The organism is Mycolicibacter terrae, assembly GCF_010727125.1.
GTDB classification, from domain to species: Bacteria; Actinomycetota; Actinomycetes; order Mycobacteriales; family Mycobacteriaceae; genus Mycobacterium; species Mycobacterium terrae.
Genome location: NZ_AP022564.1, coordinates 2,224,147 through 2,281,817, shown reverse-complemented (window position 1 = coordinate 2,281,817; position 57,671 = coordinate 2,224,147). Strand labels below are relative to the sequence as shown.

48 protein-coding genes and 2 riboswitches (2 of these 50 only partly in view) are annotated in these 57,671 nt (G+C 68.2%); of the genes, 37 read left to right on the top strand and 11 right to left on the bottom strand.

Annotated elements, in window-relative coordinates:
• Positions 1–460: the 3' portion of a class I SAM-dependent methyltransferase gene (locus G6N23_RS11000; RefSeq protein ID WP_085262688.1), read on the top strand. 113 nt of this gene lie to the left of the window's left edge; 460 of the gene's 573 nt are visible here — the last part of the coding sequence; the start codon falls outside the window, past its left edge; the stop codon is at positions 458–460.
• Here the strand turns inward: G6N23_RS11000 and G6N23_RS10995 are convergent.
• Positions 457–1,089 carry a C40 family peptidase gene (locus G6N23_RS10995; protein ID WP_162291750.1) on the bottom strand — a complete coding sequence of 211 codons (633 nt, stop codon included), beginning with the start codon at positions 1,087–1,089 and terminating at the stop codon, positions 457–459. The genes G6N23_RS11000 and G6N23_RS10995 overlap by 4 nt on opposite strands.
• A 651-nt stretch (positions 1,090–1,740) precedes the next feature.
• On the opposite strand from G6N23_RS10995, the gene G6N23_RS10990 reads away from it, so the two are divergent.
• Positions 1,741–2,304 (top strand): hypothetical protein, encoded by a 564-nt coding sequence (locus G6N23_RS10990; protein WP_085261923.1) that lies wholly within the window; start codon positions 1,741–1,743, stop codon positions 2,302–2,304.
• An 11-nt stretch (positions 2,305–2,315) separates the two neighbouring features.
• Here the strand turns inward: G6N23_RS10990 and G6N23_RS10985 are convergent, their stop codons facing one another.
• The 3 genes from G6N23_RS10985 to G6N23_RS10975 form a co-directional block, all read right to left on the bottom strand.
• On the bottom strand, positions 2,316–2,723 hold the full coding sequence (locus G6N23_RS10985) for a hypothetical protein (protein ID WP_085261924.1): 408 nt from the start codon (positions 2,721–2,723) through the stop codon (positions 2,316–2,318).
• A 62-nt stretch (positions 2,724–2,785) separates the two neighbouring features.
• Positions 2,786–4,546 (bottom strand): molybdopterin-dependent oxidoreductase, encoded by a 1,761-nt coding sequence (locus G6N23_RS10980; protein ID WP_085261925.1) that lies wholly within the window; start codon positions 4,544–4,546, stop codon positions 2,786–2,788.
• Between the two features lie 179 nt (positions 4,547–4,725).
• Entirely contained in the window at positions 4,726–6,492 is a 1,767-nt protein-coding gene (locus G6N23_RS10975; RefSeq protein ID WP_085261929.1) for a molybdopterin-dependent oxidoreductase, read from the bottom strand.
• Positions 6,493–7,137: 645 nt separating this feature from the next.
• Between G6N23_RS10975 and eccB the strand changes: the two genes are divergently transcribed.
• The 23 genes from eccB (at position 7,138) to G6N23_RS10860 (ending at position 34,182) form a co-directional block, all read left to right on the top strand.
• Complete coding sequence (gene eccB / locus G6N23_RS10970; protein WP_407938367.1) at positions 7,138–8,592, top strand: type VII secretion protein EccB; 1,455 nt, start codon at positions 7,138–7,140, stop codon at positions 8,590–8,592.
• Entirely contained in the window at positions 8,589–12,788 is a 4,200-nt protein-coding gene (eccCa, locus tag G6N23_RS10965; RefSeq protein ID WP_085261927.1) for a type VII secretion protein EccCa, read from the top strand. Before eccB ends, eccCa begins: the two co-directional genes overlap by 4 nt.
• A gap of 361 nt (positions 12,789–13,149) precedes the next feature.
• The gene (locus G6N23_RS10960) at positions 13,150–13,449 is read left to right on the top strand and encodes a PE family protein (protein WP_085261928.1); all 300 of its coding nucleotides are present in this window, start codon (positions 13,150–13,152) and stop codon (positions 13,447–13,449) included.
• 159 nt (positions 13,450–13,608) lie between these two features.
• Positions 13,609–13,905, top strand: coding sequence for a WXG100 family type VII secretion target (locus tag G6N23_RS10955; RefSeq protein WP_083081615.1), 297 nt, complete (start codon positions 13,609–13,611; stop codon positions 13,903–13,905).
• A gap of 21 nt (positions 13,906–13,926) precedes the next feature.
• Complete coding sequence (locus G6N23_RS10950) at positions 13,927–14,211, top strand: WXG100 family type VII secretion target (RefSeq protein ID WP_095173857.1); 285 nt, start codon at positions 13,927–13,929, stop codon at positions 14,209–14,211.
• A 147-nt stretch (positions 14,212–14,358) separates the two neighbouring features.
• Positions 14,359–15,258, top strand: coding sequence for an ESX secretion-associated protein EspG (locus G6N23_RS10945; RefSeq protein ID WP_085261930.1), 900 nt, complete (start codon positions 14,359–14,361; stop codon positions 15,256–15,258).
• Between the two features lie 191 nt (positions 15,259–15,449).
• Positions 15,450–16,964 carry a type VII secretion integral membrane protein EccD gene (eccD, locus tag G6N23_RS10940; RefSeq protein WP_085261931.1) on the top strand — a complete coding sequence of 505 codons (1,515 nt, stop codon included), beginning with the start codon at positions 15,450–15,452 and terminating at the stop codon, positions 16,962–16,964.
• A complete protein-coding gene (gene mycP, locus G6N23_RS10935) occupies positions 16,942–18,774 on the top strand; it encodes a type VII secretion-associated serine protease mycosin (RefSeq protein ID WP_085261932.1) in 1,833 nt (610 codons plus the stop codon). The genes eccD and mycP overlap by 23 nt, the downstream gene beginning before the upstream one ends.
• Positions 18,771–19,940, top strand: a complete 1,170-nt coding sequence (eccE, locus tag G6N23_RS10930; RefSeq protein ID WP_085261933.1) for a type VII secretion protein EccE — start codon at positions 18,771–18,773, stop codon at positions 19,938–19,940. The genes mycP and eccE overlap by 4 nt, the downstream gene beginning before the upstream one ends.
• On the top strand, positions 19,937–21,769 hold the full coding sequence (gene eccA, locus G6N23_RS10925) for a type VII secretion AAA-ATPase EccA (protein WP_085261934.1): 1,833 nt from the start codon (positions 19,937–19,939) through the stop codon (positions 21,767–21,769). Before eccE ends, eccA begins: the two co-directional genes overlap by 4 nt.
• Before the next feature lie 354 nt (positions 21,770–22,123).
• Complete coding sequence (locus G6N23_RS10920) at positions 22,124–22,423, top strand: PE family protein (RefSeq protein ID WP_085261935.1); 300 nt, start codon at positions 22,124–22,126, stop codon at positions 22,421–22,423.
• Positions 22,424–22,483: 60 nt separating this feature from the next.
• Positions 22,484–22,780, top strand: a complete 297-nt coding sequence (locus G6N23_RS10915) for a WXG100 family type VII secretion target (RefSeq protein WP_083081615.1) — start codon at positions 22,484–22,486, stop codon at positions 22,778–22,780.
• A gap of 21 nt (positions 22,781–22,801) precedes the next feature.
• Entirely contained in the window at positions 22,802–23,086 is a 285-nt protein-coding gene (locus tag G6N23_RS10910; protein ID WP_047317298.1) for a WXG100 family type VII secretion target, read from the top strand.
• A gap of 83 nt (positions 23,087–23,169) precedes the next feature.
• Complete coding sequence (locus G6N23_RS10905; protein ID WP_085259469.1) at positions 23,170–24,390, top strand: PPE family protein; 1,221 nt, start codon at positions 23,170–23,172, stop codon at positions 24,388–24,390.
• A 12-nt stretch (positions 24,391–24,402) separates the two neighbouring features.
• Positions 24,403–25,710, top strand: coding sequence for a PPE family protein (locus G6N23_RS10900; RefSeq protein ID WP_085259504.1), 1,308 nt, complete (start codon positions 24,403–24,405; stop codon positions 25,708–25,710).
• Between the two features lie 5 nt (positions 25,711–25,715).
• Entirely contained in the window at positions 25,716–27,053 is a 1,338-nt protein-coding gene (locus G6N23_RS22585) for a PPE family protein (protein ID WP_085259503.1), read from the top strand.
• Between the two features lie 126 nt (positions 27,054–27,179).
• Positions 27,180–27,366, top strand: a riboswitch (M-box (ykoK) riboswitch).
• A gap of 441 nt (positions 27,367–27,807) precedes the next feature.
• Positions 27,808–29,022 (top strand): PPE family protein, encoded by a 1,215-nt coding sequence (locus tag G6N23_RS10890; RefSeq protein WP_085259468.1) that lies wholly within the window; start codon positions 27,808–27,810, stop codon positions 29,020–29,022.
• A 21-nt stretch (positions 29,023–29,043) separates the two neighbouring features.
• The gene (locus G6N23_RS10885) at positions 29,044–29,757 is read left to right on the top strand and encodes an MgtC/SapB family protein (RefSeq protein WP_085259467.1); all 714 of its coding nucleotides are present in this window, start codon (positions 29,044–29,046) and stop codon (positions 29,755–29,757) included.
• A 45-nt stretch (positions 29,758–29,802) separates the two neighbouring features.
• The gene (locus G6N23_RS10880; RefSeq protein ID WP_085259466.1) at positions 29,803–30,711 is read left to right on the top strand and encodes a sterol desaturase family protein; all 909 of its coding nucleotides are present in this window, start codon (positions 29,803–29,805) and stop codon (positions 30,709–30,711) included.
• Positions 30,712–30,823: 112 nt separating this feature from the next.
• The gene (locus tag G6N23_RS10875; protein ID WP_095174179.1) at positions 30,824–31,387 is read left to right on the top strand and encodes a LysM peptidoglycan-binding domain-containing protein; all 564 of its coding nucleotides are present in this window, start codon (positions 30,824–30,826) and stop codon (positions 31,385–31,387) included.
• 125 nt (positions 31,388–31,512) lie between these two features.
• Positions 31,513–32,187 carry an Rv1815 family serine proteinase gene (locus G6N23_RS10870; protein ID WP_443677234.1) on the top strand — a complete coding sequence of 225 codons (675 nt, stop codon included), beginning with the start codon at positions 31,513–31,515 and terminating at the stop codon, positions 32,185–32,187.
• Positions 32,184–32,684: a VOC family protein gene (locus G6N23_RS10865; RefSeq protein WP_085259463.1), complete on the top strand. Its 501-nt coding sequence runs from the start codon at positions 32,184–32,186 to the stop codon at positions 32,682–32,684. Before G6N23_RS10870 ends, G6N23_RS10865 begins: the two co-directional genes overlap by 4 nt.
• Before the next feature lie 31 nt (positions 32,685–32,715).
• The gene (locus tag G6N23_RS10860; RefSeq protein ID WP_085259502.1) at positions 32,716–34,182 is read left to right on the top strand and encodes an FAD-binding protein; all 1,467 of its coding nucleotides are present in this window, start codon (positions 32,716–32,718) and stop codon (positions 34,180–34,182) included.
• Positions 34,183–34,282: 100 nt separating this feature from the next.
• On the opposite strand, the gene G6N23_RS10850 is transcribed toward G6N23_RS10860, so the two are convergent.
• Entirely contained in the window at positions 34,283–36,217 is a 1,935-nt protein-coding gene (locus tag G6N23_RS10850; protein WP_085259462.1) for an ABC transporter ATP-binding protein/permease, read from the bottom strand.
• A 162-nt stretch (positions 36,218–36,379) separates the two neighbouring features.
• Here G6N23_RS10850 and secA2 point away from each other — a divergent pair, with 162 nt between their 5' ends.
• The 11 genes from secA2 to gcvP all read left to right on the top strand — a co-directional run bounded on the left by secA2 (position 36,380) and on the right by gcvP (position 48,010).
• Positions 36,380–38,734: an accessory Sec system translocase SecA2 gene (secA2, locus tag G6N23_RS10845; RefSeq protein WP_085259461.1), complete on the top strand. Its 2,355-nt coding sequence runs from the start codon at positions 36,380–36,382 to the stop codon at positions 38,732–38,734.
• A gap of 13 nt (positions 38,735–38,747) precedes the next feature.
• On the top strand, positions 38,748–39,338 hold the full coding sequence (locus G6N23_RS10840) for a CDP-alcohol phosphatidyltransferase family protein (RefSeq protein WP_085259460.1): 591 nt from the start codon (positions 38,748–38,750) through the stop codon (positions 39,336–39,338).
• A 3-nt stretch (positions 39,339–39,341) separates the two neighbouring features.
• Positions 39,342–40,274: a DUF881 domain-containing protein gene (locus tag G6N23_RS10835; RefSeq protein ID WP_085259459.1), complete on the top strand. Its 933-nt coding sequence runs from the start codon at positions 39,342–39,344 to the stop codon at positions 40,272–40,274.
• 72 nt (positions 40,275–40,346) lie between these two features.
• On the top strand, positions 40,347–40,679 hold the full coding sequence (locus G6N23_RS10830; RefSeq protein WP_013828851.1) for a small basic family protein: 333 nt from the start codon (positions 40,347–40,349) through the stop codon (positions 40,677–40,679).
• Entirely contained in the window at positions 40,672–41,469 is a 798-nt protein-coding gene (locus tag G6N23_RS10825; RefSeq protein WP_372508896.1) for a DUF881 domain-containing protein, read from the top strand. Before G6N23_RS10830 ends, G6N23_RS10825 begins: the two co-directional genes overlap by 8 nt.
• Positions 41,470–41,497: 28 nt before the next feature.
• On the top strand, positions 41,498–41,911 hold the full coding sequence (gene gcvH, locus G6N23_RS10820) for a glycine cleavage system protein GcvH (RefSeq protein WP_085259458.1): 414 nt from the start codon (positions 41,498–41,500) through the stop codon (positions 41,909–41,911).
• Between the two features lie 175 nt (positions 41,912–42,086).
• Positions 42,087–42,560, top strand: a complete 474-nt coding sequence (gene garA / locus G6N23_RS10815) for a glycogen accumulation regulator GarA (RefSeq protein ID WP_173675018.1) — start codon at positions 42,087–42,089, stop codon at positions 42,558–42,560.
• Position 42,561: 1 nt separating this feature from the next.
• On the top strand, positions 42,562–43,299 hold the full coding sequence (ftsR, locus tag G6N23_RS10810; protein WP_085259456.1) for a transcriptional regulator FtsR: 738 nt from the start codon (positions 42,562–42,564) through the stop codon (positions 43,297–43,299).
• Between the two features lie 123 nt (positions 43,300–43,422).
• The gene (locus G6N23_RS10805) at positions 43,423–43,917 is read left to right on the top strand and encodes a bifunctional nuclease family protein (protein WP_065025425.1); all 495 of its coding nucleotides are present in this window, start codon (positions 43,423–43,425) and stop codon (positions 43,915–43,917) included.
• A 232-nt stretch (positions 43,918–44,149) separates the two neighbouring features.
• Positions 44,150–44,788, top strand: a complete 639-nt coding sequence (locus tag G6N23_RS10800; RefSeq protein WP_085259455.1) for a MerR family transcriptional regulator — start codon at positions 44,150–44,152, stop codon at positions 44,786–44,788.
• A gap of 96 nt (positions 44,789–44,884) precedes the next feature.
• A riboswitch (glycine riboswitch) is annotated at positions 44,885–44,982 on the top strand.
• A gap of 187 nt (positions 44,983–45,169) precedes the next feature.
• Entirely contained in the window at positions 45,170–48,010 is a 2,841-nt protein-coding gene (gcvP, locus tag G6N23_RS10795) for an aminomethyl-transferring glycine dehydrogenase (protein WP_085259454.1), read from the top strand.
• 37 nt (positions 48,011–48,047) lie between these two features.
• Here the strand turns inward: gcvP and G6N23_RS10790 are convergent, their stop codons facing one another.
• Positions 48,048–48,641 (bottom strand): hypothetical protein, encoded by a 594-nt coding sequence (locus G6N23_RS10790; RefSeq protein ID WP_157997532.1) that lies wholly within the window; start codon positions 48,639–48,641, stop codon positions 48,048–48,050.
• A gap of 352 nt (positions 48,642–48,993) precedes the next feature.
• Between G6N23_RS10790 and G6N23_RS10785 the strand changes: the two genes are divergently transcribed.
• Complete coding sequence (locus G6N23_RS10785) at positions 48,994–51,207, top strand: hypothetical protein (RefSeq protein ID WP_085259452.1); 2,214 nt, start codon at positions 48,994–48,996, stop codon at positions 51,205–51,207.
• A 9-nt stretch (positions 51,208–51,216) separates the two neighbouring features.
• On the opposite strand, the gene G6N23_RS10780 is transcribed toward G6N23_RS10785, so the two are convergent.
• The 5 genes from G6N23_RS10780 to G6N23_RS10760 form a co-directional block, all read right to left on the bottom strand.
• Positions 51,217–53,292: a substrate-binding domain-containing protein gene (locus tag G6N23_RS10780; RefSeq protein ID WP_085259451.1), complete on the bottom strand. Its 2,076-nt coding sequence runs from the start codon at positions 53,290–53,292 to the stop codon at positions 51,217–51,219.
• Between the two features lie 70 nt (positions 53,293–53,362).
• A complete protein-coding gene (locus G6N23_RS10775; RefSeq protein ID WP_085259450.1) occupies positions 53,363–55,573 on the bottom strand; it encodes a malate synthase G in 2,211 nt (736 codons plus the stop codon).
• Between the two features lie 49 nt (positions 55,574–55,622).
• A complete protein-coding gene (locus G6N23_RS10770; RefSeq protein ID WP_085259449.1) occupies positions 55,623–56,504 on the bottom strand; it encodes a 3-methyladenine DNA glycosylase in 882 nt (293 codons plus the stop codon).
• Positions 56,497–57,573 (bottom strand): hemolysin family protein, encoded by a 1,077-nt coding sequence (locus tag G6N23_RS10765; protein WP_085259448.1) that lies wholly within the window; start codon positions 57,571–57,573, stop codon positions 56,497–56,499. Before G6N23_RS10765 ends, G6N23_RS10770 begins: the two co-directional genes overlap by 8 nt.
• Positions 57,566–57,671, bottom strand: the 3' portion of a protein-coding gene (locus G6N23_RS10760) for a hemolysin family protein (RefSeq protein ID WP_085259447.1). The gene runs 1,241 nt beyond the window's last position; only the last 106 of its 1,347 coding nucleotides appear in the window; its start codon lies beyond the right edge, outside the window; the stop codon is at positions 57,566–57,568. Before G6N23_RS10760 ends, G6N23_RS10765 begins: the two co-directional genes overlap by 8 nt.

Below are 57,671 nucleotides of genomic sequence, written 5' to 3'. Positions count from 1 at the left end.
GACCGCAGGTCATGCGCTCGACGTCGCCTGCGGGCAGGGGACCGCCGCGGTCTGGCTGGCCCGGCGGGGACTCCAGGTCAGGGGATTCGACGTATCCCCGGTGGCGATCGAGCAGGCCAGCGCGCTCGCGGCCCGCAGCGGCGTCGCCGGCCGCTGCCGATTCGATGTCGCCGATCTCGATGACGGCTTGCCCGACGGGCCGCCCGCCGATGTCATCTACTGCGCCCGGTTCCGTGACCGACGGCTGGATGCGCCGATGATCGAGCGCCTGGCGCCGGGCGGACTGCTGGCCGTTACCGCGCTCAGCCAGGTCGGTGGTTCCGCCGGGCGGTTCCGGGCCGCGCCCGGTGAGCTCCGGGCGGCCTTCGCCGGTCTTGAGGCGATCGCGCACGGCGAGGGGCAGGGGCTGGCGTGGCTGCTGGCGCGACGCCGCATCGTGGCGGCGCGGCCGGGGGGTTAAGCCGGCGGGGGCGCGTCGCGGTCGGTGGGTGCCGGGCCCGGCTCGTCGGGCAGCGGGCCGTCCATCGGGGGCGCCTCACCGGGCGGGAAGTCCATCGGGGCCTCGAACGGCGGGGCGGGCGGGGCCTCGGGGGGCGGGGCGTCGAACGGCGGCGGCGCCATCTCGAAGCCCATCGGCTCGGCGGCCGGTTCGGGAGCGGCAGGCTCCACCATGGCGGCGAACTGCACCGGGGCCTCCATCGGCGGGGCCTGGTCGTCGGCGGGCATCGGCAGGTACATGTGGTGGGTGAACTGGGGCTGGTAGGCGCCGCCGCCGCCGATCCGCACCCCGCCGCGCTCGCCACTGGCCACCGGAGTGCCGTCAGGCAGTGTGACGGCGGTGTGGCGGCTGTTCCAGCCCACCACCAGGGCGCCGGGAGCGGTGCCGTACTGGAAGCCGCGGGCCAGCAGAGCCGACTCCTCGTTGGCGGTGTGGAACCGGTCGCCGAAGGCCGGGCGACCGGTGGCGACATTGGACACCCAGGAGGCCAGGCCCGAGCAGTCCGTTCCGGCGGGGCTGTCCCCACCGGTGATGTACGGCGTGCCGGAAACCTGCTGGATGAGCGCCATCAGCGCGTCTAAACCAAACATGACCGAGCACATTAACAATGGCTTTCCGTGCCCTCCAAAATCTGTGGCAGGCATCACGTTTGAAGCTCAAGTTGTTATGTATTACGCCGCAACGGAAAACACCTGGTAGGAGGGTGAAAATGTGCCTCCTAGACCAGATTTCGGCCATGAAATGCACCGTGAAGTGCAGGTAGAGGCGGTACGCGGGTAATTCGAGAGTGCTTGAAACAGTTTCAATTTCGAATTGAAGCGAAATCGCATGGGAAATCGGATAAGTGGATGGACTCTACGGTGTGACCATCGAGAACGGCTGTTGTGCACCGCGTGTCGTTTCGGATGTCGGTAATGCCCACGATTTTTGTTGGGGTTTAACCGTTTTCGGTGAATCGCGCATCGCTGACCTATCGGTTGGCGCCGGCGCTCTGCGAGCCGGAGTAGCCGCGCGATGCGCCCGATCAAGAGTGGATTTCAGCGGGCGCAGGGCCGCTGGATCGACCCATCTGCGGCCGAGACGGATGTGGACCGCCCCGGCGGCGGCCGGCAGTTCCCGGTCGCGGGCGGTGTCGCTGATCGGAACACCCACTCCCGCCGAGGTTACGAGTGAGAAGATAACGGCGACGCGCACGCCGATCAGCGGCCGTTGCAGATGGGGACGTGAGACGGTATCAAGCTATGCAGAACCTCAGCTTCCTGACTTACGAAGAGTTCGGGCGGAAGTTCTTCGAGATCGCGGTCACCGAAGAGCGGGTGGCAGCTGCGTTCGCCGCGATCGCCGGCGATGAATTCGAGATGCCACCGATGCGTCAGGGGCCGGGCGGGATTGCCCGGGTCAGCGCGAAGGTGCGAATCGAGCAGCCTCGGGTGGCACGCGGTCTGGGTGATCTGCTCACGTTCGCGATCCACATTCCGCTGGTGATCGACCTGCTCATCGACCTGCGACTGGACAAGCAGCGGTTCACCGTCGACGGCGACATCGCGCTGCGGGCCACGGCGCGGGCCGCCGAGCCGTTGCTGCTGATCATCGACGTGCCCAAACCGAGGCCGTCCGACATCACCGTGGAGGTGTCGTCGACGTCCATTCGCGGTGAGCTGCTGCGGATCTTCGCCGGTGTCGACGGGGAGATCCGGCGGTTCATCGCGAGTTACGTCGCCGACCAGATCGAGAGCCCGCAGTCTCAGCAGGCCCAGACCATCGATGTGGCCGACCGCCTGGACTCAGCCTGGACGGGGCCCTGACCGGACGGCGCCTACGGGTAGGGGATCGCCGGGATGGCCGGGATCGCGGGAATGGCCGGAATCGCCGGGATCGCCGGAATGGCGGGGATCGCGGGCGCCGACGGAACCCGGGGCGCCGATGGGGCTTGGGGTGCCGCCGGGGCGGGCGCGGTGTTGGCCTCGCCCTGCTGCGCGGGGCGCTCGATGGCGGGTGCGGCGCTGGTAAGCGGGGCCTCCGGAGCGGGCGTCCAGTCCGGGATGGTGCCGGCTTCGCCGGGGGCTATCGGCGCCAGCGTGCCGGCCGGGGCATCGGTGACCTCGCCGACGGCGCCTTCTTCGGAATCGTCCTCGCAGTCACCGCAGGCGGTCGCCATCGCGCCGACGGCGAACCCGGCCACCACCACCGACAGGATTGACTTTCCGATACCGCGATTCCGCATGGATTCCCCCGTTGCTCGGTTGCTTGGACCTAACCCTACGACGGCCCGGCGGGAGGTGTGGGTTACAGCGTCTGGCGATAGCCGAAGAATTCGTGATCCTCGTTGTAGCCGCCGTAGCCGCCACCGACCTCGCGGAAGTGCGTGACGAACTCGATTCCCTTGAGCCACTTGACCATTTTAAATCCGTGCTGCAGTTCGTTGCGCAGCCGCAGCGGCGCTCCGTGTCCGTAGCTGAGCGGTTCGTCGTTCATCCGGTAGGCCAGCATCGTCAGATGGTGGTCCATCTGGCCGATGTCGTGAGCGTCGTAGTAGAGCCCGCCCTCGGAGCCGGGGGCCATCGAATAGAACACCACCCACTTGGCCTCGGGCAGTGGTTTGACGATGTCAAGGATGGTCTTCATCGCGACGCCGCCCCACTTGGCCACCCCGGACCATCCCTGGATGCAGAAGTGCTGGGTGATCTGTTCGTGGTAGGGAAGGGCTTTCAGTTCGTCGAGTGAGAAATCCCTCGGGTGCTCGACCAACCCGTAGACGTGCAGCCGCCAGTCGGTGAAATCTCCGGCGAACAGCTCCTTGTACTCCACCGTTTCGGGGTAGGTGCCGTTGTGCCAGAAGTGCGGTGAGATGTGTTCCTCGGTGAATGCCCCCGGCTTGGGGTTGGCGTACTCGAACACCCGCTGCAGCGGGCCGATCAGCGCGTAGCCGACCCGCTGCACCACCCGCGGATGGCGGTAGGTGAACGGGGTGGCCCACACCCAGGCGGTGATCGTCACTGCCATCGCGGCGGCGAAAACCCAGAAGCCGGCCAGCCCGGAGCCGTCACGAGCGGCGAACATGTGGTTGAAGTTGCGCACCGCGTCGGTGGCGAACACCAGCGTGACGTGCACGCCGATGAACGCCAGGAAGTAGGCCATCACCAGGAAGTGCAGCGAACGGGCCAGCTGGATGCTCAGTCGCTTGCTGATGTGGGTCAGGCGCATGGACACCGCCGGACTCATCCCGAGCCCGGTGATCAACGCGGCCGGGGCGGCGACGAAGACCGTGGTGAAGTACGCCAGCAGCTGCAGGCCGTTGTAGGCCACCCAGCCGTTGTCGTCGGGCCAATTCAGCGACAGGTACTGGATGCCCACCGACACGGCGTTCGGGAAGACCGCCCAACTGGTGGGCACCAGATGGCGCCAGTGTCCGGTGGCGAACAGCAGGACGTAGAACACCGCACCGTTGGCCAGCCACAACACATCTGTGCCCAGATGCCACCAGCGGGCCAGTCCGATGGCGTGGCGGATACCCGGTAGACCGAGCTGGTCGGGAAGCCCCACCGAGTCCTGCTTGGCCGTCCACATCGGATCCTGGGGGACCGGCCCGGCGATGCGGAACCACTCGTCGGTGTCCGGGGTGGCGTTGCGGCTGAAATACAGCCGCGGATGGTCGGCGAGGATCTGGATGCCGGACCGGATGATGAACGTCATCAGGAACAGATTGAAGAAGTGCTGCCAGCCCGCCCACGCGGGGATCCCCGGCGTGCTGCCCGCGGTCTTGACAGTGCCGGGATAGCGGTGGACGAAGTCACTGACCGCCGGCAGGCCCACCAGGTATTTCGCCACCGCGACGGCGACCACCAGCGCCGCGAAACCCATGGGGATCAACCACAGTAAGTTGAACCACTTGTCGCGGCCGACGCGCAGCCGCGGGGCGATGGCCATCTTCTCGCCCAGGCCGCCGGCCCACGTCTCGTGGTTGACGACCTCGTGCGCGGGTGTGAGCTCGTCAGGGCTCACCACCGCTGTTCGGCCGGCGCGGTGGTTCTCGTCAGGGTGTGCCATGGCTCGATTCCTCGCCCACTCGTATCCGTAATAAAAGGATTAACGTGCGGGATATTAATCGGCGTGGCTGCGAGTCCCGTGGGGATTGGATGCCGGATGCCTGGACGTATCGCCGAACGACCGAGACGCAGTGAGGGGCCGGCCCCGCAAGGCCGGCCCCTCACTACGTCGAGCGAGCGTCAGATCGTCTGGTGGCGACCGAAGAACTTGTGGTCCTCGCTGTAGCCGCCGTGACCGCTGCCGATCTCCTCGTAGCTGGCGACGAACTCGATGCCCTTGATCCACTTGACCAGCTTGTAGCCGTGCTGCAGTTCGTTACGCAACCGCAGCGGCCGGCCGTGCATGTAGGGCAGTGGCTGGTCGTTCATGTTGTAGGCGAGCATCGACATGTGATGCCACATCTGGTCGACCGGGTGCGCGTTGTAATAGATGCCGCCGGTGGCGCCCAGGCCCATCGAATAGAAGACGGCCCACTTGGCCTCTGGAAGCGGTTTGACGATATTCATGATCGTCGACATCTGCACGCCGCCCCACTTGGCCACACCCGACCAGGCCTGCACACACATGTGCTGGGTGATCTGGTCGTGGTACGGCAACGCTTTGAGGTCCTCCAGGGAGAACTCCATCGGGTTCTCGACCAGCCCGTAGACCTTCAGCCGCCAGTCCTTGAAGTCGCCTGCCTCCAGCTCCTTGTACTCGACGGTCTCCGGCAGCCGGCCGTTGCGCCAGTGGAACGGCGAGATGTCATCCTCGGTGAAGGTGCCCGGCTTCGGGTCGAGCTTCTCCAGCGCCCGCTGGAAGGGGCCGATCAGGGCGTAGCCGACCTTCTGGACGACCCGCGGGTACCGCAGCGTGAGCGGGGTGGCGGCGATCCAGCCGATGGCGCACACCACCAAAGCCACACAGAAGACATAGAACCCGGTGGCGCTGTGGCATTCAGGCCCAGCGCCTTCCGCGCAACCGCGGGCGGCGAACATGTGATTGAGATTGTCGAAGGCGTCGGTGGCGAACACCATCGTCACGTGGACCAGGATGAACATCAGGAAGTAGCAGAGCACCAGGAAGTGCAGGGACCGGGCGATCTGCAGGTTCAGCCGCATGTGCTTGCTGATCAACCCGAGCCGCTGCGACAGCGCCGGCGACATGCCCAGCGCGGTGATCAACGCGGCCGGGGCGGCGATGAACACCGTGACGAAGTAGGAGAGCAACTGCAGCGCGTTGTAGTTGGTCCAGGTGTGGTCATCCGGCCAGTTCATCGAGGCGTACTGGATCATCACCGAGGCGGCGTGCGGGATGATGTCCCAGCTGGTCGGCACGATGCGCCGCCATTGCCCGGTGGTGAACAACAAGACGTAGAAGATCGCGCCGTTGAGCAGCCAGAGCACACCCATGCCCATGTGCCACCAACGGGCCAGGCCGATCGAGTGCCGAAAGCCCGGCAGGCCGAACTGTGCCGGCAGCGCAACGGTGTCGGCGTTGGCGGTCCAGTACGGGTCGTCCGGAACCGGCGGCCCCACCCGCAGCCATTCGTCCTTGCCGGGGGTGGAGTTGCGGCTGAAGTACAGCCGCGGGTGGTCACAGAGGATCTGGATACCGGCCCGAATGATGAAGATCATCATGAACAGGTTGAAGAAGTGCGTCCAGCCGGCCCAGGCGGGAAGACCGTCGTCGATCTTGGACGACGGGGTGCTGCCCGGGTATTGGGCGATGAAGTCCTCGACGCCGGGGATATTGCGGACACCCTTGCCGATCGCGATCATCGCCACCAGCCCGACGAAGCCGATCGGGATCAGCCACAACAGGTTGAACCACTTGTCCTTGCCAACGCGCAGATGCGGGGCCACCGCGCGGCGGGACAGGTCGAAGCCGCCGCCATAAGTCTCGACGTCGACGGTGTCGTCGTGATTCTTATGAATCTCGGTGCGGTAGCCCTGTTCCAGCTCCAGCTCGACGTCGACGACGTCGGCGGAGTACTTGACGTGGTGTGTTGTCTCTTTCGTTGCTGGTGAGGTGGCAGGACCCCGCGGGTCCAGCTCTCCGTCAGCACCCTGTCCGTCGATCGTTGTCACGACCAGACAGTACAGCCGCCGGACTCGTACTCTGCTGGTCTGACACCAAATGCACAGGTTTCTGGCAGGAAGCTCAGATTACGCAGATGAGGATGATGACGTGGCGGATCGCCGCGATTGCGGTACGGGCCACTCGGCCCGCCCCGGGCCACGGCGGTGGTGGAAATTGCCGCGATTTTTTCGGCCGCACACCGGTGGCTGCGCCGGGCGGCACCGCATCGCGCAGATGCGTATCGCGCACGTAACTGACCGTTTACCTAATGCGTCCATAATTCGAGGCAGAATCGGCGAACCGAATTCGCCATCGCTGCCGGATTGCAATCTGCGCGGCGGGCGGCCACTGCGTAACACGGCTAGCATGCGCAGTGGAGAAACTTGTGATCAGGCAGGGGCAGATGAGGACCGATAGGGCACCGAGGCGGCGCAGCGGCCGGACAGTGCAACGAGTGGGGGCTGGGACGCACCGTGGCTGACGAACACCGGGGTCCCGGCTACGGCCTGGGGTTGTCGACGCGCACCCAGATGACCGGGTACCAATTCCTGGCGCGGCGGACCGCGATGGCGTTGACCCGCTGGCAGGTTCGGATGGAAGTGGAACCGGGCCGGCGGCAGGCGCTGGCGGTGGTCGCCTCGGTGTCGGCGGCGTCGGTCATCTGTCTCGGTGCGCTGCTGTGGTCGTTTCTGAGCCCCTCGGGTCAACTGAACGAATCGCCGATCATCGCCGACCGCGATTCGGGCGCCCTCTACGTGCGAGTCGGCGACACGTTATATCCGGCGCTGAATTTGGCTTCGGCCCGGCTGATCGCCGGTCGCCCCGACAATCCTCACAAAGTGCGCTCCACCCAGATCGCCGAGCAGCCGCACGGCCCGCTGGTCGGCATCCCGGGGGCGCCGTCGGAGATCCTGCCGACCTCACCCACGTCGTCGTCGTGGTTGATCTGCGACACCGTCGCCAACGTCCAGGGCGTCGGGGCGCCGTCGCCGGTGACGGTGACGGTGATCGACGGCAGCCCGGACCTCAACTCTCGCCGTCGGGTACTCGACGGCCCGGACGCCGTGGTGTTGCGCTACGGCGACGAGTCGTGGGTCGTCCGCCAGGGCCGCCGCTCGCGCATCGACGCCGCCGACCGGGCGGTGTTGTTGCCGCTGGGGCTGACACCCGAACAGGTCGAGCACGCCCGGCCGATGAGTCAGGCGCTGTTCGACGCACTGCCGGTCGGGCCGGAGTTGGCCGTGCCGTTCGTGCCGGACGCCGGCCGCCCGCCGGCCTTTCCCAACGCCCCCGGGCCGGTGGGAACTGTCTTCACCACCCCGCAATTGGCTGGGCCGCAACAGTATTCGGTAGTACTGATGAACGGCGTGCAGACCGTGTCGCCGGTGGTGGCGCGCATTCTGCAGAACGCCGGGGCGACCGGGGGCGGGGCGCCGGCGGTGGTGGCGCCGCAGGACCTGGCGAAGATGCCGGTGGTCACCGGGCTGGACCTCTCGGCCTACCCGGAGGGGCCCCTGAAGGTCGTGGACATGAAGGAGAACCCGTCCACCTGCTGGTGGTGGGAGCGCTCCAACGGTGACAGCCGAGCGCGGGTGCAGGTGGTGTCCGGACCCACGATCCCGGTGCCGCAGAAGCAGATCAACCGAGTGGTGTCACTGGTGAAGACCAACAACAACAACATGCCGCAGGCCGACCGGGTCTACTTCGGTCCCGGCTATGGCAACTTCGTCGCGGTGACCGGCAACGACCCGGACGCCTCCACCCGCGAATCGTTGTGGTGGTTGTCCTCTTCGGGCGTGCGATTCGGGGTACCCGGCGATGACGAGCGCAAGGCGCTGGGTCTGGTCGGCGAGCCCGGGCTGGCACCGTCGGTGGCGCTGCGCCTGCTGGCGCATGGCCCGACGCTGTCCCGCCAGGACGCACTGGTGCGTCACGACACCCTGCCCACCGATATGAGCCCTGCAGAATTGGCGGTGCCCAAGTGAAACGTGGATATGCCCGGCCGACGCCGGAACGCGCTCCGGTGGTCAAGCCGGAGAACATCGTATTGCCGACGCCGCTGAGCGTCCCGCCGCCGGAAGGCAAGCCGTGGTGGCTGGTGGTGGTGGGCGTGCTGGTGGTCGGCCTGTTGGTCGGCATGGTCTCGATGACAGTGGCCAACGGCTCCCGGATGTTCCTGGGCGCCGGCGCCATCTTCCCGATCTTCATGATCGGCGGCATCGCGATGATGATGTTCGGCGGCCGCTTCGGCGGCGGCGCCCAGCAATTGAGCCGGCCCAAGCTCGACGCGATGCGCGCCCAGTTCATGCTCATGCTGGACAGGCTGCGGGAGTCGGCCGCGGAGTCCGCGGACAGCATGGACGCCAACTACCGGTGGTACCACCCGGCGCCGTCCACCTTGGCCGCCTCGGTGGGCACGCCCCGGATGTGGGAGCGCCAGCCCAACGGCAAGGACCTCAACTTCGGGCTCGCCCGGGTCGGGGTGGGGATGACGCGACCCGAGGTCACCTGGGGCGAGCCGCAGAACATGCCGACCGACATCGAGCTCGAACCGGTGACCGGCAAGGCGCTGCAGGAGTTCGGGCGCTACCAGAGCGTCGTCTACAACCTGCCGAAGATGGTCTCGTTGCTCGTCGAGCCGTGGTACTCGCTAGTCGGCGACCGCGAGCACATACTCGGCCTGATGCGCGCGATCATCTGCCAGTTGGCCTTCTCGCACGGGCCAGACCACCTTCGCATGGTCGTCGTCACTTCCGATGTGGAGCAATGGGATTGGGTCAAGTGGCTGCCGCACTTCGGCGACCCGCGCCGACAGGACGCCGCCGGTAACGCCCGCATGGTGTACGGCTCGGTGCGGGACTTCGCCACCGAGCACGCCGACCTGTTCTCCGGGCGCGGGTCGTTCATGCCGCGCCACGCCAGCTCCTCGGCGGAGACTCCGACGCCGCACCACCTGATCGTCGTCGACGGCATCGATCCGCAGTGGGAGTACGTCAACACCACCGAGGGCATCGACGGCGTCACATTCTTCGACCTGACCGGCGCCCCGGAGTGGCGCGGGGTCTCCCAACGGGTGCTGCGCTTCGACGACAAGGGCATCATCAACGCCCTGCCGCGCGACCGCGACACCTGGATGGTCATCGACGACAACGAGTGGTTCTTCGCCCTGGCCGACCAGGTCAGCCAGACCGACGCCGAACAGTTCGCGCAACGGATGGCGCACTGGCGGCTGGCCGAGGCCTACGAAGAAATCGGTCAGCGGGTGACGCATCACATCGGGGCCCGCGACATCCTCTCCTACTACGGCATCGAGGATGCCGGCCGCATCGACTTCAACCAGCTGTGGACGAGCCGGCAGCAGGAGGGCAGCCGGTCCCGGCTGCGGGTCCCGTTCGGCAACCGCTCCGACAACGGTGAGCTGCTGTTCCTCGACATGAAGTCCCTGGATGAGGGCGGCGACGGCCCGCACGGCGTCATGTCGGGCACCACCGGCTCGGGTAAGTCGACACTGGTGCGCACGGTGATCGAATCGCTGCTGCTGGGGCACTCGCCCGACGAGCTGCAGTTCGTGCTGGCCGACCTCAAGGGTGGGTCGGCGGTCAAGCCGTTCGCCGGGGTACCGCACGTGTCGCGGATCATCACCGACCTGGAAGACGACCAGGCGCTGATGGAGCGCTTCCTCGAGGCGATGTGGGGCGAGATCGCCCGCCGTAAGTCGATGTGCGACAGCGCCGGCGTCGACGGCGCCAAGGAGTACAACGAGATCCGGTCCCGGATGCAGGCGCGCGGTGATCACAGCCTGCCGCCGCTGCCGATGCTGGTCGTGGTCATCGACGAGTTCTACGAGTGGTTCCGCATCATGCCGACGGCGGTGGAGGTGCTGGACTCGATCGGCCGGCAGGGCCGCGCCTACTGGGTGCACCTGATGATGGCGTCGCAGACCATCGAGAGCCGCGCCGAGAAGCTGATGGAGAACATGGGCTACCGGTTGGTGCTCAAGGCGCAGACGGCCGGTGCGGCGCAGGCCGCCGGCGTGCCGAACGCGGTGAACCTGCCGGGCAAGGCCGGCTTGGGCTACTTCCGCAAGAGCGGTGAAGAGGTCATCCGTTTCCAGGCCGAGTTCCTGTGGCGCGACTACCACCGCGGCGGGATCCTCGACGACGAGGCGTTGCCGCAGGTGCACTCGATCGACTACATCCGGCCGCAGCTGTTCACCACCGCGTTCACCCCGCTGGAGGTGAGCGTCAGCGGCACCGAACTCGAGGCAGCCGAGGAACTGGCGGCCATCACCGCCACACCGGCCGAGGAGCCCATCGCCGAGGAAGAGGAAGCGATCCGGATCCCCAAGGTCGGCACGGTGATCATCGACCAGCTGCGTCGGATCGACTTCGAGCCCTACCGCCTGTGGCAGCCGCCGCTGGACGTCCCGCTGCCCATCGACGAGTTGGTGAACCGCTACCTGGGCCACCCCTGGCAACAGGACTACGGCACCCGGCGCGACCTGGTGTTCCCGATCGGTCTCATCGACCGGCCCTACAAGCACGACCAGCCGCCGTGGACGGTGGACACCTCCGGACCGGGGGCCAACGTGTTGATCCTGGGCGCCGGCGGCGCGGGCAAGACGACGGCGCTGCAGACCCTGATCTGCTCGGCGGCGTTGACCCATACGCCCGAGCAGGTCCAGTTCTACTGCCTGGCCTACAGCGGCACCTCGCTGACCACGGTGGCCGGACTGCCGCACGTGGGCAGCGTCTGCGGGCCGACCGACCCCGACGGCGTGCGCCGCACCGTCGCCGAGCTGCTGGCGCTGGTGCGCAACCGCAAGCGCAGCTTCCTGGAGAACGACGTGGCCTCGATGGACGTCTTCCGTAGGCGCAAGTTCGAGGGCGCCCCGGGGAAGGTGCCCAACGACGGCTTCGGTGACGTCTATCTGGTGATCGACAACTACCGCGCGCTCTCCGAGGACAACGAGGTGCTCGTCGAGCAGGTCAACCTGATCATCAACCAGGGGCCGTCGTTCGGCGTGCACGTGGTGGTGACCGCCGACCGCGAGTCGGAGTTGCGCCCGCCGGTCCGCAGCGGCTTCGGGTCGCGGGTCGAGTTGCGCCTGGCCGCCGTGGAGGACGCCAAATTGGTGCGTTCCCGCTTCGCCAAGGACGTCCCGGTCAAGCCGGGCCGGGGCATGGTCGCGGTCAACTACGTGCGACTGGACAGCGACCCTCAGTCCGGCCTGCACACGCTGATCGCACGACCTGCGTTGAGCGACACCGATAGCCAGGTCTTCGAATCCGACAGCGTCGGCGCCGCGGTCAGTCAAATCGCGGTGGGCCGGGTGCGCCCGGTGCGTCGCCTGCCGGCCCGGTTCGGGCTGGACGAGGTGCGGGCGGTCGCGGCCAACGACAAGCGCGAGGGAGTGGGAGCCGGGGGCATCGCCTGGGCGATCTCCGAACTCGACCTGCAGCCGGTCTATCTGAACTTCGCCGAGAACGGGCACCTGATGGTGACCGGTCGCCGGGAATGCGGTCGCACCACCACTCTGGCCACCATCATGAGTGAGATCGAGCGGCTGTACGCACCCGGGGCAAGCACCGCGCCGCCCACCACGCAGCCGTCTGCGCAGGTGTGGCTGATCGACCCCCGCCGGCAGCTGTTGACCACCCTGGGCTCGGACTACGTGGAGAAGTTCGCCTACAACATGGACGGGGCAGTCGCCTTGATCAACGAGTTGGCCGTCACGCTGGCCAACCGTGAGCCACCGCCGGGCCTGTCGGCCGAGGAGCTGCTGTCGCGCACCTGGTGGAGCGGGCCGGACATCTTCTTGATCATCGACGACATCCAGCAGTTCCCGCCCGGCTTCGACTCTCCGTTCCAGAAGGCCGCCCCCTGGGTGACCCGCTCGGCGGACGTCGGCCTGCATGTGATCGCCACCCGCACCTTCGGCGGCTGGTCGTCGGCGGGCAGCGACCCGCTGCTGCGGGCCCTGCACCAGGCGAACGCACCGCTGCTGGTGATGGACGCCGACCCGGACGAGGGCTTCATCCGCGGCAAGATGAAGGGCGGTCCGCTGCCCCGCGGCCGTGGCCTGCTGATGGCCGAGGACACCGGGGTGTTCGTGCAGGTCGCCGCGACGGAGCTGCGGCGCGCGCCGACGCAGGAACGCACGGCCGCTCCGGTCCGCTGACGCGGTCCCCCGGGGCCGGCGCTGTGACGCCCGCAACGGCGCGCGGCACGTTGCTGGCGGCGTCACACCGGCAGCGGCCGGGGGTATTTCGCCGCGGCGAGATTTTAATCGCGGGAGCGGTTGCGGCAGCGGTGGCCGAGCGCGGCGACCGGTGCCGCGGCGGTAAATTGCAGCACTGTGTTTCGCCAGGTCCGCTTAATTTCGCCCCCGGCGCCCCCGGTACCGGGTTACCCCGCTGTTACCCCAGGTGAACAGTTGCTTTCGCCAGGTGAACACTGGGCATCATGGGCTGTATCGGTCGATTTCAGCCTTTACGCTCAGTGGGAGAAAGATTGCTGAAGGCGATCCGAGGAGGAATCGAATGTCGTTCGTGAACGCGCAGCCGGAGGCGCTGTCCGCCGCCGCCGGGAATCTCAGCGGAATCGGTTCGGCGCTGAACGCCCAGAACGCGGCGGCTGCCGCCCCGACCACCGGTGTGGTTCCGGCCGCCGCCGACGAGGTCTCGGCGTTGACCGCCGCACAGTTCGCCGCCCACGCGACGATGTACCAGCAGGTGAGCGCTCAGGCCGCGGCGATCCACGAGATGTTCGTAGCCACCCTCAACAGCAGTGCCACCTCCTACGCCGCCACCGAGGCGGCCAACGCAGCCGCGGCGGGCTGAGCGGCGTCGGCCGCGGTGATGGGAGGGGGAACTATTCATACGTTCGCAGCCGGTTATCGGTTTCCGCCGTAACCGACGGCTATACCCGGCAACGGCGCCGCCCTCAGAAACAACTACAACCAACGAGAACCAACGAACTTCAGACAAGGAGAGACGACAGTGGCAACACGTTTTATGACTGATCCGGACGCGATGCGTGCGATGGCGGGGCGTTTTGATGTGCACGCCCAGACGGTGGAGGATGAGGCCCGGCGGATGTGGGCGTCCTCGACCAACATCTCGGGTGCGGGCTGGGGTGGTTTGGCCGAGCGGACCTCGATGGACACCATGGGTCAGATGCAGACGGCGTTTCGCAACATTGTGACCATGCTGCACGGGGTGCGTGATGGTTTGATTCGCGACGCCAACCATTACGAGCAGCAGGAAGCTGCTTCGCAGCAGATCCTGTCGAGCTAGAAGGGTTAGAGGAGAGCAGCTATGAGCATCAATTACCAGTTCGGTGATGTCGACGCCCACGGTGCGTTGATTCGGGCCCAGGCGGCGTCGTTGGAGGCTGAGCATCAGGCGATCGTGCATGATGTGTTGGCTGCCGGGGACTTCTGGGGTGGCGCGGGTTCGGTGGCGTGCCAGGAGTTCGTGGCGCAGTTGGGCCGCAACTTCGCGGTGATCTATGAGCAGGCCAACGCCCACGGTCAGAAGGTGCAGTCGGCGGGCAACAACATGGCCAACACCGACGCGTCCGTCGGCTCCAGCTGGGCCTGACCGACTCGCAACCCGCAGCGCGGCAGCACACCGGCCCACCGGTGTGCTGCCGCGTGCTGCAATTAGAGGGGTGGTGGCAGGCGTTGCCCCGCGGCTGCGTGATCCAATAGCCAAGTACATCGGCCGAACCGGTAGAGGAGGGTAGTGATGGACCCGAGCACCCGCACCGACATCACCGTCAACGTCGAGGGTTTCTGGATGCTGCAGGCGCTGCTGGACATTCGCCACGTCGCGCCCGAGTTGCGTTGCCGGCCTTATGTTTCCACCGATTCGAACGACTGGCTGTCGGAGCATCCCGGCATGGCGGTGATGCGCGAGCAGGGCATCGTCGTCGACGACGAGGTCAACGAGGTGGTCGCCGCCCGGATGCGGGTGCTGGCCGCGCCCGACCTCGAGGTGGTCGCCCTGCTATCGCTGGGCAAGTTGCGGTATGGCGTCATCGAGGATGACGACCAGCCGCCCGGCACCCGCGACATCCCCGACAACGAGTTCCGGGTGCTGCTGGCGCGGCGCGGGGAACACTGGGTGTCGGCGGTGCGGGTCGGCACCGACATCACCGTCGACGACGTCTCGGTGACCGATGCCGCCTCGATCGCCGCGCTGGTGATCGACGGTATGGAGTCCATCCACCACGCCGACCCGGCGCAGATCACCGCGGTCAACGTGCCGATGGAGGAGATGCTGGAGGCGACCCAGAGCTGGCAGGACTCCGGCTTCAACATCTTCACCGGGGGAGACCTGCGCCGGATGGGGATCAGCGCCGCGACCGTCGCCGCGCTGGGCCAGGCGCTGTCGGAGCCCGCCGCAGAGGCCGCGGTGTATGCGCGGCAATACCGTGACGACGCCAAAGGCCCCAGTGCTTCGGTGCTGTCGCTCAAAGACGGTTCCGGCGGGCGGATCGCGCTGTATCAGCAGGCGCGCACCGCGGGGTCGGGTGAGGCCTGGCTGGCGATCTGCCCGGCCACCCCGCAGTTGGTCCAGGTGGGCGTCAAGACCGTTCTGGACACCCTGCCCTACGGTGCCTGGAAAACCCATCGGAGGGTCTAGCGGACAGCAGGTGTTGACGCGGACCGAAATGTCGTGTGATGCACCGGAAAATTGCCGGTAAACGCGAATCGTGCGAATAACATGCATTGCCTTTAGAATTGGACAGACTTTGAAATGACAAATTGCGAGGCGGCACGTATGGGTTCTGTGGGCTCCACGGGGTCAGTATTCGTCGAACAGGTGGTGCGATCATGACCACGGCGATCGAGTCGGCGCAGCCGGGCGGTGAAGTCGGGACGTCGGCGCCCCGGGCCGTGGTGATCGGGGTCATGGCCGGAGACGGTGTCCAGATCGGGACGCTGCTGGATGCCGACGCACCCGTGTCGGTGATGCTGGACCCGTTGCTGAAGGTGATCAACGGCCGGCTTGCCGAGCTCGATGAGCCGATTCTGCAGGCTGAGGGGCGTGGTCGCTGGGTGCTGTGCCTGGTCGACGGCACGGCGCTGCGGCCGAACCAGTCGCTGACCGAACAGGACGTGTACGACGGTGACCGGCTGTGGCTGCGGTTCATCGAGGATCAGGAGCGGCGTTCACCGGTCATCGAACACATCTCCACCGCGGTCTCGGTGAACCTGGCCAAGCGGTTCGCCCCGGTCGACGCGGCGACCGCTGTGCGGGTCGGGGTATCGACCCTGGCGACCGGTGTGTTGCTGGCGACCGGGCTGCTCGCGGCCTGGCGCTACCAGCACGACGACTGGCTGGCGGCCGGGTTCAGCGCGGGGCTGGCCCTGCTGGTGCTGATCGCCGCCGCGCTGATCCTGATGCAGGCCCGCAATGCGTCGGACCGGCGTGTCGGTGACATCATGCTGGCCAGCGGACTCGTGCCGCTGGTGGTGGCCGCCGCGGCGGCAGTGCCCGGCTCGGTGGGCGCCGCCCACGCGGCGCTGGGCTTCGGTGTCGCCGGCATCGGTGCGCTGTCGGTCATCCGGCTGACCGGACGGCAGTTGTCCGCCTACACAGCCGTCGCCGTCATCAGCGCGGCGGTGATGTTCGCCGGCGTGCTGCGGATGCTGTTCCTGACCGGCGCGGTGACCTTGATGGCCTGCGTGTACCTGGCCTGTGTGCTGGCCTATCAGTGGTCGCCGTCATTGTCGCGGTGGCTGGCCGGCCTGCGGCTGCCGGTGTTCCCGTCGGCGACCAGTCGCTGGGTGTTCGAGGCCCGTCCCGATCTGCCCACCACGGTGGTGACCACGCCCGGCGCTCCACCGTCTCTGGAGGGGCCGGAGTCGGTGCGCGAGGTGGTGCTGCGCGCCGAGCGGGCCAGATCGTTCCTGACCGGCCTGTTGTCCGGACTGGGTGTGTTGATCGCGGTCTGCGTCACCGGTCTGAGCGACCCGCACTCGGACCGATCGTGGCTGCCGGTGCTGCTGGCCGGTCTGACGGCCGGGTTCCTGGTTCTGCGCGGCCGTTCCTTCCGGGACCGCTGGCAGGCGGTCACGGTGACACTGACCGGTCTGGTGATCGTCGCCGCAGTGGTGGTGCGTTTCGTGGTGGTGCTGTGGACGCCCACGACGGTGGTGGTCGGTGCGGCGTTGCTGGTGCTGATCCCGATGTTCGGGCTGCTGTCGGCGGTGATCGTGCCCAACACCATCTACAGCCCGTTGTTCCGCAAGTTCGTGGAGTGGATCGAATACCTGTGCCTGATGCCGTTGTTCCCGCTGGCACTGTGGTTGATGAATACCTATGAAGCCATCCGCTACCGGTAGGGGCGTGCGTCGGCTGCAGCGCACCGCGGCCGCCGGCGCCGCGATAGTCATGATGGCGAGTGGCTCGCTGGCCGGTATGCCGGTCGCCGGCGCGATCGAGCGGCCGGCCATCGATCCGGGTGCGCTGCCCCCCGACGGCACCCCCGGACCGCCGCAGACCATGCGGCAGACCTCGTACTGCACCGAGGTGGGCGTCCTGCCCGACACCGACTTCCGGGTGCAGCCGGCCTACATGGACATGCTCAACCTGCCCGAGGCGTGGAAATTCGGTCGTGGGGGCGGAGTGACCGTCGCGGTCATCGACACCGGTGTGACCCCGCACCCGCGGATGCCGAACCTGATCGGCGGCGGCGACTACGTGATGGCCGGCGGTGACGGACTGTCCGACTGCGACGCGCACGGCACCCTGGTGGCATCGCTGATCGCTGCGATGCCCGACAACGGGGTGACTCCACTGCCGCCGCCGCGCCAGACCCGCCGGCCTCCGTCGGTTCCCACCAACGAACCCCCGCCGCCGACACAGGCCCCGCAGACCACGATCGTGGTGATGCCACCGCCGGCACCGCCGCCTGCGCCACCGCCGGCCGAAGATGGGGAGCCGGCCAACGGACCGGCCGCCCCGGGGCCCGCCCCAGCTCCTGCGCCCGGTCCGGCTCCAGGCCCGGCGCCCGGTCCGGCGCCCGGTCCGGCGCCCGGTCCGGCCCACGGTGCGGCCAATGGTGCGGGGTCGACCCGTACCACCGACGAGGCCACCGCCGATGGCGTGCGGCCGGCCGGCTTCTCCGGACGGCCACGGGTGGCGCCGGTCGACTTCCGAGCGCCGAGCGCACCGCCGCCGCCGGGGGCGGCACCCGATGCGTTCAGCGGGATCGCTCCCGATGTGCAGCTGATCTCGATCCGGCAGTACAGCGCGGCCTTCGGCCCCAAGGAGCCGTTCGGGGACCAACAGGACCCGCAGTTGCGGGAGAAGACCGACGGACTGCGCACCATGGCGCGGGCGATCGTCCACGCCGCCAACATGGGCGCGCAGGTCATCAACATCTCCCAGGCCATCTGCATGAACGTGCGGACCCTCCTCGATCAAGCCGATCTGGGCGCGGCGGTGCGGTACGCCGCGGTGGAGAAGAACGTGGTGATCGTCGCCGCCGCCGGTGACACGAGCTGGCGGGACTGCAAGCAGAACCCGACTTACAACGCGATGCGTCCCGACGACCCGCGCGACTGGAACGGGGTCAACACCGTGGTGACGCCGGCGTGGTACGACGAGTACGTGTTGACGGTCGGAGCGGTGGACTCGGCGGGTGCGCCGCTGGCCAAGTCGAGCGTGGCCGGGCCGTGGGTGTCGATCGCCGCGCCGGGCACCGACATCGAAGGTCTCTCGCCTCGTGATGACGGGCTGATGAACGCCGTCGACGGACCGGAGAACTCACTGCTGGTTCCGTCGGGCACCAGCTTTTCGACGGCGATCGTGTCCGGGGTGGCGGCCCTGGTGCGGGCCAAATATCCGGATCTGTCGTCGCACCAGGTGATCAACCGGCTGATCCGCACCGCCCGCCCGCCGGCGCGCGGGGTCGACAACGTGGTCGGCTACGGCATCATCGACCCGGTGGCGGCGCTGACGTGGGATGTCCCCGACGGCCCGGCCCAAGCGCCGGAACGGCTGTCGGCGCCGCTGAATGTGCCGCCGATGCCGCCGGAACGCGACATGACCCCGGCCTGGGTCGCCGGCGCCGGGCTGTTGGCGGCGCTCGCGGCAGCCGGTGTGGCACTGGGAGTGGCAGCATTGCGACGATCACGTAGGAACCGATGAAGGCACAGCACGCATTAGGTCTGAACCTGTCGTGGACACGGGTGACCACGGTCTTTCTGATCGACATCGGGATCCTGGTCCTCGCCGGTCGGTGGCCCGGCGACCCCAAGGCCGCCGATATCGCATGGTGGTCGGGTGTCGGCGTTGCGGTGCTGGTCGCGCTCGTCGCACTGGTCACCTACCGGCAGGTGCCGATCAGCACGATGTGGGCGGCCTGGGTGGGCGACCAGTTCGCCGACCCGGAAACGGAGCTGAGCCGCGGCCGGACTGCCGCGGTCGATCATCACCGCCGCTTCGGTCGTGAGCCGATCGGCATGCGCGAACACCAGGGCCGGCTGGTGACGGTGATCGCCGTCGGCGGGCGCGCGGTGCAGGCGACCGGCCGGCACGGACGCGGACCGGAACCGGTGACCATGCCGATGGAGCGGCTCGCCGCCGGACTGCGCCAGTTCGACGTGCGATTGGACAGCATCGACGTCGTCACGGTCGGAACCCGCAGCGCACCCCGCGAAGCCGACGAGGTCGACTTCGCAGAGCCGCCGTCGATGCCTGATCACCGGCAGACCTGGCTGGTGCTGCGGATGGACCCCCAGCACAACGTCAACGCGGTGGCGGCGCGCGACTCGCTGGCCGCCACGCTGGCCGCGGCCACCGAGCGGCTGGCCGAGGAGATCGACGGGCGCCGGATCAGCGCGCGCCCGCTCCGCGCCGACGAGTTCGATGCCGTCGACGAGGCGGTGCTCGCAGGTCTGGAGGCGGCGCAGTTGCGGCACCGGCTGTTCCGGCCCCGGCCGGAAGGCCACGTCGCCAACTTCTGGGTATCGCCGGACGACATCTCCGTGGAGAACCTGGAACACCTGTGGTACCCGGAGACCGATACGACGGTGGTCTCGGTGCGGCTCGCCCCCGGGGGCGGCCGGACGACGGTGGTCTCGGTGCTGGTGCGGTACCACAGCGCCGGCCGGCTGAGCCGAAACGTGCGGGCCGCGCTGAACCGGTTCGTGGGCCGGCGGCAGCTGGCGGCGGTCTGCGCCAGCCTCCCGGCGCCTACCGCACAGCAGCGCCTGGCGGTGCCCGGCCGGGACCTGCAGGACGGTGAACACCTGGTGGTGTCGGTCGACGCCGTGCCGGAGTACGCGGCTCCCGCGCCTGGGACACGGCCGTGACCGGACCCCAGTCCGCCACGACCGACGCGCGCAACGCGATGGTCGCCGGCATGCTGGCCTCCGGGATCTCGGTCAACGGGTTGCAGCCCAGCCACAACCCGCAGGTCGCTCTGCAGATGTTCACCACCGCCTCCACGATCGATCCGAGCATGTGCGATGCCTGGCTGGCCCGGGTGCTGGCCGGTGACTCCGACATCGAGGTGTTGGCCAACGCCTGGGCGACGATCCGAACTTTCGGTTGGGAGACCCGGCGACTGGGCTTGTCCGACTTGGAATTTCATCCCGAGGTTTCCGACGGGATGTTCCTGCGGCTGCGGGTCACCAGTGTGGAATCGTTGGCCGCCGCCTATGCCGCCGCCCTGGCCGAAGCCAAGCGCTACGAGGAGGCGGCCAAGCTGCTCGACGGCATCGAGCCGCGGAACCCCTTCGAGACGGAGCTGGCCGACTATGTGCGCGGCCTGCTGTATTTCCGGACCGGCCGCTGGCCGGACGTGCTGAAGCAGTTCCCGGCGGCGGCGCCGTGGCGCCAGCCCGAGCTCAAGGCGGCGGCGGCGGCGATGGCCACCACGGCGCTGGCCTCGCTGGGGGTGTTCGAGGAGGCGACGCGGCGGGCTCAGGAGGCCATCGAGGGCGACCGGGTGCCCGGTGCCACCAATGTCGCGCTCTACACACAGGGCATGTGCCTGCGTCACCTGGGCCGGGAGGACGAAGCCGTCGAGTTACTGCGCCGGGTGTACTCGCGGGACGCGAAGTTCGTGCCGGCCCGGGAGGCGCTGGACAACCCGGACTACCGGCTGATTCTGACCGACCCCGAAACTATCGAGGCTCGCACGGATCCCTGGGACCCGGACAGCGCCCCGACCCGAGAGCAGGCCGAAGCGCACCGGCATGCCGAAGAGGCCGCCAGATACCTGGCCGAAGGCGATGCGGAGCTGGCCGCCATGCTCGGCATGGAGCAGGCCAAGCGGGAGATCAAGCTGATCAAGGCGACCACCAAGGTGAATCTGGCGCGCGCCAAGATGGGCCTTCCGGTTCCGGTCACCTCTCGGCACACCCTGTTGCTCGGCCCGCCCGGTACCGGCAAGACGTCGGTCGCGCGCGCTTTCACCAAGCAGTTGTGCGGCCTGACGGTGCTGCGCAAACCGCTGGTGGTGGAGACCAACCGGTCCAAGCTGCTGGGCCGCTACATGGCCGACGCGGAGAAGAACACCGAGGAATTGCTCGAGGGTGCGCTCGGCGGCGCGGTGTTCTTCGATGAGATGCACACCCTGCACGAGCGCGGCTACAGCCAGGGTGACGCCTACGGCAACGCGATCATCAACACGCTGCTGCTCTACATGGAGAACCACCGTGACGAGCTGGTGGTGTTCGGTGCCGGCTACGCCAACGCCATGGACAAGATGCTCGAGGTGAACCAGGGCCTGCGGCGACGGTTCTCGACCGTGATCGAGTTCTACAGCTACACCCCGCCGGAACTGGTGGAACTGACCAAGATGATGGGGGCGGAGAACGAGGACGTGGTCAGCGACGAAGCGGTCGAGGGGCTGCTGCCGTCCTACACCAAGTTCTATACCGACGAGAACTACTCCGAAGACGGCGACCTGATCCGTGGCATCGACGTGCTGGGCAATGCGGGATTCGTCCGCAACGTGGTGGAGAAGGCGCGAGACCACCGCAGCTTCCGGCTCGACGACTCCGAACTCGACGCGGTTCTGGCGGGCGACGTCACCGAATTCAGCGACGAATGGCTGCACAAGTTCAAGGAATTGACCCGCGAGGATCTCGCGGAAGGGCTCAGCGCGGCGGTGGCCGAGAAGAAGACGGCCTGACCCGACAGCTTCCCGGCAGCCGATTCACAGTGCCGCGACCGCGCGCCCGGGTTGACGCTCGCCGATACCGGTGCCACCATTGCGCAGGTAGGGGGCCGGTACTTCCTTCCAGCCCCATCGGTTGCGCGCAGGACCGAGGAGGTGACGACGAGACTTGTGTCCCGGCAATTGTGCCTATCGCCCGAGATCGGTGAGCGTTTCGTTCCGATCCGGCTTCGGCACCGTTTCTGATTTCTAAATCGCGTTGTGTTGGGCCCGTTCCGGTATGACGGTTTACCGTGGTAACCGGACACACGCTCGACGCGCCCGGTGATCGTCGGTCGTTCATCGGCCGGCCCCTATGGAGGAGGGTCCATGACATTTGTGAACACCCAACCCGAGGCGCTGACCGCCGCCGCGGGCAACCTGTCCGCCATCGGCTCGGCGCTGAGCGCTCAGAACGCCGCTGCGGCAGCACCGACCACCGGTGTCGTTCCGGCTGCAGCGGATGAGGTTTCGGCGCTGACGGCGGCCCAGTTCGCTGCGCACGCCAGCATGTACCAGTCCATCAGCGCTCAGGCGGAGGCCATCCATCAGGCCTTCGTCGCCACGTTGAATACCAGCGCCAATTCGTACGCAGCGACCGAAGCGGCCAACGCAGCGTCAGCCGGGTAACCCCGATTCAGCTGCATCAGAACAACTTTCACGAACTGAACGAACCGAGGAGAGATTTTCATGGCAACACGTTTTATGACTGATCCGGACGCGATGCGTGCGATGGCGGGGCGTTTTGATGTGCACGCCCAGACGGTGGAGGATGAGGCCCGGCGGATGTGGGCGTCCTCGACGAACATCTCGGGTGCGGGCTGGGGTGGTTTGGCCGAGCGGACCTCGATGGACACCATGGGTCAGATGCAGACGGCGTTTCGCAATATTGTGACCATGCTGCATGGGGTGCGTGATGGTTTGATTCGCGACGCCAACCATTACGAGCAGCAGGAAGCTGCTTCGCAGCAGATCCTGTCGAGCTAGAAGGGTTAGAGGAGAGCAGCTATGAGCATCAATTACCAGTTCGGTGATGTCGACGCCCACGGTGCGTTGATTCGGGCCCAGGCGGCGTCGTTGGAGGCTGAGCATCAGGCGATCGTGCATGATGTGTTGGCTGCCGGGGACTTCTGGGGTGGCGCGGGTTCGGTGGCGTGCCAGGAGTTCGTGGCGCAGTTGGGCCGCAACTTCGCGGTGATCTATGAGCAGGCCAACAGCCACGGTCAGAAGGTGCAGTCGGCGGGCAACAACATGGCCAACACCGACGCTTCCGTCGGCTCCAGCTGGGCCTGACCGACCCGAGCCCACCGGGGCAGTGCACCGTCACCGGCTGATCGGAGATCCACACGGCGGCCGATCGATCAGAGGTGGAGGGCATGGATTTCGGAGCGTTGCCCCCGGAGATCAACTCGGGGCGAATGTATTCCGGTCCCGGTTCGGGTCCGTTGCTGGCGGCTGCCGCGGCCTGGGACGCGCTGGCCGCCGAGTTGAGTTCGACCGCGTCGTCCTACAACTCGGTGGTCGCCAGCCTCACCCAGGCCTGGTCGGGTCCCACGGCGGCAACGATGTCGGCGGCCGCACGGCCCTACGCCGGGTGGATGGGCAGTACCGGCGCGCAGGCCCAGCAGTCCGCCGCACAAGCCCGGGCCGCCGCCGCCGCCTTCGACGCGGCGTTCGCGGCGACGGTGCCGCCCCCGGTGATCGCGGCGAACCGCAGCCTGCTGTTGTCGCTGATCGCCACGAATATCCTCGGCCAGAACACCGCGGCGATCGCTGCGGCCGAGCTGGAATACGCCGAGATGTGGGCCCAGGACGCCGGGGCCATGTACGCCTACGCCGGCGCATCGGCCGGTGCCGCCGCCCTGCCCCCGTTTACCGCGCCGCCCCAGACCACCAACCCGGCCGGCCTGCAGGCCCAGTCCGCGGCCGCCACCCAGGCGGTGGCCACAGCCGGTGCCCAGACCCAGTCGTCGCTGACCCAGCTGATCTCGATGGTGCCGCAGGCGCTGCAGAGCATGGCGGTGTCGGGGGCGGCCCAGGCGGACCCGACGGCGATCCTCGATTTCCTGGCCGGCCCGCTGTCGCCGATCTCGCTGTTCGGCATCGGCGGCATCCCGTACCTGCTGGCGATCCAGTGCGTGCTGCTGCCGATGAACGGGGCGAACGTCGTCTCTGCGGTCAACCGGGCGACGGGACCCAAGCCGTGGCTTGAGGAACCGAAGGCGTTTCCGGCCGGAGCGTTGGCAGGAACCCGATTGGCCGGCGCCCCGGTGGTGTCGGCCGGATTGGGCAACGGCGGGTCGATCGGGCGACTGTCGGTGCCGCAAGGCTGGATCGCCCAGACCCCGACCGCCAAGGCCGTCGCCGCGGTCTTCCCGGAGGCCGGACCGGAAGCCGTCGCGGCGGTCGCCTCAGAGAGCGAAACCGGGCTGGCCCGGGACCTGGCTCTGGGCAGTCTGGCCGGACGCGCCATGAGTGTCACCGGGGGGGCCGCCGGACGCGGGGTCGGCGGGGCCACCGGCCTGGCGGCGGCCAGCAAGCCCACCAAACCGAGCAAGGCGACCATCATCGTGATCCCGCCGTCGGCGGAGGACTGAGCCGTGTTCGGCATGGACTTCGGAGCGCTGCCACCGGAGCTGAACTCCGCGCGCATGTACGCCGGACCCGGTACCGGTCCGATGCTGGCCGCGGCCGGCGCATGGCGGGGACTGGGCGCAGAGCTCAACGCGGTGGCCTCGTCCTATCAGACCGTGATCGCCGAACTCATCGGACAGAGCTGGTTCGGTCCGGCATCGCAGTCGATGGCGGCCGCGGCGACGCCGTACGCGAACTGGCTCGGCGCGACCGCGGCAGCAGCGGAACACACCGCGAACCGGATGATGCTGGCGGTGAGCGATTTCGAGCAGGCATTCGCCGCGACGGTGCCGCCCGCGGCCATCGCCGCCAATCGCAGCCAGTTGGCAGGGCTGGTCGCTGCCAATGTGGTCGGCCAGAACACGACAGCGATCGCGGCGACCGAGGCCGAGTATCACCTCATGTGGTCACAGGACGCGATGGCGATGTACGGCTACGCGGCCCGCGCGGCAGCCGCGACGGCGGTGCAACCGTTCACCGCGCCGCCCCCGGTGACCGACGGGCCGGCCGGACAGGGCGCCACAGACACCCAGGCCGCCGCGGGCGGTACCCAGAACCAGCTGTCCCAACTGCTCAGCGCCATACCGCAGACACTGCGCGGGCTCTCCGGCTCCGGGGGCGCGCAGGGCTCGCCGATCGGTGCGCTGGCCTCCGCGCAGAGCACCGACCCGGCGGCGCAGGCGGCCTCCTACATCGAGACGTTGGCACGCACGGTGCTGCCCGCCAACGACACCAACATCTCGGTGCTTTACGGCATGGGCCAGTATGCGCGCAACCTCAACACCGATCTCGACATCTCCCAGGCCACCGGCGGGAGGGCCGGGTTCGGGTCCGGTGCACGGGCATTGGGTGGTGTTGAATCGACGACTCTGGCCCAAGGCGCCAGGCCGCCGGTGGCCGCCAGTGCCGGGAACGCGGGCGTGGTCGGTAAGCTCGCGGTCCCGCCGGGCTGGGCCGAGTCGGTACCCGAGACCGCGACCCCTGCGACCGCGGCAGCGTCGGCCGCACCCGCAGGACACGGCGCGGGCGTTGCGGCGGCCGGCTTGGCCGCCGGAGGGGCGGGCCGCCGAAAACGGGGCGACCGGGCGGAGCCGCACAGCGAGCGGATCGCCGGCCGGCTCACCGGCACCAGCGAGGTAAGGCACTGGCATGTTGAGCCCGGTGAACTCAAGAGCCTGCTGGGTGAGGTGGCGGGCCAACCCGGTGTCCACGAGGTCTACTTCGACAGCGATGAACAGGCTCCGCCGGGTTCATGCGGCGGACCGCAGCCGGGTCAGGAGTGATCGCCATGGATTTCGCTGCGCTGCCGCCGGAGGTGAATTCCGGGCGGATGTACGCCGGCCCGGGATCCGGGCCGATACTGGCGGCCGCGACGACGTGGGCGCGGCTGGCCAGCGAAACCGGTTCGGCCGCCGGCGCTTACCAGTCGGTGCTGACGGGTTTGACCGACGAGGGATGGCTGGGACCGGCCTCGGAGTCGATGGCCGCCGCCGTGATGCCGTACGTGGCCTGGCTCACCGCCACCGCGGCGCTGGCCGAACAGACCGCCGCTCGTGCCATCGCGGCCGGAGCCGCCTTCGACCAGGCCTACGCCGCCGTTGTGCCGCCGCCGGTGATCGCCACGAACCGCAGCGCGCAGGCCACGCTCGTCGCGACGAACGTGCTCGGGCAGAACAGCGCGGCGATCGCGGCGCTCGACGCCGAGTACGCCGCGCTGTGGGTGCAGGACGCGGTCGCGATGTACGGCTACGCGGCCCAGTCGGCGGCCGCGACCACACTGACCCCCTTCACCGAGCCGCCGGTGACCACCGATTCCGCAGGGCTGGGCGGACAGGCGGCAGCGGTCGCCGCGGCCGCTGCCAGTGGACACGACCAGCTGTCGCAGTTGATCGCCGCCATACCGCAGTTACTGAACGGGCTTGGTCCGGCGGCGGGGGTTGCGGCGGCTTCGGCGCAACCGGCGCAGACCGCTGCGGCGCTGTCGTTGACGCAGGTCGTCTCCTATGTGGAACTGGTGGCCAAGAGCATCGTGCCGTTCAACGACGCGATCAAGACCGTCCTTTACGGCCTGCTCCAGTACGCCCGCAACCTCACCATCGACCTCGACATCGCCGCGGCCACCGGTGGCAGGGCCGGATTCGGTTCCGGCGCAACGATGCTGGCCGCCGAAGTACCCGTGCCGCCCGGTTCCGCGCCGATTTCGGCCGGCGCGGGCGACGCGGGCACGATCGGCAGGCTCAGTGTCCCGCCGAACTGGGTGACGACCGCGCCGGTGGCCAAGGCGGCTGCCACCGCGTTGCCGGGTGCCGGGCCGGCGGCGGCGCCGGCCGCTGAGATCCCCACCGGGGTGTTCGGCGACCTGGCCATGGCGAGCCTGGCGGCCCGGGCGCTCACCGGCGCCGCGCCACGGAGTCGTCCCGCCGCGGCGATGAACGGCCATGCGCAGAGCCGGCTGGAACGCCTGGTCACCGAGTTGGCCGGCACCACCGACGTGCAGCACTGGCACGTCGACCCCAGCCGCCTCGACAGCCTGCTGGAGGAACTCGCCGAGCAACCCGGTGTGCACGCCGTACACGTCAAACCCGACGGCCAGAACACCACCGGTCCCGACCGGCAGCCCGGCTGACGCCGGCGCTAATTCTGCTTCGACGGCAAGCCCTTTCGGTTCCCGTTCGGCCCGGGGGCCGCGAAGTGGTCGGCGACGCGCCGCGCCCGATTGACCCTGCCGGTCACCTGGTGCACTATGGTGAGGCAAGCACCTCGTTAGGTGAGGCGTCTGCACGGATACAGGCCACTGACCCCGAACGTCGAAAGACGCCCCGGGTCAGGACAGCTCCTCCCGGATTAAGGGTTGAGCCCAAGTGGCTTCCGGGCCCGCATTGATTGCGCAGGTCAGGACACGCCGTGCAGTGCCGAAGCTCTGACGAGAGGGGTGCGGAGTCCGGTTGTGTTGCCGGGCGCATTCACCTCTTCGTGCATAAGTGCAGGCACCCGCGCGTGCCCAGGCCGAGAGGAGGTGAGAGCGACATTGAGTCCGAGTGATAGTTCCTATCCGAGATCGATGGTCGTCTCTTTCGCTCTCGGTACTGCTTTCACCAACTGATTCACACCGGCGCTGAACTCATCGACTGGCGTGACTTCCGTTCGCGGAACGCGCCGGTATTCGACATGCCCTGAAATCGCTTGACAGTTCGGCTCTTTCGCTGAACAGCGATTCACCCGTCATGCCCAGCTCCGGCATGTCGCCATGACCGGCTACCCGATCCTTCCCGCCGTCTGACGTACGGCCGCACACGCATCGGGATATCAACCGTGCCTGCACACCCGCCAAGACCACCCAGCGATCTGACAACAACCACCGATCAAAAAGGAGCAATGCCATGGACTTCGGAGCATTCCCGCCGGAAATCAACTCCGCTCGTATCTACACCGGTCCCGGCTCGGGGCCGATGATGGCCGCCGCCGGGGCCTGGGACAAGATGGCCGCCGAGCTCGGTTCGGCCGCGGCCGCCTACCAGTCGGTCATCAACGGACTCGTCAGTGAGGCCTGGATGGGGCCGGCTTCCAGCGCGATGGCCGCCGCGGCCGCGCCCTACGCCGCGTGGATGGGTACCACCGCCGCCCAGGTGGAACAGGCGGCGGCACAGGCGAAGGCGGCCGCCGCAGCCTTCGACGCGGTGTACTCGATGACGGTGCCGCCGCCGTTGATCGTGGCCAACCGCTCTCAGCTCGCGATGTTGGTGGCCACCAACTTCCTGGGCCAGAACGCCGCGGCGATCGCGGCCACCGAGGCGCACTACGGCCAGATGTGGGCCCAGGACGCCGCCGCGATGTACGGCTACGCGGCCGCGTCGGCGGCGGCCACCAAGGTGACGCCGTTCAGCCCGCCGCACGAGGTCGCCGACCCGTCGGCGCAGGGCGCCCAGCAGGCTGCAGTCGCCCAGGCCGCCGGCAACGCGGCCTCGTCGAACGCGCAATCCACACTGTCCCAGGCGATTACCAACACACCGCAGACGTTGCAGACTCTCGCCGCGCCGGTGCAGCCGCCGACGCCGCCGGTCACGGGAGGCGAGGGGATCAGCGCCGGTGATCTGGGCAACGCGATGACCAACCTGATGAGCAGCTCGTTCAGCCCGATGGGCCTGGCAGGCGTGACGCAGGCCGGGGCAGACATCGCGGTCATCCGCGGTGCCATGCTGGCCGCCGCCGACCCGCTGGGTCTGGGCGCGATCGACCCGATGGACATGCTGCTGCCGAACCTGGGCCTGCACGGGCTCGGCGCCGGACTGGGCGGCGGGCTCGGCAACGGGCTGGGCGGCCTCGGCACCGCCTCTGCGGCGATGGGTCAGGCGTCCTCGGTCGGAGCGCTGTCGGTACCGCAATCGTGGGCGGCGTCCATCCCGGCGACCGCAGCCCCGGGCAGCGCCGTGGCCGCCACCGGCTGGACCGTTGCCGCGCACGCGCCCGAAGCCGGCGCGGCCGGTATGCCCGGCGTGCCGTTGGCCGGTGCCGGGCAGGGCCGCAACTACGGTTTCGCGGCCCCGCGCTACGGCTTCAAGCCCACGGTGATGGCTCGGCCGGTGGTCGCCGGTTAGGGCGTGTGACAGGGTTAGCTCATGCAGACGCTGAGCGTCGCCGAGTTCACGCTGCGACTGGCCGTCGGGCTGGGCTGCGGTGCACTGATCGGGCTGGAACGACAGTGGCGGGCGCGGATGGCGGGCCTGCGCACCAACGCCCTGGTGGCCGCCGGTGCCACGCTTTTCGTGCTGTACGGGGTCGCAGCCAACGACACCAGCTCCACCCGGGTCGCGTCATATGTGGTCTCCGGGGTGGGTTTCCTCGGCGGCGGGGTGATCCTGCGGGAGGGGTTCAACGTCCGCGGCCTGAACACCGCGGCCACCCTGTGGTGCTCGGCCGCCGTCGGAGTGCTGGCGGCGGCCGGAAACCTGCTGTTCGCGGTGATCGGCACCGGTGCGATCGTCGGCACCCACCTGTTGCTGCGGCCGCTGGGCCGGCTCATCGACCGTGACCAGCACATCGAGGAGGACGAGCCGCAGACGCCCTACCAGGTGCAGGTGGTCTGCCGGCCGAAATCCGAGAAGTACCTGCGCGCCCAGATCGTGCAGCACACCGCCGGCAACGACCTGGTCCTGCGCGGGATTCACACCGGCCGCGCCGCCGAGGACAACATCACGCTCACCGCGTCCATGCTGTCGGACAGCAGGGCACCGGACCGCCTCGAGCGCCTGGTCGGCGAGTTGTCGCTGCAACCGGGCGTCTATGCGGTGCACTGGCACTCCGAGGATCAGGCCTCGCTGTCGCCGGAATGATCGGGGGCGGGACACTCTAGGCTGAGGTCGTTGGAGGTGACCTCGATGGATTCGATCGCAGGCGTGTTTTCGGCGTTGCCCGCCCCGATGCGCGACCCGGTGCTGTTCGCCATTCCGTTTTTCGTGCTGCTGCTGACCCTGGAATGGGTTGCGGCGCGCAAGTTGGAAGATCTCGAACGCGGTTCCTACCGCGCCAGGGATGCCTGGACGAGCATCTCGATGGGATTGGTGTCGGTGGCCACCACCGCCGGCTGGAAGTTACTCGCGCTGCTCGGTTATGCGGCCATCTACACCTATGTGGCGCCGTGGCACCTCTCGCCGAGGGACTGGTACACCTGGGTGATCGCGATCCTCGGCGTGGATCTGCTGTATTACACCTACCACCGGATCGCGCACCGGGTCCGGCTGATCTGGGCGACCCACCAGGCGCACCACTCCAGTCAGTACTACAACCTGGCCACCGCGCTGCGGCAGAAGTGGAACAACAGCGGCGAGATTCTGGTCTGGATTCCGTTGCCGCTGCTCGGGATTCCACCCTGGATGGTGTTCGCCGCGTTCTCGGTCAACCTGATCTACCAGTTCTGGGTGCACACCGAGCGGATCGACAGGCTGCCGCGGATCATCGAGTTCATCTTCAACACTCCGTCGCACCACCGAGTGCACCACGGCATGGACCAGGAGTACCTGGACAAGAACTACGGCGGCATCCTGATCATCTGGGACCGGCTGTTCGGCACCTTCGCACCCGAGCGATTTCGTCCGCACTACGGGCTGACCAAACAGGTCGACACTTTCAACATCGTGAAACTGCAGATCCACGAATACGCCTCGATCATCGCCGATGTGCGCGGCGCGAGCCGCTGGCGCGACCGGCTCGGATATGTGTTCGGGCCACCCGGCTGGCAGCCGGCGCCGGCGGGAGCGGCAGACGCGTCGGTGGTACTGCGGCAATGAGGCGCGCACCGTCCGGCATTCGCATAGGCTTGCGAGGTCGTATCAGAGCGACAACGTCCCGGCGCTTTCGGCCGCGGCGTGCAGACGGGAAGGGAAGAACGTGGCACAGAGCCTGGGAGACACGCTCACCGCAGGAAAGAAGCTCGTCAAGGGCGAGTCGCTTACCTCCAAGAACGGGGCATACACCCTGACGTTGCAGGACGACGGCAACCTGGTGTTGGCGTCGCGCGGCAAGGCTGTCTGGGCGTCCGGCACCAACGGTCAGGATGTGGTGCGTGCCGAGGTGCAGCCCGACGGCAACTTCGTGCTGTACACCGCGGACAAACCGGTCTGGCACACCGACACCAAGGGCAAAAAGGACGTCAAGCTGGTGCTCCAGGACGACCGCAACCTGGTGCTATATGCCGCTGACGGCGCCGCCTGGTCCACCAAGACCGAGACCGACGCTCCGCCGCCCGCCGAAGAGACCAAGGCCGAGGCCGAGGCAGCTCCCGAGGCGCCCGCGGCTCCCGCAGCACCCGCCGCGCGCAAGTACACCGTTGTCGCCGGTGACACGCTGTGGGCCATCGCCGAGCGGTTCTACGGTGACGGCAACAAGTACCCGCAGATCGCGGAGGCAAGTGGTATCGCCAACCCGGACCTGATCCACCCCGGTCAGGAGCTGACGATCCCCTGACCGCCGCTGACGGCCGACGCGGCGGCCCGGAGCCCACACGGGGCCGGGCCGCTGCGCTGCGCCGGTGATCAGGGCGGTCGAATCCCGGCCGGAATCGAACCGGCCCTCAACGATCGGAGTCGGCGGTGCGCGGGCGCATTGTGCGGGTGCTGGCGGTGGGTGTTGCGGTCGTTGCCACGGCCGCGATTTCGGCGATCGGCGCGGCCCGTGCCGATCCGGTGCTGGTGTTTCCCGGAATGGAGATCCACCAGGACACCCATGTCTGCACGCTCGGCTACGTCGACCCGATCATGAGGGTCGCCTTCACCGCCGGTCACTGCCGGGGGAGCGGTCCCGTCACCGACCGGGCCGGCAACGTCATCGGCACACTGGCGACCTTCCGCGACAACACTCCCAACGGTGCGACCGTCAACACCGACCAGGTCATCGCCGATTACGAGGCGATAGTGCTGACCGACGATGTCGACACCAACGACATCCTTCCCGGTGGTTTGCGCCTCGAGGCCGGTCCGGATGACGGCGTGGTCCCCGGCGAGTCGGTCTGCCACTTCGGCATCGTCACCGGAGAGACCTGCGGAACTGTCGAACGGGTCAACAACGGCTGGTTCACCATGGGGCATGGTGTTCGCAGTCAACAGGGTGATTCCGGTGGCCCGGTGTATGTGATCCGGGGCCCCGGCCTGGCCCGGATCGTCGGGCTGTTCAACAGCGTGTGGGGGGAGTACCCTGCCGCCGTGGCATGGTCGGCGATCTCCCAGCAGGTCCGCGAAGACGTCGGCGTGCCAGTCCCGCCGACATGATCTCGTCTCCCCGGCCGCCCGTCCAGATCGCCTGGGTCACCAGCGATCTGGCCGCTACCGAATCGATGTTGAGCGCACTGTTGGGGGTGCGCAAATGGATCCGCATGCCCGGCGTGCACTTCGCCCCGGACACCTGCAGCTACCGCGGCGAGCCGGCGGACTTCGTCGCCGACATCGCGCTGAGCTATCTGGGCGACATGCAGCTGGAGCTGATCGCGCCGGTGAGCGGGCGCAGTATTTACTCCGACTTCCTCGACGACAGCGGACCGGGCCTGCACCACATCTGCATCGAGGCCGATGACCCCGACGGCTTCGCCGCGATGCTCGACGACGCGGCCGCCCGCGGCGCCGAACTCGTCTCCCAGGGAGTGATGCCCGGCGGTATACGCTTCGCCTACGTCTCGGCCCCCGACGCGGGCGTCCCGTTCGTGGAGATCGCGCACATCCCGCCCGAGATCCGAGCCTTCTTCGACTACATCAAGCAGGAGCAGCGGTGAGCCCCACCGGCGGAGAAAAGGAGTGCTGCCGATGAGCACCGAGATACCGGAAACCACCAGCGCCGACGCGGTGACGTCGTGGTCCGACGACATCGACGTGGTGGTGATCGGCTTCGGCATCGGGGGCGGTTGCGCGGCGGTCAGCGCGGCGGCGGCCGGGGCGCGGGTGCTGGTCCTGGAGCGCGCCGCCGAGGCCGGCGGCACCACCGCCATGGCCGGCGGCCATTTCTACCTCGGAGGCGGCACCGCCGTGCAGCAGGCCACCGGGCATCCGGACTCCCCGGACGAGATGTACAAGTACCTCGTCGCGGTCTCGCGCGAGCCCGAGCACGACAAGATCCGGGCGTACTGTGACGGCAGCGTGGAGCACTTCAACTGGCTGGAAGGCCTGGGCTTTCAGTTCGAACGAAGCTACTACCCGGAGAAGGCGGTGATCCAGCCCAACACCGAGGGGCTGATGTACACCGGCAACGAGAAGGTGTGGCCGTACCTGAATCAAGCCGTTCCGGCGCCGCGCGGGCACAAGGTGCCCGTGCCCGGTGACACCCAGGGCGCCAAGATGGTGGTCGACCTGCTGCTCAAGCGCGCCGAAAGCCTTGGCGTGCAGATCCGTTACGAAACCGGTGCGACTGGTCTGGTCACCGATGCCTCGGGCGGCGTCACCGGCGTCACCTGGAAGCGTTTCGCCGAAAGCGGTGCGATCAAGGCGAAGTCGGTGGTGATCGCGGCCGGCGGATTCGTGATGAACCCGGACATGGTCGCCCAGTACACCCCCAAGCTGGCGGAGAAACCGTTCGTGCTGGGCAACACCTACGACGACGGACTGGGCATCCGGCTGGGAATGTCGGTGGGCGGCGCGACCAAGCACATGGACCAGGTGTTCATCACCGCCCCGGTCTACCCGCCGTCGATCCTGCTGACCGGGATCATCGTCAACGCGCAAGGCCAGCGGTTCGTCGCCGAGGACTCCTACCACTCGCGCACCTCGGGATTCGTGATGGACCAGCCGGACAGCGCGGCGTTCCTGATCGTCGACGAAACACACCTCCGCAAGCCGCAGGTGCCGCTGGTGCCGCTGATCGACGGCTGGGAGTCGGTGTCGGAAATGGAAGCGGCGCTGGGCATTCCGGAAGGAAACCTGGTGGCGACGCTGGACCGCTACAACACTTACGCGGCGCGCGGGGAGGACCCGGACTTTCACAAACAGCCGCCGTTCCTCGCTCCGCAGGACACCGGGCCGTGGGGTGCGTTCGACCTGTCGCTGGGCAAGGCGATCTATGCCGGCTTCACCATCGGCGGGCTGGCGACCTCGGTGGACGGCCAGGTGCTGCGCGACGACGGCAGCCCGGTGCCGGGGCTGTACGCCGCGGGCGCCTGTGCGGCCAACATCGCCCAGGACGGCAAGGGCTACGCCAGCGGCACCCAGTTGGGGGAGGGGTCGTTCTTCGGCCGCCGCGCCGGAGAACACGCGGCCAGATCTCGGCGCGAGCAGACATAGAGTCGCACTCGACGGCCTGCGCAGATGCGATTCTGTGTCTGCTCGCCGCGAGAAACCAGACCGCGGGAAACCAGACCGCGGGAAACCAGACCGCGGGAGACTAGACCGGACTCAAGTCCCAGCGGCCTCCCCCGAGCAACTCCAGCACCTGGTCATGGTGCTGGCGAACCGTGTGCCGGTGGCTCACGCTGACCAGGATGGTGTCGGGAAGTTCGCTGCGTAGCAGGCGGTACAGCGTCAACTCCAGCCCTTCGTCGAGCGCCGAGGTCGACTCGTCGAGGAACGCCGCTTTGGGCCGGGTCAACAGCAGCCGGGCGAACGCCACCCGCTGCTGCTCACCGGGGGAGAGCACCTTGGCCCAATCCTCGACGTCGTCGAGGCGGTCGACCAGATTCGGCAGCGCCACCTTGACCAGTGCGTCGGCGATCTCGGCGTCGGAGACCTCGCCGGCTGACAGCGGATAGGCCACCACCGCCCGCAGATCACCCAGCGGGATATAGGGCAGCTGCGAGATGAACATGGTCGCGTTGACCGCATCGGGGCGCCGCAGGGTGCCCGATGCGTACGGCCACAGCTGGGCCAGGCTGCGCAGCAACGTGGTCTTACCGCTGCCCGACGGCCCGGCGATCATCAGCGCATCGCCGATGGCCAGATCGACGTCGAGGGATTCGATCAGCAGGTCACCGTCGGGGTTGCGCACCTCGACGCCCTCGATCGCCACGGTTCCGTCCGGGCTGGGCTTGACCAGTAGCTCGGGCAGCTCGCGGGCCTGCCGGTCGACCTCCACCAGCCCGTGCAGACGGATGATCGAGGCCCGGTAGCCGGCGAAGTTGTCATAGGCGTTGCGGAAGAACGACAGCGAGTCGGAGATGTTGCCGAAGGCGGACGCGGTCTGCGCCACCCCGCCGAACATGATCTGCCCGGAGAACAGCCGCGGCGCCTGGATCACCCAGGGCAGTGGCACGATCGCCTGACTCACCGACAGGTTCCAGCCGGCGAACCCGATGGTCCGGTTCACGAATTTCAGGTAGTTGTCGATGATCGCGGAGAACCGCTTCCGCAGCTGGATCCGCTCGGCCAGCTCACCCCGATAGAACGCGACGGATTCGGCGGCATCGCGCACCCGCACCAATGCGTAGCGGAAGGCCGCATTGGTGAGCTCGTTTCGGAAGCTCAGCCGGATCAGCGGCCGGCCGATCCAGAACGCGACGATGGTGGCGACCGTGACGTAGACCAGGACGATCAAAAACATCGCCCGGGGGATGTCGACGCCCAACACGGTCAGCGTGCCCGACAGGTTCCACAGGATGGCGGTGAACGACACCACCGTCACCATCGACTGGACGGCGCCGAACAGCAGGGTGCTGCCGGTTCCGTTGGCCGGGGCGTTCGGATTGGCTCCGTTGCCCGCGGTGAAGATGTCGATGTCCTGCTGGATGCGCTGATCGGGGTTGTCGATGGCGCCTTCCACGGCTTCGCCGATCGCCGGGTCCAGCGGCGACCTGATGAAGTGGGCGCGGTAATAGGCCCGCCCCTCCAGCCAGTCCCCGGTGAGCCGCTCGGTGAGCCAGATACGCCACTTCACCATGAAGTGCTGGGTCAGGTAGATATCGAGCATCACCCGCGCCACGTGCAGCACCGCCATCAGACTGAAGATGCCGATCGACATCCAGAACCCGTGCACGCCGGACTGTTTGACCGCATCGTCGCCGCCGGCGGCACCCTGGAACGCGGTCTGCAGCGAGGAGTACATGTCGTTGCCCTGGAAGCTGAACAGCACGTTGAGCCGCACCGCGGTGATCACCGACAGCAGCAGCACGCCCAGCATCACCCAGACCCGGGCGCTGTCACGCCCGGTGAAGTAGCCACCGGTGATCTCCCAGAACTGCCGCCCCCACCGGGTGCTCACCCGCAGCAGCGCCACCACGGCAACCACGCCGACGGCGCTGATGGCCCAGGCCATCGCGATCCACAGCAGCGAATCGGGCAGTGCGTGCGACCAGTCGATCGACGGGTTGAACAGCTTCGAGTCCACTGCGACGTCTCCTTGCTGTCCGGCCGGTATCCGAGTCGAGAAAATCTCGTGCGAAACCTACCGCAGCGGTACGCCATCGCGTCGGGTGAGCGGAGCCGCAAGGGCCGGTGACGCGCTGGTGCCCCCGGCTCGTAGACGGTTGCCACCGCGTACGGTTGTGCTGTGGCTAACACCTCCAAAACGGTCTCCGGGACCACCCGTGCCAAGTCGGGCCGGCTGAGTGGAAAATTCTGGAAACTGCTGGGCGCCAGCACCGAGAAGAACCAGAGCCGCTCGATGGCCGAGGTCAACGCGGCCGCCGACTACGCCAAGAAGGCCGCCGGACTCGACGACGAGCAGCTGCGCAAGGCCGCCCAACTGCTCAATCTGAAGGATCTGGCCGACGCGTCGGACATTCCGCAATTCCTGGCGATCGCGCGCGAAGCCGCCGAGCGCAACGCCGGCCTGCGCCCGTTCGACGTTCAGCTGCAGGGCGCGCTGCGGATGCTGGCCGGCGATGTGGTCGAGATGGCCACCGGCGAGGGCAAGACGCTCTCCGGTGCCATCGCCGCCGCCGGTTACGCCATCGGCGGGCGCCATGTGCACGTCGTGACGATCAATGACTACCTGGCCCGCCGCGACGCCGAATGGATGGGCCCCCTGCTGGAGGCCCTCGGGGTCACCGTCGGTTGGATCACCGAAGACTCCACGGCGGCCCAGCGTCGCGCGGCCTACAAGTGCGATGTCACCTACGCGTCGATCAACGAGATCGGCTTCGACGTGCTGCGCGACCAGCTGGTCACCGATGTCGATGATCTGGTCTCGCCCAACCCGGATGTGGCGCTGATCGACGAGGCCGATTCGGTGCTGGTCGACGAGGCACTGGTGCCGCTGGTGCTGGCCGGCACCACGCACCGGGAGACGCCCCGAATGGAGATCGTCGAGCTGGTCGGACGGCTCAAGCCCGGAGTCGACTACGACTCCGACGAGGACCGGCGCAACATCCACCTCACCGAGGTGGGGGCGAAGAAGGTCGAGAAGGCGCTCGGCGGCATCGACCTGTACTCCGAGGAACACGTGGTGTCGACGCTGACCGAGGTCAACGTGGCGCTGCATGCCCACGTGCTGCTGCAGCGCGACGTGCACTACATCGTCCGCGACGGCAAGGTGCAGTTGATCAACGCCTCCCGTGGCCGGATCGCCGCCCTGCAGCGCTGGCCGGACGGCCTGCAGGCCGCGGTGGAGGCCAAAGAGGGCATCGAGACCACCGAGACCGGCGAGGTGCTCGACACCATCACGGTGCAGGCACTGGTCAACCGGTATCCCACGGTGTGCGGCATGACCGGGACGGCGCTGGCGGCCGGTGAGCAGCTGCGCCAGTTCTATCAGCTGGGTGTCTCGCCGATTCCCCCGAACATGCCCAACATCCGCGAGGACGAGGCGGATCGCGTCTACATCACCGCCGCCGCCAAGAACGACGCCATCGTCGCCCACATCGTCGAGATGCACGCCACCGGGCAGCCGGTGCTGGTCGGGACCCACGACGTGGCCGAGTCCGAGGAATTGCACGAGCGGCTGCGCAAACGCGGGGTCCCGGCGGTGGTGCTCAATGCCAAGAACGACGCCGAGGAGGCCACGGTGATCGCCGAGGCCGGCAAGCTCGGCGCGGTCACCGTCTCCACCCAGATGGCCGGGCGTGGCACCGACATCCGGCTGGGCGGCTCCGACGAGGCACTCCACGACAAGGTCGTCGAGCTGGGCGGTCTGCATGTGATCGGCACCGGCCGGCAGCACACCCAACGCCTGGACAACCAGCTGCGCGGGCGTGCCGGCCGCCAGGGCGACCCCGGCTCGTCGGTGTTCTTCTCCAGCTGGGAGGACGAGGTCGCCGCGACCAACCTGGAAGCCAACAAGCTTCCGACCGAGACTGACGAAGACGGTCGGATTCTGAGCCCGAAGGCCTCCGGAATGCTCGACCACGCCCAGCGCATCGCCGAGGGCAAGCTACTCGACATCCACGCCAACACCTGGCGCTACAACCAGCTGATCGCCCAGCAGCGCGCGATCATCGTGGAGCGGCGTAACACCTTGCTGGCCACCCCGGCGGCCCGCGAGGAGCTCGCCGAGCTGGCGCCGCAGCGCTACGCCGAGTTGCGCGAGAAGTTCGGTGAGGACGCTGAGGCGAAGCTCGAGAAGATCTGCCGGCTGATCATGCTCTACCACCTGGACCGCGGCTGGGCCGATCACCTGGCGTTCCTGGCCGACATCCGGGAGAGCATCCACCTGCGTGCCCTGGGCCGGCAGAATCCGCTCGACGAATTCCACCGGATGGCCCTGGATGCGTTCGCATCGCTGGCCGCCGACGCCATCGAGGCGGCCCAGCAGACCCTCGAGACGTCCGAACAGATCGAGTCCGAGCCAGGCATCGACCTGTCCAAGCTGGCACGGCCCACCTCGACGTGGACCTACATGGTCCGGGACAACCCGCTCAGCGACGACACGATGGACGCGCTGAGCCTGCCCGGGATCTTCCGCTAGGGGCACAACGGATATGCCTGCCGGGTCAGAACGCGACCGGGTGCTCACGGTGCCCAACATCATCAGCGTGGCGCGTCTCGGACTGATCGGCGTCTTCCTGTACCTGCTGCTGGTGGCCCGGGCCGACGGGCCGGCGGTGGCGGTCCTGATGCTCAGCGGCGCCTCGGACTGGGCCGACGGCAAACTGGCCCGGTTGCTGGATCAGTCCTCGGCGCTGGGCGCACTGCTCGACCCGGCGATCGACCGGCTCTACATGCTGGCCGTCCCGATCGCCTTCGGTATCCGCGGCCTGGTGCCGTGGTGGATCATCGGCACACTGCTGGCCCGCGACCTGCTGCTGGCCGCGGTGCTGCCGGTGTTGCGCAGCCGGGGACTGACCGCGCTGCCGGTGACCTACATCGGAAAAGCCGGCACGTTCGCCCTGATGTCGGCGTTTCCGCTGATTCTGCTGGGGCAGTGGGACGCGCTGGCCAGCCGGGTGGTGCTGTCGGTCGGTTGGGCCTTCCTGATCTGGGGCCTGGGCATGTACCTGTGGGCGTTCGTGCTGTATCTGATCCAGGTGTCGCTGGTGGCCCGCACGATGCCGAAGGTCGCCTCCGGGTAGCAGATGTCTGAACCGTTCTTCGCACTCAGCGGCTATGAGGGCCGCGATGATCGGGGCGCCCACGAGGCCGGCCGGCCGCAGCGATTCGCGGTGCCCTCGCTGCTGCGCTCGCTGCTGTCCGAGCACCTCGACCCCGGCTATGCCGCGGCTGCCGCCGCACGCGAGCGGCGGGGGCCGCACTCGACGGGGCGGGCCCGGGTGGCGGGATGGGCCTGGGAGGCGCTCGCGGCGCTGCTGTTGGCGACAGTATTCGCCGTCGCCTTCGCCCAGGCCGAGTCGTTGGCGCCCGGGGTGCGCGACGCCCAGCAGGTGCTGGCCACCAACGTGCGGTCGGCCGAAGACGTGACCGGCAGGCTCACCGACAAACGCGACTCGTTGACCAACCGGGTCGACGACTTGCGCCGGCACCGGCTGGCCGACGACGCCGAGGGGCAGCGGGTGCTGGCCGGGCTCGACGCACTGAGCCTTGCTGCCGCCAGCACCCGAGTGACCGGTCCCGGTCTGATCGTCACGGTGACCGACCCGGGCGTCGGGCGAAACCTCTCCGATGCCTCCAAGCAGCGCGTGTCGGGCAGCCAACAGATCATCTTGGACCGCGACCTGCAGCTCGTCGTGAACTCGTTGTGGGCCAGCGGCGCCGAGGCGATCGCGATCGGCGATGTCCGGATCGGCCCCAACGTGACGATCCGGCAGGCAGGCGGTGCGATCCTGGTCGACAACAAGCCGATCAGCAGTCCCTACTCGGTGCGCGCCATCGGGCCGCCGCGCGAGCTGCGCGATGCCTTCGACCGGACGCCCGGGCTGTACCGGCTGCGGCTGCTGGAAGTGTCCTACGGGGTGGTGGTGCGCGTCGACGGCCGGACCGCCGCCGACCTGACCCTGCCGGCGGGTTCGGTGCGAGATGTCCGGTTCGCCAAACAGATAGGGCAGTCGTGACGCAAGCTTGCGCTGCAGACCGTGGCGCCGTCGGCGTCGCGTCAGAGGTTGGGAGGCCGGGGTGAGTTCTCGATGATCGGTATCGCCGCGCTGATCGCCGGAATCGTGCTGGGGCTGGTTTTTCATCCCAGCGTTCCGGAGGTGGTTCAGCCCTACCTGCCGATCGCCGTGGTGGCGGCGCTGGACGCCGTGTTCGGCGGTCTGCGCGCCTACCTGGAGCGGATTTTCGACGCGAAGGTGTTCGTCGTGTCGTTCGTGTTCAACGTCCTGGTTGCGGCGCTGATCGTCTATCTCGGTGACCAGCTGGGGGTCGGCACGCAGCTGTCCACCGCGATCATCGTGGTGCTGGGCATCCGGATCTTCGGCAACGCCGCGGCGCTGCGTCGACGACTGTTCGGTGCCTGACGCGGTGGGTAGCGAACCGGTGCCGCACGGGCGGCACGAGTTGCCCGAGACGGAGGCGGTTGCGCCGTCACGCCGCGGCCCGCTCGGTTTTCGCTGGGGCCGTTCGGGGCCGCTGTTCGGGGTACTGGCGATGCTGCTGTGTCTGCTGCTGGGGGTCGCGATCGTCACCCAGGTCCGCCAGAACGACTCCGCCGACGCCCTGGAGACGGCCCGGCCGGCCGATCTGCTGGTGCTGCTGGACTCGCTGCGTCAGCGCGAAGCCACGCTCAACACCGAGATCGCCGAGCTGCAGCAGACGCTCAATGCGCTGCAGGAGTCCGGCAGCAGTGACCAGGCCGCCATCGAGAACGCCCGGGCCCGGCTGTCCGCGCTGGCGATCATGATCGGCACCGTCGGCGCCGTAGGACCCGGTGTGGTCATCACCGTCGACGATCCGGCGCGAGGCGTCGCGCCGGAGACGATGCTCGATGTGATCAACGAGCTGCGGGCGGCCGGCGCCGAGGCGATGGAGATCCGTGACGGCACGAAGGCGGTGCGGGTCGGAGTGGATTCCTGGGTCGCCGGCGCCCCGGGGGCGCTGGAATTCGACGGGATAGCCTTGGCTCCGCCGTATTCCGTTCTGGCGATAGGCGATCCACCCACTCTGGCTGCCGCGATGAACATTCCCGGCGGGGCCGTCGACAGCGTCAAGCGGTTCGGTGGCGCCATGGGCGTGCAGCAGGCCGACCGTGTCGAGGTGACCGTGTTGCGACAACCGAAACCCCGCCAATACGCTCAGCCAGTCAAGTGAACCCGACAGCGCAAGGAGCACGATCACTGTGAGCTCGGAAAGTCTCGTTCCATCCGATCTGTATTACACCGCTGAGCACGAATGGGTTCGGCGCACCGGGCAGGACATCGTCCGGGTGGGCATCACCGACTTCGCGCAGGCGGCACTGGGGGACGTGGTTTTCGTGCAGCTGCCCGGCGTGGGCACCGACGTGACCGCGGGGGAGAGCTTCGGCGAAGTGGAGTCGACCAAGTCCGTTTCGGATCTCTACGGTCCGATCTCGGCGAAAGTGGTTGCGGTCAACGCCGATCTGGACGCCAGCCCGCAGTTGGTGAACTCCGACCCCTACGGCGCCGGCTGGTTGCTGGATCTTCAGGTCACAGACGCCGACGCCGGCGCGTTGGATCAGACCCTGTCGGGACTGCTGACCGCCGACGCGTACCGCGCGACGCTGGCCGAATGAATATTGCTAGCCTGCCTGCCGGGACCCGCCGGGTATTCCGTGACACGATCCCGCGGTGCGGGGCACATTATCGACCGCTGCGCGGTACGGTCGACTCAACGATTGTGGGTCCGGTGCCATGGATGTCCGGCGGGTGCGACCAGGTAGCAGGACAGTGGCCAGTGAGGAGCAGCGGGTGACGGAGAAGGACAACGACCAGGCAGGCGACGAGGTCACTGTGGAAACCACATCGGTCTTCCGTGCTGATTTCCTCAGCGAACTCGACGCGCCCGCGCAGGCGGGCGGCGAGAGCCTGACCTCGGGCGTGGAGGGATTGCCCGCGGGATCGGCGCTGCTGGTCGTCAAGCGGGGCCCCAATGCCGGGTCGCGTTTCCTGCTCGACCAACCGGTCACCGCGGCCGGCCGCCATCCCGACAGCGACATCTTCCTCGACGACGTCACGGTCAGCCGCCGCCATGCCGAGTTCCGGCTGGAGGGCAACGAATTTCAGGTCGTCGACGTCGGCAGCCTCAACGGCACCTACGTCAACCGGGAGCCGGTTGATTCTGCGGTGCTGGTCAACGGCGACGAGGTCCAGGTCGGCAAGTTCCGCCTGGTGTTCCTGACCGGCCCCAAGACGGGTGAGAACGAGGCCGGGCCGGGGAGCTGAGTTGAGCGCGCCTGACAGCCCTGAACTGGCCGGGATGTCGATCGGAGCGGTACTGGATCTGCTTCGGCCAGAATTTCCCGATGTCACGATCTCCAAGATTCGTTTCCTGGAGACCGAGGGGCTGGTAACGCCGCAGCGGGCGGCGTCGGGCTACCGCCGGTTCAGTGCTTATGACTGTGCCCGGCTGCGGTATGTGCTGACCGCGCAACGCGACCATTATCTGCCGCTGAAGGTGATCAAGGCGCGGCTGGACGCCGAGTCGGACGGTGCGCTGCCGCTGACCGACTCGCCTTATCCCGTCCCACGGTTGGTGCCGGCCGCCCGGGACGCCGCTCACAACGACGCGGTGCTGCCGACACCGCCCCGACGGGTCCGGCTGAGCCGGGAGGATCTGCTGGAACGCTCCGGCGCGGATGACGCCCTGCTGACGGCGCTGGTCAGATCTGGCGTGATCGCCGCCGGCCCGGGGGGATTGTTCGACGAGCACGCGGTCGTCATCGCGCAGTGCGCCCGGGGGCTGGCCGATTACGGCGTCGAGCCACGGCACCTGCGGGCGTTCCGTTCGGCCGCGGATCGGCAGTCCGATCTGATCGCCCAGATCGCCGGTCCGCTGGTCAAGGGTGGCAAAGCCGGCGCACGCGACCGCGCCGACGACTTGGCGCGCGAGGTCGCGGCGCTGGCGATCGCGCTGCATACCGCACTGCTCAAGTCGGCGGTACACGACGTTCTGCACGGCTGAGGACTAGACTCGCCTCGGCGGCTTGTTGTGCGACATGCGGTTGTCCCAACCGGGGTTTCGCAGCGAGTCGGGCTGGAACACAGCCACTTGGGACATTGGCAAAATGCGGAGGGCTGACTGGAGATGGGTGAAGTACGCGTAGTCGGTATTCGCGTCGAGCAGCCGCAGAACCAGCCCGTGTTGTTGCTGCGTGAAGCCGACGGCGATCGATACCTGCCGATCTGGATCGGGCAGGCCGAAGCCGCCGCCATCGCCCTGGAACAGCAGGGCGTGGAGCCGGCCCGGCCGCTGACCCACGACCTGATCCGCGACCTGATCGCCGCGCTCGGACATTCGCTCAAAGAAGTCCGGATCGTCGATCTGCAGGAAGGCACCTTCTACGCCGACCTGATCTTCGACCGCGACATCACGGTGTCGGCGCGTCCCTCGGATTCGGTGGCGATCGCGCTGCGGGTGGGGGTGCCGATCTACGTCGAGGAAGCGGTGCTGGCCGAGGCGGGCCTATTGATTCCCGATGAGAATGACGACGAGAGCTCGGGCGCGGTCCGTGAGGACGAGGTGGAGAAGTTCAAGGAGTTCCTCGATAGCGTGTCGCCCGACGATTTCAAAGCAACCTGACCCGGCGCGGCGGCCTCAGCCCAGTCACAGATCCGTCTCATCTGCGAGCGGCATGACGACACGCCCATGCGAAAGCATCGCGCCGAAATTGCGGCCCCCATACTTGAACCCGGGCGGGAACAACGGCGCGGCGGCCGGTCGGACAGCGTATGCTCACCAGCAACTCGGGCAAGAGCAAACGCGGCTACCGGCCAGCCAGTGGCAACGAGCGCGATCGGCGAGAGGAAGCATCGTGGGCGAGCAACCGGGGCAGGATCAGCTGGACTTCGCGGGCCAGTCCGCATCGGACGGTGACGTCGAGGTCGCAGCGCCAGCTCCCGGCGCGGGTGAACCGGTGCAGGCCGGGCTGTTCCCCGACGACTCCGTCCCCGACGAACTGGTCGGCTACCGCGGCCCCAGCGCCTGCCAGATCGCTGGCATCACCTACCGCCAGCTCGACTACTGGGCGCGCACCTCGCTGGTGGTGCCATCGATTCGGGGTGCGGCCGGTTCGGGCAGCCAGCGACTGTATTCGTTCAAAGACATCCTGGTGCTCAAGATCGTCAAGCGCCTGCTCGACACCGGCATCTCGCTGCACAACATCCGGGTCGCCGTCGACCACCTGCGTGAGCGCGGGGTCCGCGACCTGGCCAACATCACGCTGTTCTCCGACGGCACCACCGTCTACGAGTGCACCTCGGCCGAGGAGGTCGTCGACCTGCTGCAGGGCGGCCAGGGCGTGTTCGGCATCGCGGTGTCGGGCGCGATGCGCGAGCTGACCGGTGTCATCTCCGACTTCCCCGGCGAGCGCGCCGACGGCGGCGAGTCGATCGCCGCGCCGGAAGACGAGCTGGCCAGCCGCCGCAAGTTTCGCGACCGCAAGACCGGCTAGGTCGACTTCCCTTCGCGAGCAGCCGCAGAATCGCATGGACTGCGGCGCCGGCGTGCGATTCCGTGTCTGCTCGGCGGGTAAACTGGGTAGCGCATCGCACTCGACGCGGGAGAGTTCTGCGGCAGCCAGCCGCAGACGCCGAAGGAGCAACACCTCTCCGACAACCTCTCAGGCCCATGGACCGCCCGGGATTCCGATGCCTCTGGAAAGTGGCGGCGGCTGGTGACGGCCCCGCCCGCCGATGGGGAAAGGCCCGCCACCGCGTCCGTCGCGGCGGCATCGGCCGAAGCTCTCAGGCGCCTGGCGTACGGGTGAAGACAGAGGGGGAGGGCCAGATCGATTGACTCGTCATAGCCCGCTCCCGATGCCAGGAGACCACTCGTGTCCGAACACACTGAATTCCGCTACCCGCGCTTCCAGGACCGGCACATCGGCCCGGACCGCGCCGCCATCGCCACGATGCTCGCGACCATCGGCGTGGATTCGCTGGACGACCTGGCCGCCAAGGCGCTGCCGGCCGGCATCCTCGATGCGCTGAGGCCCGACGGCGTCGCGCCGGGGCTGGACGGCCTGCCGCCCGCCGCCAGCGAGGCCCAGGCGCTGGCCGAACTGCGGGAGCTGGCCGACGCCGGCACGGTCGCGGTGTCGATGATCGGCCAGGGCTACTACGACACGCTCACCCCACCGGTGCTGCTGCGCAACATCATGCAGAACCCGGCCTGGTACACCGCCTATACGCCGTATCAGCCCGAGATCAGCCAGGGCCGGTTGGAGGCCCTGCTGAATTTCCAGACCATGGTCGCCGACCTGACCGGCCTCGAGATCGCCAACGCCTCGATGCTCGATGAGGGCACCGCCGCCGCGGAGGCGATGACGCTGATGCACCGCACGGTACGCGGGAAGGCCAACCGGCTGCTGGTGGACGTCGACCTGTTCACCCAGACCGCGGCGGTGCTGGCCACCCGCGCCGAGCCGCTGGGCATCGAGATCGTCACCGCCGACCTGCGTGAAGGGTTGCCCGACGGCGACTTCTTCGGGGTGATCGCTCAGCTGCCGGGGGCGTCCGGGCGGATCACCGATTGGTCGGAAGTAATCGAAGCCGCCCACCAGCGCGGCGCGATGGTGGCGATCGGCGCCGATCTGTTGGCATGCACGCTGATCACCCCGCCCGGCGAGATCGGCGCCGACGTGGCGTTCGGCAGCGCCCAGCGCTTCGGGGTGCCGATGGGCTTCGGCGGGCCCCACGCCGGCTATCTGGCGGTGCAGACCAAGCATGCCCGCCAGCTGCCGGGACGGCTGGTCGGGGTGTCGGTGGATGCCGACGGCTCGCCGGCGTACCGGTTGGCGCTGCAGACCCGCGAGCAGCACATCCGCCGCGACAAGGCCACGTCGAACATCTGTACCGCGCAGGTGCTGTTGGCGGTGATGGCCGCGATGTACGCCGCCTACCACGGCGCCGAAGGCCTGACCGCGATCGCGCGACGGGTGCACGGCCACGCCGAGAAGATCGGCGCCGCCCTCGGTGGCGCGGTGGTGCATGACCGCTACTTCGACACGGTGCTGGCCCGGGTGCCGGGCCGCGCCGACGCGATCGTCGCGGCGGCTAGGTCCGCCGGCATCAACCTGTGGCGCGTCGACGCCGACCACGTCTCGGTGTCCTGCGACGAGGCCACCACCGACGCCCATGTGGCCGCGGTGCTGGAGGCTTTCGGGGTCGAGCCCGCCGAGCCGGCATCGGTGGACGTCAACACCCGCACCTCGGAATTCCTCACCCATCCGGCCTTTTCGCGCTACCGGACCGAAACCGCGATGATGCGGTATCTGCGCACCCTGTCGGACAAGGACATCGCGCTGGACCGCAGCATGATTCCGCTCGGCTCGTGCACGATGAAGCTCAATGCCGCGGCGGAGATGGAATCGATCACCTGGCCGGAATTCGCTTGCCAGCACCCATTCGCTCCGATCGACGACGCCGCGGGGCTGCGCCGGCTGATCGCCCAGCTGGAGGGCTGGCTGGCCGGGATCACCGGGTACGACGCGGTGTCGCTACAACCCAACGCCGGCTCGCAGGGCGAATATGCGGGCCTGCTGGCGATCCACGCCTTCCACGCCAGCCGCGGCGAGTCCCACCGCGACGTCTGCCTGATCCCGTCCAGCGCGCACGGCACCAACGCCGCGTCGGCGGCACTGGCCGGGATGCGGGTGGTGGTGGTGGCCTGTCGGGAGAACGGCGACGTCGACCTCGACGATCTGCGGGCCAAGGTCGCCGAGCACGCCACGACACTGTCGACGCTGATGATCACCTACCCGTCCACCCACGGGGTCTACGAGCACGACATCGCCGAGATCTGCGCCGCGGTACACGACGCGGGCGGGCAGGTCTACGTCGACGGCGCCAACCTCAACGCGCTGGTCGGGTTGGCCCGGCCCGGTCGCTTCGGCGGTGACGTGAGCCATCTGAACCTGCACAAGACGTTCTGCATCCCGCACGGCGGCGGCGGCCCCGGCGTCGGGCCGGTGGCGGTGCGAGAGCACCTGGCCGGGTTCCTGCCCGGGCACCCGTTGGCCGCCGAGTTGCCCGGCGGCGCGCCGGTGTCGGCGGCCCCCTACGGGTCGGCGTCGATCCTGCCGATCACCTGGGCCTACATCCGGATGATGGGCGCTCAGGGCCTGCGGGCGGCGTCGCTGACCGCGATCGCGTCGGCGAACTACATCGCCCGCCGCCTCGACGAATACTTCCCGGTGCTCTACACCGGCGAGAACGGCATGGTGGCCCACGAGTGCATCCTGGATCTGCGCGGGATCACCAAGGCCACCGGCGTTACGGTCGACGATGTGGCAAAACGGTTGGCCGACTACGGTTTCCACGCCCCGACCATGAGCTTTCCGGTGGCCGGCACCCTGATGGTGGAGCCCACCGAGAGCGAGAGCCTGGCCGAGGTGGATGCATTCTGCGAGGCGATGATCGCCATCCGCAGCGAAATCGACCGGGTCGGCGCCGGCGAGTGGACTGTCGAGGACAACCCGCTGCGGGGTGCCCCGCACACCGCCGAGTGCCTGATGGTCGACAAGTGGGAGCACCCGTACACCCGCGAGCACGCCGCCTATCCGCTGGGGCGCGACTTCCGCCCGAAGGTCTGGCCCCCGGTTCGCCGGATCGACGGTGCGTTCGGCGACCGCAACCTGGTCTGCTCCTGCCCGCCGGTGGAGGCCTACGCCTGAGCCCGGAAGCGTCCGGGCCCAGGCGCGGGGGACCGGCTCAGAGGCCGCCGAGTCCGTCGAAGAATCCGTCCAGCCCGTCCATCGCGTTCTGGAACTGAGCCGACAGTTCGCTGCCCATGTCGTTGATCCCGGCCACCATGACCTGGAACTGGTTCGACAGGTCGTTGCCGAGCACGTTGAGGATGTTGCACAGGCTCGGCACCAGTTCGCCGGTAGTGGGATCGGTGTCCATGTTCTCGGCGAACTGCCACATCTGCGCCCAGAACCCCTGCTCCCACTCATCGAGGTTCGCGCCGAGCGCGTTCATGCTCGCACCCAGGTCCGACCAGTCGAGATCGGCGAGCGACGAGTTCACCACATCGTTCAGGCCGGTGAACTGCTGATTGAGGACATCGGGGACGTACTGCACGAAACGGCCGACCAGCTCGTTGACCTCGACCATCTGGGCAGCGAACTGCCCCAGTCCCAAGAAGTCGCCGGGGTCCGGAGTGGCCACCGCCGTGAGTTCGACCGCAGCCGTGGTCGGTTCGGGCGAGGTGTGCGGCGCAATCGGGCTGGTGACCATGAACCCGGTCCACAGCAGGGCGATACCTGCCACCGCATCGATCCGAGACACATGCTGTCCGACCATTGATTCCCCCCAAAAGTGTTGTGCCGCTATTAAGTTACCGAGGGAAAACCTACCCTGAGCAGAAGTCTGGGGGAAGCCTGAATAAAAACAATCACATTTTGTGCAATTTAGCTGCGTGCCGCGGGGAATCGGTATGTAATGACACGCAGCGGTCGACCCGAGCGGCGCCCGGGCGATTCCGGGCACCGCTCGGGTCGACCGCTGCTCGTGTCGGGGTGGGGCAGTATAGCGAGACCCTTGGCTTTCGAAACAGTTACGTCGGCGAAAAATCAGTGAACTCTCATGTGTGACAAGAAATTAGTTTAAGCTGGTCTCACTTGAACGGTGACGGGGATCACACTGAGGAGAGATCATGCAGCAACTTGCGCTTCGCCCGTACCTCACCGCCGGCATCGCCGTCGCGGGCGCCGGCATCATCGCGGTCGCGCCGATCGCGCCGGTCACACCGCTGCTCCCGGCCACCGGCGCCGAGTTCCATGCCGTGCAGCTGACCGATGCCTGGTCGGATCTGTTCACCCACACCACCGCGAACCTGACCAACATCAGTGACAACGCCGACTGGGGCGCCATCACGGCGGTCTTCGGCAAGCTGTTCACCGACCCGTTCGGAGTGATCAGCGCATTCACCAGCATCACTCCGACCATCACCACCGATATCTCCGAGCTGCCGGCGACAGTCTCGGTGCAGCTGCCGCCCGGCCTCGAACTGGCGATCGCCAGCATGGGCGCGCAGGCGCTGACCTCCCAGGCGATCAGCAACGCCGCGGCCCAGATGGCCGGCGGGGACTTCTCCGGGCTGTTCAGCGCGCCGGCCACCATCGCCGACGCCTACCTCAACGGTGCCCAGAACGTCAGCCTGCTCGGCGGCATCATCAACATCCCGGTGCTCAACGGCGTGCTCGCCCCGGTGCAGAACCTGGAGGTGAACCTCAACCTGGTCCAGTTGCTCAACGCCCTGGGACTGGGCAACGTGGACCTGACCAACCTGGACCTGCAGAACCTGATCGATCAGCTCGGGCTGGGCAACCTGACCCTCGGCAGCCTGCTCAGTGAACTGGGCATCAGCGACGACGGGCTGGGCGACCTGCTCAACCTCGGCAGCGGGATCACCGACCTGGGCGGGCTGCTGGGATTCCTGGGGCTCGGCAACCTCGGGTTGGGCAGCCTCGGCCTGACCGGCGTCTTGAACGGACTGGGCCTGGACACCGGCGTCGACCTGAACAATCTGCCGCTGAGCAGCGTGCTGAGCGCATTCGGTATCGACCCGACGACGCTGCTGTCGCCGGCCAGCCTGCTGGCCCTGGTGGGGCTGGACCCGGCGAACGCGCTGTCGGCGACCATGCTCAACAGCCTGCTCGGTACGCTCGGGCTCGACCCGGCCGGCGGGGTGTCGACGGACGTGGTGAACGGCCTGTTGAGTTCGCTGGGACTGGACCCGGGCGGTGTGATCTCGCCGGCGGTGCTGACCGAACTGCTGAACTCGCTGGGCCTGGATTCGAACAGCACGCTGACGCCGGAAGTGATCAACAGTCTGCTCGGCGCGCTGGGGCTCGACCCGAGCACATCGGTGTCGACGACGATGTTGAACGCGCTGCTCGGTTCGCTGGGCCTGGACCCGACGAGCACGGTCAGCCCGGATCTGCTGCTCAGCCTGATCGGCCTGGGCGCCGGCGATGCACTGCCCGGCGGGAGCGTGGTCAGTTTGCTGACGTCGGCTCTGGAGGGCGTGCTGAGCGCGTTCGGCATTCCGTTGAACGGCGTGGTGACCGGGGCGGTCAGCCTTCTCATCACCACTATCAGCGCCCTCATACCTTCCACCGCCCCGAGCATCGGCGGCCTGCTCGACGGCCTGTTCAGTGCACTGGGTATCACGCCCGCCAGCCTGGGCCTCGACGATCTGCTCGCTGGCCTGGGGCTGAACACCGCCGGCCTGACACTCGATGACCTGCTGGGCGCGCTGGGACTCTCCGGGGCCGGCACGACGATCGGTGACCTGCTCGGCGACCTGGGTCTGGACGGCAACGGCCTGACCGTCGGTGATCTGCTCGACGTCTTGGGTTCGACACCCGGCGGCCTGACGATCGGCGGCCTGCTCGGCGATCTGGGGTTGGACGGTAGCGGCCTGTCGATCGGCGGCCTGCTCGGTGACCTGGGTCTGTCGTCGAACGACCTGACCCTCGGCGGCCTGCTCGGCGATCTGGGGATCGTGCCCGGTCAGGACCTGACCGTCGGCGGGGTGCTGGAGGCGCTGGGCTTCCCGGCGTCGACCGGCGACCTGTCGCTGAGCGAACTGCTGAGCGGATTGGGCCTAGGCGGCATCGACATCACCGGCCTGCTCAACGGCCTGGACCTGGGTGGCCTGATCAGCGGCCTGGGTCTCGACGACCTGCCGCTGAACCTGGGTGACCTGATTCCCCCGCTGGACCTGAACCTGACCGATCTGCTCGACAGCCTGGGCCTGGGGAACCTGGACCTGGCCGACATCAGCGTCGGATCCTTCGGCGGCATGATCACCCAGCTGGTGGACGTCATCCCGCAGCAGATCCTCGACGCCCTGGGCGCCTAACGGGCGGGATCAGCCCAGCAGCGTGTTCAGCGCCGCGGCCAGCTCGGGGGTGTTCGCCCCGCGGAGGTTCTGATAGGTGCCGCCGGACAGTTGAGCCACCGACTGCCACGTCGCCTGATCGGCGTCCGCGCCGAAGTCGATGACGTTGACGGCGACCGGGCGCTCGGGGTCGGTGTTCGCCCGGATGAACTCCTGCAGTCCGGGGCCGTCCAGCGTCCGGTCGGTGTGCGGGCCGGCGGTGATCACCAGCACCGAGTTGGTTTGCCCGGCACGGTAGTTGGCCAGCGCCTGGTTGTAGACCAGCCGCAGGGTGGTGAACGACACCGCGCCGCCGGAGGTCGAGCTCAGGGCATCGAGCTCTCCGACCAAGGTCTCGGCCCGGGTGCCGCCGTTGACCGGTTCCTCCAGCGGGCCGGCGGTGACCACGTTGCGGCCCTCCACCCCGTCAAAGGTCCACAGGCCCACGGCGGAGTTCGGCGGTAGCGCCCTGATCCGTTGATCCAGGGCGGCGATTACGTGGGCCAGCCGGGTCTTGCCGCCCTCATCGGTGGTCATGGACCCGTCGAGCATGATCGTCACCGCCGAACTGCCCGGCAGGGTGCTGAGCGCATTGGCCAGGGTGGCCCGCATCGCGTCGTCGCCTACCGAAAGGGTGTCCGACACCGCCGGAAAGTCGGTGACCTCACTGCTCGGCGGGGCGACGCCCTCCACCCGGAATCCGGCCTTGGCCAGCTCCGCGAGCTGGTCCGGCTTGCGGGCGAAGCGGGCGAACTCACTGGCGGCGCTGACCTGTTCCTGCGACAGCCAGGACCCGGCGAGCAAGACGGTGGGGTAGTCGGCGACCGGCACCGGCCCCGGTGGCAGCCAGGAACCGAGCGTGCGCGCCGGATCCGACAAGGATTGCCCCCGGGTGAACAGTTGCTGCTCGGTGGTCACCACCGCGTGTACCGGGGCAGCGGCCGGATCGCCTTGGCGCAGCAGGACGTTCAGCGCCTCAGCCAGCGAGTTGTCGGCGAGTTGGGGCTGTGCGCCGGCCAGCCGGTGCACCGCCGGCGTCCCGTCGGTGGCGGGGGCGCTTTTCGGGGCGGCGCCGGCCGCCACGGCCTCGCCGGCCAGGAAAGCCGCATCGCCGTTGCCGCCGATCGGCAGCGCCAGCCGCAGCTGCCCCCAGCCGGGAAGTCCGAGCCGGCCCAAACCGTCGGGATCGGTCTGCAACTCGGGCAGGCTCGCCCAGCTCTGTTTCTGCAGCGCGGGCTCGAGTTCGGGCCGGACCGCCAGCAGCACCGGCGAGGTGACCAGGGAACGAGTATCGCTGACGGTTTCCTGGCCCGCGGAGGCCCGCAGGCGGGCCGCCGAAATCGAGCTGCCCGGAATCCACAGTGCCGGGCGCTGACCCAGCTGTGCCGGCCATTCACCGATGAAACCACTGATGACGGCGTCGGAGTCCACCGGTTTGACCTGTACCGACACGCAGCGATCGCCCACCGGCTTGGCGGTCTTGTTGAACCGGTCGGCGAAGCCCTGCACGTGATCGGCGATCGAGGGGTCCGCGATGACGGCGACCGTCAGGTCACCCTCGGCGCAGGCGCCGGCGGCCACGGCGGACCGATGCGACAGCGAGTTGCCGAAGAAGCGCCACAGGATCACCCCGCCGACCACGACGATCACCGCCACCAGCGCTGCGATCACACCGACGCTGACACCGCGGCGGCCGGTGTCGTTGCGGTGCCGGCGCCACCGGTCCAGGTTGCGGTGACCGCCGCGCGGCTCCTCCCGCCCGACGGCCGACGCTTCGCCGGACTGAGCATCAACCGCGCCGAAAGGCCCGGTGCGGTAACGAGTTTCCTCTTCGTCAGGGCCGCCTCGCCGCATGTACTGGGCCGGGTCGGCGGCATAGCCCGTTTCGCCGCCGAACGAGTCGTCGTAGAACGCGTCGTGATAGTCGTCGACGTACTCGTCGTCGTCCGGGTCGCCGAAGCCGAACGGATCCGGTGATGCCGTGTCGTCGTCGCCGTAGTCGGACTCGCCGCGTCCCAGTGGGTCCTCATCGAAATCGTCCGGGCCGGGGAAACTGTGCCTACCCACGGTGGATGCGTCCTTCCCGCCTGGTCAGCTTGCCCGCCACGGTCAATTCCACTGAAGATCCGGGTAGGGTTCAGACGCCGGCGGCGGCTTTGAACTCTCGGCGACGCCGGTGCAGGATCGGCTCGGTGTAGCCGTTGGGCTGACTGGTTCCGGACAGGATCAACTCCCGCGCGGCCGCGAACGCGATGCTGTCGTCGAAGTCCGGGGCCATCGGCAGATAATTCGGGTCTCCCGCGTTCTGCCGGTCCACGGCCGGGGCCATCCGCTCCAGACTGGACTGCACGTCGTCGGCGGTGATCACCCCGTGCCGCAGCCAGTTCGCCAGCAGCTGGGACGAGATCCGCAGCGTCGCACGGTCTTCCATCAGGGCCACATCGTGGATGTCGGGAACCTTCGAGCAGCCCACGCCTTGGGAGATCCAGCGCACCACGTAGCCGAGGATCGACTGGCAGTTGTTGTCGACCTCCTCGCGGATCTCGTCGGGCGCCCAGGCCAAGCCCTCGGAGAGCGGGATGGTCAGCAGCTGATCGATTGTGGCCCGGCGCTTTCCGGCCAGCTCCGTCTGCACCTCGGAGACGTCCACCTGGTGGTAGTGCATCGCGTGCAGGGTGGCGGCGGTCGGCGAGGGCACCCACGCGGTGGTGGCACCGGCGCGCGGGTGCCCGATCTTCTGCTCGACCATGTCGGCCATCAGGTCCGTCATCGCCCACATACCCTTGCCGATCTGGGCGTGGCCGGTGAAACCGGTGGCCAGGCCCGCGTCGACGTTGTTGTCCTCATAGGCCAGGATCCACGGCTGAGACTTCATGGTGGCCTTGCGCACCATCGGCCCGGCCTCCATCGAGGTGTGGATCTCGTCGCCGGTGCGGTCCAGGAAGCCGGTGTTGATGAACACCACCCGGTCGGCGGCGGCCTTGATGCAGGCCCGCAAGTTGACGGTGGTGCGCCGCTCCTCGTCCATGATGCCGATCTTGAGCGTCGCCTGCGGCAACCCCAGGACGTCTTCGACCCGGCTGAACAACTCGGCGGTGAACGCCACCTCGTCGGGCCCGTGCATCTTGGGCTTGACGATGTAGATCGACCCGGTGCGGCTGTTGACCAGCGGCCCATTGTCCTCGGAGGCGGACAGGCCGTGCACGGCGATCAGGCCGGTGAACAGCGCGTCCTGAATGCCCTCGAACACCTCTGCGCCCTCGTTGCCCTCGGCGAAAACGATGGCGTCGTTGGTCATCAGGTGGCCGACGTTGCGGACGAACATCAGGCTGCGGCCCGGCAGGGTCACGGTCTCCCCGTCCGGCCCGGTGAATTCACGGTCGGCGGCCAGGGTGCGGGTGAAGGTCTTGCCGTCCTTGCTGACCTGTTCGGCCAGATCCCCGCGGTTCAGGCCCAGCCAGTTGCGGTACCCCAGCACCTTGTCGTCGGCGTCGACGGCGGCCACCGAGTCCTCGAAGTCCATGATCGTGGTGACCGCCGACTCCAGCACCACGTCCTTGATGCCCGCGGCGTCGGTCGCTCCGATAGGCGACGACGGGTCGATCAGGATCTCGATGTGCAGGCCGTGGTGGGACAGCAGCACCGCCGACGGCGACTCGGCATCCCCGCTGTAGCCGACGAATTCCCCCGGCGCGGCGACCGTGGTCTGCAGGCCGTCGCCCAGCGTGACCACCAGTTGGCCGTCCGTCACCGCGAACGCCTTGACCTCGGTCCACGCGCCGTTGGACAGCGGCACGGACTCGTCGAGGAACTTGCGGGCGTAGGCGATCACCTTGTCGCCGCGCACGGGGTTGTAGCCGCTGCTCTCCCCGGCGGGCACCTTGGTGGCGCCGTCGTCCTCGCTGATCACGTCGGTTCCGTAGAGCGCGTCGTACAACGACCCCCACCGGGCGTTGGCGGCGTTGAGTGCGAACCGGGCGTTGAGCACCGGCACCACCAACTGCGGGCCGGCCTGCACGGCGATCTCGTCGTCCACGCCCGCCGTCGTAATGGTGAAGTCCTCCGGTTCGGGCAGCAGGTAGCCGATCTCGGTGAGGAAGGCCCGGTAGGCCTCGGCGTCGAGCGGCTCGATCACCCGGTGCCGGTGCCATTTGTCGATCTGCGCCTGCAGGTCGTCACGACGCGCCAGCAGTTCCTGGTTTTTCGGGGTCAGATCGGTGACGACCTTGTCCACCCCCGCCCAGAAGCTGTCCGGGTCGATGCCGGTGCCCGGCAGCGCCTCGTCGGTGATGAAGTCGTACAGCACGCGAGCCACCCGCAAATCGCCAACCGACACCCGGTCCGTCATGATTCCTCCCTCATAAGCCGATCCACCACCTTACCGGCCAACAGCACGGCTACCCGCATCCGGCGACTGCTAAAAGCAGGTCACACCGCTTGAGCAGGGCGGCGCGCAGCGGTGCGGCCCGCTGCGCGATCCCGGTTTGGCGACGGACGTATTCGGCACGCCCGGCCGGGTTTTCGATGCAGATCGGCGCGTAGCCGTAGCCAGTGAGGTCATACGGGCTCGCGCGCATGTCGATCTCGCGCGCCGCCGCGGCCAACTGCAGGCAGTCCAGCAGCAACTCGGAATCGATCAGCGGCCCCAGCTTGTAGCACCACTTGTACAAATCCATATTGGCGTGCAGGCAACCCGGCTGCTCCCAGGCGGTTTGGGCACCCCGGCTCGGCGTTCCGGCGTTGCGCGGCACAGCCGCCGGGGTGAAGAACCGGAACGCGTCGAAATGCGTGCAGCGCAACGGGATTGCCTCAACCACCCGGTCCAGCTCGGCGGTGCTGAGCCGCAGCGGAACATGACTGTGCCGGACGGCGTCGCCGCGATAGAGCATCGCCCACTCGTGAAGTCCGAAACAGTTCAGCTGGGCCGCACGGGCGGCGGTGGCCCGCAACAGCCGTGCGATGAACATCACGGTCTCGGCCCGCTCCCGTACGAAGTCCTCGCCGACACCGACGCTCCCGTGGGCCACGCTGTACCCGCGACGCCCCCGGTAGTCGCGCAGCGCCGCGGCCCCGGCCAGCGCCACCCCGAACCCGGGGTTCCAGGTGCGCAACTGTCGCGGGCGCAGGCTGTAGTAGCGGAACAGGAAGGTCGGCACCGGGTCACCGGCGGCGATCCGGCGCAGCTCAGGGGCCAGGAAGTGCTCCAGGCGCAGCCGGTAGGCCGTCGCCCGGGCCTGCCACTGTTCGGTTTCCAGCGCCGATTCGCTCCGGTCAAACACGATGCGTTCCGTCGCGGACGGTGCCGACGACGTCCTGGACCAGATCTTCGAGGGCCACCATCGCCATCACGGCGCCGTGCGCGTCGACCGCCAGCGCCAGATGGCTGTTGGTGCGCCGCAGCAGGGTCAGCGCGTCGGCCAGCGGCAGCGACGCCGGAACCCGCGGCAGCGGCCGCACGACGCCGATGTCCACTATGGGCTGGGGGCCCTCGGGGCTCTCGGGGCCGTCGGGGCCTTCTAGGAGCGGCAGGACGTCCTTGATGTGCAGGTAACCGACGAATTCGCCCTGATCCACGACCGGAAACCGCGAATACCCGGTGTCGGCGAGGGCTCTTTCGACGGCTGCCACGGTGGGGCCGCGGCCGGCGGCCGCCGCCGGAACGGCGCGGATGTCGCCGACCGGCAACGCCACATCGGCGACGGTGCGGGTGCGGATCTGCAGGGCGCGGGTCAACCGGGTGTACTCCTCGAGGTCGAGCAGCCCCGCCGAGACCGATTCGGCGATCATCTCGCTCAGTTCGACGGTGGACACCGTGATCTCCAGCTCATCTTTGGGCTGCACCCGCAGGGCGCGCAGGGTCACGTTGGCGCACCAGTTGTAGAACGCGATGAACGGCCGGGCAGCCGCTATGTAGACCAGGTACGGCGGGGTCAGCAGCATGGCGGCCTTCTCCGGGCCGGCGAGCGTGATGTTCTTCGGCACCATCTCGCCGAACAGCACGTGCAACGTGACAACGATCGTCAACGCGACGACGAACGCGACGGTGTGCAGCAGCGGGTCCGGGATGCCCGCCAGCCGAAACGGCTGCTCGAGCAGGTCGGCGACGGCGGGCTCACCGATGCGGCCGAGCAGAATCGAACACACCGTGACCCCCAATTGCGCGCCGGCCAGCATCAGGGACAGCTGTTCGCCGGCCCGGATCACGGTGACCGCGCTGCGCCGACCCTGTTCGGCCAGTGCTTCGAGCCGGTCGCGCCGCGCCGAGATCAGGGAGAACTCCGCGCCGACGAAGAAGGCGTTCGCCGCGATCAGCAGCACGGTCAACACCACGTTGAACAGGTCAGCCATCGCCCGCCCCCAGTTGGGTGAGCGCCAGCAGGTCAATGCGCCGGCCGTCCATCCGGACCACCCGGGCCAGCCAGCGCGGCGGGTGCGCGGACAGCTGG

What these genes read in the sequence shown, in the direction of transcription:
- G6N23_RS10995 (WP_162291750.1), bottom strand. Translation starts at nt 1,089, where the DNA reads ATGTTTGGTTTAGACGCGCTGATGGCGCTCATCCAGCAGGTTTCCGGC.
- G6N23_RS10990 (WP_085261923.1), top strand. Translation starts at nt 1,741, where the DNA reads ATGCAGAACCTCAGCTTCCTGACTTACGAAGAGTTCGGGCGGAAGTTC.
- G6N23_RS10985 (WP_085261924.1), bottom strand. Translation starts at nt 2,723, where the DNA reads ATGCGGAATCGCGGTATCGGAAAGTCAATCCTGTCGGTGGTGGTGGCC.
- G6N23_RS10980 (WP_085261925.1), bottom strand. Translation starts at nt 4,546, where the DNA reads ATGGCACACCCTGACGAGAACCACCGCGCCGGCCGAACAGCGGTGGTG.
- eccB (WP_407938367.1), top strand. Translation starts at nt 7,138, where the DNA reads ATGACCGGGTACCAATTCCTGGCGCGGCGGACCGCGATGGCGTTGACC.
- G6N23_RS10960 (WP_085261928.1), top strand. Translation starts at nt 13,150, where the DNA reads ATGTCGTTCGTGAACGCGCAGCCGGAGGCGCTGTCCGCCGCCGCCGGG.
- G6N23_RS10950 (WP_095173857.1), top strand. Translation starts at nt 13,927, where the DNA reads ATGAGCATCAATTACCAGTTCGGTGATGTCGACGCCCACGGTGCGTTG.
- G6N23_RS10945 (WP_085261930.1), top strand. Translation starts at nt 14,359, where the DNA reads ATGGACCCGAGCACCCGCACCGACATCACCGTCAACGTCGAGGGTTTC.
- eccD (WP_085261931.1), top strand. Translation starts at nt 15,450, where the DNA reads ATGACCACGGCGATCGAGTCGGCGCAGCCGGGCGGTGAAGTCGGGACG.
- mycP (WP_085261932.1), top strand. Translation starts at nt 16,942, where the DNA reads ATGAAGCCATCCGCTACCGGTAGGGGCGTGCGTCGGCTGCAGCGCACC.
- eccE (WP_085261933.1), top strand. Translation starts at nt 18,771, where the DNA reads ATGAAGGCACAGCACGCATTAGGTCTGAACCTGTCGTGGACACGGGTG.
- G6N23_RS10920 (WP_085261935.1), top strand. Translation starts at nt 22,124, where the DNA reads ATGACATTTGTGAACACCCAACCCGAGGCGCTGACCGCCGCCGCGGGC.
- G6N23_RS10915 (WP_083081615.1), top strand. Translation starts at nt 22,484, where the DNA reads ATGGCAACACGTTTTATGACTGATCCGGACGCGATGCGTGCGATGGCG.
- G6N23_RS10910 (WP_047317298.1), top strand. Translation starts at nt 22,802, where the DNA reads ATGAGCATCAATTACCAGTTCGGTGATGTCGACGCCCACGGTGCGTTG.
- G6N23_RS10905 (WP_085259469.1), top strand. Translation starts at nt 23,170, where the DNA reads ATGGATTTCGGAGCGTTGCCCCCGGAGATCAACTCGGGGCGAATGTAT.
- G6N23_RS10900 (WP_085259504.1), top strand. Translation starts at nt 24,403, where the DNA reads ATGGACTTCGGAGCGCTGCCACCGGAGCTGAACTCCGCGCGCATGTAC.
- G6N23_RS22585 (WP_085259503.1), top strand. Translation starts at nt 25,716, where the DNA reads ATGGATTTCGCTGCGCTGCCGCCGGAGGTGAATTCCGGGCGGATGTAC.
- G6N23_RS10890 (WP_085259468.1), top strand. Translation starts at nt 27,808, where the DNA reads ATGGACTTCGGAGCATTCCCGCCGGAAATCAACTCCGCTCGTATCTAC.
- G6N23_RS10885 (WP_085259467.1), top strand. Translation starts at nt 29,044, where the DNA reads ATGCAGACGCTGAGCGTCGCCGAGTTCACGCTGCGACTGGCCGTCGGG.
- G6N23_RS10880 (WP_085259466.1), top strand. Translation starts at nt 29,803, where the DNA reads ATGGATTCGATCGCAGGCGTGTTTTCGGCGTTGCCCGCCCCGATGCGC.
- G6N23_RS10865 (WP_085259463.1), top strand. Translation starts at nt 32,184, where the DNA reads ATGATCTCGTCTCCCCGGCCGCCCGTCCAGATCGCCTGGGTCACCAGC.
- G6N23_RS10860 (WP_085259502.1), top strand. Translation starts at nt 32,716, where the DNA reads ATGAGCACCGAGATACCGGAAACCACCAGCGCCGACGCGGTGACGTCG.
- G6N23_RS10840 (WP_085259460.1), top strand. Translation starts at nt 38,748, where the DNA reads ATGCCTGCCGGGTCAGAACGCGACCGGGTGCTCACGGTGCCCAACATC.
- G6N23_RS10835 (WP_085259459.1), top strand. Translation starts at nt 39,342, where the DNA reads ATGTCTGAACCGTTCTTCGCACTCAGCGGCTATGAGGGCCGCGATGAT.
- G6N23_RS10830 (WP_013828851.1), top strand. Translation starts at nt 40,347, where the DNA reads ATGATCGGTATCGCCGCGCTGATCGCCGGAATCGTGCTGGGGCTGGTT.
- G6N23_RS10805 (WP_065025425.1), top strand. Translation starts at nt 43,423, where the DNA reads ATGGGTGAAGTACGCGTAGTCGGTATTCGCGTCGAGCAGCCGCAGAAC.
- G6N23_RS10790 (WP_157997532.1), bottom strand. Translation starts at nt 48,641, where the DNA reads ATGGTCGGACAGCATGTGTCTCGGATCGATGCGGTGGCAGGTATCGCC.
- G6N23_RS10785 (WP_085259452.1), top strand. Translation starts at nt 48,994, where the DNA reads ATGCAGCAACTTGCGCTTCGCCCGTACCTCACCGCCGGCATCGCCGTC.
- G6N23_RS10775 (WP_085259450.1), bottom strand. Translation starts at nt 55,573, where the DNA reads ATGACGGACCGGGTGTCGGTTGGCGATTTGCGGGTGGCTCGCGTGCTG.
- G6N23_RS10765 (WP_085259448.1), bottom strand. Translation starts at nt 57,573, where the DNA reads ATGGCTGACCTGTTCAACGTGGTGTTGACCGTGCTGCTGATCGCGGCG.